Annotated in this window: 47 protein-coding genes, 2 tRNA genes, 2 rRNA genes and 1 other RNA gene (1 of these 52 running past the window's edge); 22 read left to right on the top strand and 30 right to left on the bottom strand. The window is 72.8% G+C overall.

Annotation, left to right across the window (positions count from 1 at the left end):
- Positions 1-700 carry the 3' portion of a sensor domain-containing diguanylate cyclase gene (locus GA0070560_RS15520; protein ID WP_425412656.1) on the top strand. The gene continues 677 nt to the left of window position 1, outside the view, so only the last 700 of its 1,377 coding nucleotides appear in the window; its start codon lies off the left edge, out of view; it ends in the stop codon at positions 698-700.
- A gap of 114 nt (positions 701-814) precedes the next feature.
- Here the strand turns inward: GA0070560_RS15520 and GA0070560_RS15515 are convergent, their stop codons facing one another.
- Both GA0070560_RS15515 and GA0070560_RS15510 read right to left on the bottom strand, forming a co-directional pair.
- Positions 815-1,873 (bottom strand): aspartate-semialdehyde dehydrogenase, encoded by a 1,059-nt coding sequence (locus GA0070560_RS15515; RefSeq protein ID WP_091297280.1) that lies wholly within the window; start codon positions 1,871-1,873, stop codon positions 815-817.
- A 5-nt stretch (positions 1,874-1,878) separates the two neighbouring features.
- Positions 1,879-3,144 (bottom strand): aspartate kinase, encoded by a 1,266-nt coding sequence (locus tag GA0070560_RS15510; protein WP_091297277.1) that lies wholly within the window; start codon positions 3,142-3,144, stop codon positions 1,879-1,881.
- A gap of 251 nt (positions 3,145-3,395) precedes the next feature.
- Between GA0070560_RS15510 and GA0070560_RS15505 the strand changes: the two genes are divergently transcribed.
- The 3 genes from GA0070560_RS15505 (at position 3,396) to leuA (ending at position 6,922) form a co-directional block, all read left to right on the top strand.
- A complete protein-coding gene (locus GA0070560_RS15505; RefSeq protein WP_245675538.1) occupies positions 3,396-4,181 on the top strand; it encodes a hypothetical protein in 786 nt (261 codons plus the stop codon).
- Between the two features lie 83 nt (positions 4,182-4,264).
- A complete protein-coding gene (locus tag GA0070560_RS15500) occupies positions 4,265-4,795 on the top strand; it encodes a nitroreductase family protein (protein ID WP_091297270.1) in 531 nt (176 codons plus the stop codon).
- 375 nt (positions 4,796-5,170) lie between these two features.
- Entirely contained in the window at positions 5,171-6,922 is a 1,752-nt protein-coding gene (gene leuA / locus GA0070560_RS15495) for a 2-isopropylmalate synthase (RefSeq protein ID WP_091297266.1), read from the top strand.
- Positions 6,923-7,218: 296 nt separating this feature from the next.
- Here the strand turns inward: leuA and GA0070560_RS15485 are convergent, their stop codons facing one another.
- Complete coding sequence (locus GA0070560_RS15485) at positions 7,219-8,679, bottom strand: MFS transporter (protein ID WP_425412655.1); 1,461 nt, start codon at positions 8,677-8,679, stop codon at positions 7,219-7,221.
- Positions 8,680-8,814: 135 nt separating this feature from the next.
- On the opposite strand from GA0070560_RS15485, the gene GA0070560_RS15480 reads away from it, so the two are divergent.
- On the top strand, positions 8,815-9,474 hold the full coding sequence (locus GA0070560_RS15480) for an HNH endonuclease family protein (RefSeq protein ID WP_091297257.1): 660 nt from the start codon (positions 8,815-8,817) through the stop codon (positions 9,472-9,474).
- Positions 9,456-9,920 (top strand): hypothetical protein, encoded by a 465-nt coding sequence (locus GA0070560_RS15475; protein WP_091297255.1) that lies wholly within the window; start codon positions 9,456-9,458, stop codon positions 9,918-9,920. The genes GA0070560_RS15480 and GA0070560_RS15475 overlap by 19 nt, the downstream gene beginning before the upstream one ends.
- 76 nt (positions 9,921-9,996) lie before the next feature.
- Here GA0070560_RS15475 and GA0070560_RS15470 read toward each other — a convergent pair whose 3' ends face one another.
- The 9 genes from GA0070560_RS15470 to ffs form a co-directional block, all read right to left on the bottom strand.
- Positions 9,997-11,100 (bottom strand): ABC transporter ATP-binding protein, encoded by a 1,104-nt coding sequence (locus GA0070560_RS15470; RefSeq protein WP_091297252.1) that lies wholly within the window; start codon positions 11,098-11,100, stop codon positions 9,997-9,999.
- On the bottom strand, positions 11,097-12,212 hold the full coding sequence (locus GA0070560_RS15465; RefSeq protein ID WP_091297248.1) for an ABC transporter ATP-binding protein: 1,116 nt from the start codon (positions 12,210-12,212) through the stop codon (positions 11,097-11,099). The genes GA0070560_RS15470 and GA0070560_RS15465 overlap by 4 nt, the downstream gene beginning before the upstream one ends.
- Positions 12,213-12,218: 6 nt before the next feature.
- Positions 12,219-13,181, bottom strand: a complete 963-nt coding sequence (locus GA0070560_RS15460) for an ABC transporter permease (RefSeq protein ID WP_091297244.1) — start codon at positions 13,179-13,181, stop codon at positions 12,219-12,221.
- A complete protein-coding gene (locus GA0070560_RS15455; protein WP_091297241.1) occupies positions 13,178-14,182 on the bottom strand; it encodes an ABC transporter permease in 1,005 nt (334 codons plus the stop codon). The genes GA0070560_RS15460 and GA0070560_RS15455 overlap by 4 nt, the downstream gene beginning before the upstream one ends.
- Before the next feature lie 77 nt (positions 14,183-14,259).
- On the bottom strand, positions 14,260-15,921 hold the full coding sequence (locus GA0070560_RS15450; protein ID WP_091297237.1) for an ABC transporter substrate-binding protein: 1,662 nt from the start codon (positions 15,919-15,921) through the stop codon (positions 14,260-14,262).
- A gap of 380 nt (positions 15,922-16,301) precedes the next feature.
- On the bottom strand, positions 16,302-16,895 hold the full coding sequence (gene recR, locus GA0070560_RS15445) for a recombination mediator RecR (RefSeq protein ID WP_088976521.1): 594 nt from the start codon (positions 16,893-16,895) through the stop codon (positions 16,302-16,304).
- 8 nt (positions 16,896-16,903) lie between these two features.
- The gene (locus GA0070560_RS15440; RefSeq protein ID WP_231933697.1) at positions 16,904-17,212 is read right to left on the bottom strand and encodes a YbaB/EbfC family nucleoid-associated protein; all 309 of its coding nucleotides are present in this window, start codon (positions 17,210-17,212) and stop codon (positions 16,904-16,906) included.
- A 108-nt stretch (positions 17,213-17,320) separates the two neighbouring features.
- Positions 17,321-20,119 (bottom strand): DNA polymerase III subunit gamma and tau, encoded by a 2,799-nt coding sequence (locus GA0070560_RS15435; protein WP_091297234.1) that lies wholly within the window; start codon positions 20,117-20,119, stop codon positions 17,321-17,323.
- Between the two features lie 107 nt (positions 20,120-20,226).
- Positions 20,227-20,316, bottom strand: an RNA gene (ffs, locus tag GA0070560_RS15430) — signal recognition particle sRNA small type.
- Positions 20,317-20,398: 82 nt separating this feature from the next.
- On the opposite strand from ffs, the gene GA0070560_RS15425 reads away from it, so the two are divergent.
- The 3 genes from GA0070560_RS15425 (at position 20,399) to GA0070560_RS15415 (ending at position 21,845) form a co-directional block, all read left to right on the top strand.
- A tRNA-Ser gene (locus tag GA0070560_RS15425) sits at positions 20,399-20,483 on the top strand.
- Positions 20,484-20,703: 220 nt separating this feature from the next.
- On the top strand, positions 20,704-21,318 hold the full coding sequence (locus GA0070560_RS15420) for a hypothetical protein (protein ID WP_091297230.1): 615 nt from the start codon (positions 20,704-20,706) through the stop codon (positions 21,316-21,318).
- A 32-nt stretch (positions 21,319-21,350) separates the two neighbouring features.
- The gene (locus GA0070560_RS15415; protein ID WP_425412654.1) at positions 21,351-21,845 is read left to right on the top strand and encodes a hypothetical protein; all 495 of its coding nucleotides are present in this window, start codon (positions 21,351-21,353) and stop codon (positions 21,843-21,845) included.
- Positions 21,846-21,997: 152 nt separating this feature from the next.
- On the opposite strand, the gene GA0070560_RS15410 is transcribed toward GA0070560_RS15415, so the two are convergent.
- The 3 genes from GA0070560_RS15410 to GA0070560_RS15400 all read right to left on the bottom strand — a co-directional run bounded on the left by GA0070560_RS15410 (position 21,998) and on the right by GA0070560_RS15400 (position 24,604).
- A complete protein-coding gene (locus GA0070560_RS15410) occupies positions 21,998-23,635 on the bottom strand; it encodes an FG-GAP repeat protein (protein WP_091297225.1) in 1,638 nt (545 codons plus the stop codon).
- A 145-nt stretch (positions 23,636-23,780) separates the two neighbouring features.
- Positions 23,781-24,347: a hypothetical protein gene (locus GA0070560_RS15405; protein ID WP_091297221.1), complete on the bottom strand. Its 567-nt coding sequence runs from the start codon at positions 24,345-24,347 to the stop codon at positions 23,781-23,783.
- Positions 24,348-24,517: 170 nt separating this feature from the next.
- Positions 24,518-24,604 (bottom strand) — tRNA-Ser (locus tag GA0070560_RS15400).
- 75 nt (positions 24,605-24,679) lie between these two features.
- On the opposite strand from GA0070560_RS15400, the gene deoD reads away from it, so the two are divergent.
- The 3 genes from deoD (at position 24,680) to GA0070560_RS15385 (ending at position 26,610) form a co-directional block, all read left to right on the top strand.
- Entirely contained in the window at positions 24,680-25,387 is a 708-nt protein-coding gene (gene deoD, locus GA0070560_RS15395) for a purine-nucleoside phosphorylase (RefSeq protein WP_091297218.1), read from the top strand.
- A 117-nt stretch (positions 25,388-25,504) separates the two neighbouring features.
- The gene (locus GA0070560_RS15390; protein WP_091297214.1) at positions 25,505-26,146 is read left to right on the top strand and encodes a TetR/AcrR family transcriptional regulator; all 642 of its coding nucleotides are present in this window, start codon (positions 25,505-25,507) and stop codon (positions 26,144-26,146) included.
- Positions 26,143-26,610 carry an acyl-CoA thioesterase gene (locus GA0070560_RS15385; RefSeq protein ID WP_091297211.1) on the top strand — a complete coding sequence of 156 codons (468 nt, stop codon included), beginning with the start codon at positions 26,143-26,145 and terminating at the stop codon, positions 26,608-26,610. Before GA0070560_RS15390 ends, GA0070560_RS15385 begins: the two co-directional genes overlap by 4 nt.
- 55 nt (positions 26,611-26,665) lie before the next feature.
- Here the strand turns inward: GA0070560_RS15385 and GA0070560_RS15380 are convergent, their stop codons facing one another.
- The 4 genes from GA0070560_RS15380 to GA0070560_RS15370 form a co-directional block, all read right to left on the bottom strand.
- Entirely contained in the window at positions 26,666-27,133 is a 468-nt protein-coding gene (locus tag GA0070560_RS15380; protein WP_091297686.1) for a nucleoside deaminase, read from the bottom strand.
- A 205-nt stretch (positions 27,134-27,338) separates the two neighbouring features.
- Positions 27,339-27,866, bottom strand: coding sequence for a tRNA adenosine deaminase-associated protein (locus tag GA0070560_RS15375; RefSeq protein ID WP_091297208.1), 528 nt, complete (start codon positions 27,864-27,866; stop codon positions 27,339-27,341).
- Between the two features lie 117 nt (positions 27,867-27,983).
- Entirely contained in the window at positions 27,984-28,151 is a 168-nt protein-coding gene (locus tag GA0070560_RS28735; RefSeq protein ID WP_170839425.1) for a hypothetical protein, read from the bottom strand.
- A gap of 73 nt (positions 28,152-28,224) precedes the next feature.
- Entirely contained in the window at positions 28,225-28,611 is a 387-nt protein-coding gene (locus tag GA0070560_RS15370; RefSeq protein ID WP_091297204.1) for a hypothetical protein, read from the bottom strand.
- 79 nt (positions 28,612-28,690) lie between these two features.
- Between GA0070560_RS15370 and GA0070560_RS15365 the strand changes: the two genes are divergently transcribed.
- From GA0070560_RS15365 to GA0070560_RS15355, 3 genes are all read left to right on the top strand, one after another.
- Positions 28,691-29,437 carry a M23 family metallopeptidase gene (locus tag GA0070560_RS15365; protein WP_091297201.1) on the top strand — a complete coding sequence of 249 codons (747 nt, stop codon included), beginning with the start codon at positions 28,691-28,693 and terminating at the stop codon, positions 29,435-29,437.
- Positions 29,438-29,597: 160 nt separating this feature from the next.
- Entirely contained in the window at positions 29,598-32,567 is a 2,970-nt protein-coding gene (locus GA0070560_RS15360) for a glycosyl hydrolase (RefSeq protein ID WP_091297199.1), read from the top strand.
- 73 nt (positions 32,568-32,640) lie between these two features.
- Positions 32,641-33,711 carry a PHP domain-containing protein gene (locus tag GA0070560_RS15355; protein ID WP_091297196.1) on the top strand — a complete coding sequence of 357 codons (1,071 nt, stop codon included), beginning with the start codon at positions 32,641-32,643 and terminating at the stop codon, positions 33,709-33,711.
- 36 nt (positions 33,712-33,747) lie between these two features.
- Here the strand turns inward: GA0070560_RS15355 and GA0070560_RS15350 are convergent, their stop codons facing one another.
- Positions 33,748-34,728 carry a DMT family transporter gene (locus GA0070560_RS15350; protein WP_170839424.1) on the bottom strand — a complete coding sequence of 327 codons (981 nt, stop codon included), beginning with the start codon at positions 34,726-34,728 and terminating at the stop codon, positions 33,748-33,750.
- Between the two features lie 173 nt (positions 34,729-34,901).
- On the opposite strand from GA0070560_RS15350, the gene GA0070560_RS15345 reads away from it, so the two are divergent.
- Together GA0070560_RS15345 and GA0070560_RS15340 are read left to right on the top strand one after the other, a co-directional pair.
- Positions 34,902-35,540 (top strand): Uma2 family endonuclease, encoded by a 639-nt coding sequence (locus tag GA0070560_RS15345; protein WP_091297189.1) that lies wholly within the window; start codon positions 34,902-34,904, stop codon positions 35,538-35,540.
- 52 nt (positions 35,541-35,592) lie between these two features.
- Complete coding sequence (locus GA0070560_RS15340) at positions 35,593-37,263, top strand: DUF885 domain-containing protein (protein ID WP_091297186.1); 1,671 nt, start codon at positions 35,593-35,595, stop codon at positions 37,261-37,263.
- 63 nt (positions 37,264-37,326) lie between these two features.
- Here the strand turns inward: GA0070560_RS15340 and GA0070560_RS29810 are convergent, their stop codons facing one another.
- The 3 genes from GA0070560_RS29810 to pgfA all read right to left on the bottom strand — a co-directional run bounded on the left by GA0070560_RS29810 (position 37,327) and on the right by pgfA (position 40,960).
- Positions 37,327-38,754, bottom strand: a complete 1,428-nt coding sequence (locus GA0070560_RS29810; protein ID WP_091297183.1) for a DUF6114 domain-containing protein — start codon at positions 38,752-38,754, stop codon at positions 37,327-37,329.
- Positions 38,755-38,843: 89 nt separating this feature from the next.
- The gene (locus tag GA0070560_RS15330) at positions 38,844-39,449 is read right to left on the bottom strand and encodes a DUF6230 family protein (RefSeq protein WP_091297179.1); all 606 of its coding nucleotides are present in this window, start codon (positions 39,447-39,449) and stop codon (positions 38,844-38,846) included.
- Positions 39,450-39,835: 386 nt separating this feature from the next.
- Entirely contained in the window at positions 39,836-40,960 is a 1,125-nt protein-coding gene (gene pgfA / locus GA0070560_RS15325; RefSeq protein ID WP_245675545.1) for a cell envelope lipid trafficking protein PgfA, read from the bottom strand.
- A 132-nt stretch (positions 40,961-41,092) separates the two neighbouring features.
- On the opposite strand from pgfA, the gene GA0070560_RS15320 reads away from it, so the two are divergent.
- The gene (locus GA0070560_RS15320; protein ID WP_091297171.1) at positions 41,093-42,292 is read left to right on the top strand and encodes an acyltransferase family protein; all 1,200 of its coding nucleotides are present in this window, start codon (positions 41,093-41,095) and stop codon (positions 42,290-42,292) included.
- On the opposite strand, the gene GA0070560_RS15315 is transcribed toward GA0070560_RS15320, so the two are convergent.
- Positions 42,217-46,362, bottom strand: a complete 4,146-nt coding sequence (locus GA0070560_RS15315) for an alpha-(1->3)-arabinofuranosyltransferase domain-containing protein (protein WP_170839423.1) — start codon at positions 46,360-46,362, stop codon at positions 42,217-42,219. The genes GA0070560_RS15320 and GA0070560_RS15315 overlap by 76 nt on opposite strands.
- 177 nt (positions 46,363-46,539) lie before the next feature.
- Here GA0070560_RS15315 and GA0070560_RS15310 point away from each other — a divergent pair, with 177 nt between their 5' ends.
- A complete protein-coding gene (locus GA0070560_RS15310) occupies positions 46,540-47,745 on the top strand; it encodes a glycosyltransferase family 4 protein (RefSeq protein ID WP_091297164.1) in 1,206 nt (401 codons plus the stop codon).
- Here the strand turns inward: GA0070560_RS15310 and GA0070560_RS15305 are convergent.
- Together GA0070560_RS15305 and GA0070560_RS15300 are read right to left on the bottom strand one after the other, a co-directional pair.
- A complete protein-coding gene (locus GA0070560_RS15305) occupies positions 47,730-47,927 on the bottom strand; it encodes a hypothetical protein (RefSeq protein WP_091297161.1) in 198 nt (65 codons plus the stop codon). The two genes, GA0070560_RS15310 and GA0070560_RS15305, sit on opposite strands and share 16 nt — an antisense overlap.
- Before the next feature lie 107 nt (positions 47,928-48,034).
- Complete coding sequence (locus tag GA0070560_RS15300; protein WP_091297158.1) at positions 48,035-49,582, bottom strand: MmpA family trehalose lipid delivery protein; 1,548 nt, start codon at positions 49,580-49,582, stop codon at positions 48,035-48,037.
- A gap of 122 nt (positions 49,583-49,704) precedes the next feature.
- Here GA0070560_RS15300 and GA0070560_RS15295 point away from each other — a divergent pair, with 122 nt between their 5' ends.
- The gene (locus GA0070560_RS15295) at positions 49,705-50,964 is read left to right on the top strand and encodes a polysaccharide biosynthesis protein (RefSeq protein ID WP_091297155.1); all 1,260 of its coding nucleotides are present in this window, start codon (positions 49,705-49,707) and stop codon (positions 50,962-50,964) included.
- On the top strand, positions 50,961-53,495 hold the full coding sequence (locus tag GA0070560_RS15290) for a fibronectin type III domain-containing protein (RefSeq protein ID WP_091297151.1): 2,535 nt from the start codon (positions 50,961-50,963) through the stop codon (positions 53,493-53,495). Before GA0070560_RS15295 ends, GA0070560_RS15290 begins: the two co-directional genes overlap by 4 nt.
- A 6-nt stretch (positions 53,496-53,501) precedes the next feature.
- On the opposite strand, the gene nudC is transcribed toward GA0070560_RS15290, so the two are convergent.
- Positions 53,502-54,407: an NAD(+) diphosphatase gene (gene nudC, locus GA0070560_RS15285; protein WP_091297682.1), complete on the bottom strand. Its 906-nt coding sequence runs from the start codon at positions 54,405-54,407 to the stop codon at positions 53,502-53,504.
- 179 nt (positions 54,408-54,586) lie between these two features.
- Here nudC and GA0070560_RS15280 point away from each other — a divergent pair, with 179 nt between their 5' ends.
- A complete protein-coding gene (locus GA0070560_RS15280) occupies positions 54,587-56,401 on the top strand; it encodes a VanW family protein (protein WP_170839422.1) in 1,815 nt (604 codons plus the stop codon).
- A 63-nt stretch (positions 56,402-56,464) separates the two neighbouring features.
- Here the strand turns inward: GA0070560_RS15280 and GA0070560_RS15275 are convergent, their stop codons facing one another.
- The 3 genes from GA0070560_RS15275 to GA0070560_RS15265 all read right to left on the bottom strand — a co-directional run.
- Positions 56,465-57,091, bottom strand: a complete 627-nt coding sequence (locus tag GA0070560_RS15275; protein WP_091297145.1) for an NADPH-dependent F420 reductase — start codon at positions 57,089-57,091, stop codon at positions 56,465-56,467.
- A 286-nt stretch (positions 57,092-57,377) separates the two neighbouring features.
- Positions 57,378-57,494 (bottom strand): 5S ribosomal RNA (gene rrf, locus GA0070560_RS15270).
- Between the two features lie 83 nt (positions 57,495-57,577).
- A 23S ribosomal RNA gene (locus GA0070560_RS15265) occupies positions 57,578-57,671 on the bottom strand; the annotation flags it as partial.

Below are 57,671 nucleotides of genomic sequence, written 5' to 3'. Positions count from 1 at the left end.
GCACGGATCGGCGTACACCCTGGGCGAGGCCGGACTGCCCCCGACCGAGGAGTACGAGCCGCTGGCCCGGGCCGGGGTGCGGACCCTGGTGTCGGTGCCGGTGGGCCCGCCCGACTCCGGCGGGGTGCTGCTGGTCGCCGACGAACGGCTGCTCCGGCCCGACCCGACCACGGTCAACCTGATGGAACTGCTCGCCGGCCAGGCGTGGGGCGCGGTGGACCGGCTGCGCACCCTGGCCCGGCTCCGCGAGCAGGCCAGCTCCGACCCGCTCACCGGCCTGCGCCACACCGGGCCCTTCGGGCAGCGGATCCGGACGGCCACGCCGGGGCGTACCGCACTGCTGGCGATCGACGTGGACGACTTCAAGGCGGTCAACGACACGTACGGCCACCAGGCCGGGGACCGGCTGCTGGTCGGGCTGGCCCGGGCCCTGGAGGGGGCGTTGCGCCAGGGCGACGAGCTGTACCGGATCGGCGGCGACGAGTTCGTCGCGGTGATCGAGGTCAGTCGCCCCGACGAGGCGGTCCGGATCGCCGAACGGCTCACCGAGGCGGCGAGACGCACCGGCCGCACCATCAGTGTCGGCGTAGCCCTGCCCCATCCCGGCGAGCCGGCCGAGGTGACCCTCCGCCGCGCCGACCAGGCCCTGTACGCGGTCAAGCGGCACGGCCGCGACGGCGTCCGCCTCGCCGCCCCCTAACCCCCCCCGCCCCCCTGCCCCCCGCCCCCCGCCCCCGCGATCTTGCAGTTACGGCCCGGACAAAGAGCCACCAGCCGGGCGAACCAGCGACCCGAAGTGCAAGATCGCGGAGGGTCAGCGGGTGAGTTCCTTGGCGAGGAGTTCGGCGATCTGGGCGGTGTTGAGGGCGGCGCCCTTGCGCAGATTGTCGCCGGTGACGAAGAGGTCGAGGGCGCGGGGGTCGTCGAGCGCGCGGCGGATCCGGCCGACCCAGGAGGGGTCGGTGCCGACCGCGTCGATCGGCATCGGGAACTCGCCGGCCGCCGGGTCGTCCACCAGGATCACACCCGGGGCGTTGCGCAGCGCCTCACGGGCACTTTCGGCGTCCACCTCGGTGGCGAAGACCGCGTGCACCGCCACCGAGTGACCGGTCACCACCGGTACCCGTACGCAGGTCGCGGAGACCTTGAGGTCGGGCAGCCCGAGGATCTTGCGGGACTCGTTGCGGATCTTCATCTCCTCGGAGGACCAGCCCCCTTCGGTGAAGGACCCGGCCCAGGGCACCACGTTGAGCGCCAGCGGCGCGGGGAACGGGCCGAGCTCCTCACCGACCGCCTGCCGTACGTCGCCAGGGCGGGAACCGAGCACCCGGTCGCCGGCGATCCTGCCGAGCTGGCCGTGCAGCGCGTCCACGCCCGTCCGACCCGCCCCCGACGCCGCCTGGTACGAGGCGAGCACCAGCTCGCGCAGCCCGTACTCGCGGTGCAGCGGGGCGATCGCCACGATCATGGCGAGGGTGGTGCAGTTGCCGTTGGCGATGATCCCCTTGGGCCGGTTACGCACCTGCTCAGGGTTGATCTCGGGCACCACCAGCGGGACGTCCCGGTCCATCCGGAACGCGCCGGAGTTGTCGACCACCACCGCGCCCCGGTCGACCGCGACCGGGGCCCACTCGGCGGAGACCTCGTCCGGCACGTCGAACATGGCCACGTCGACGCCGTCGAACACCTCCGCGGTGAGCGCCCCGACGGTCAGCTCCTCGCCCCGGCAGCGCACCTTCCGCCCGACCGAACGCTCCGAGGCGACCAGCCGGATCTCACCCCAGACGTCGCGCCGGGAGGAGAGCAGCTCGCACATCACGGTGCCGACGGCACCCGTCGCCCCGACCACGGCCAGGGTGGGCCGTCCCGTCACCGGTGCTACCGTCCCGTCCCCGCGTAGACCACGGCCTCGGCGTCCCCGCCCAGCTCGAACGCGTCGTGGATGGCGCGGACGGCCTTGTCGAGGTCGGTGTCCCGGCAGACCACCGAGACCCGGATCTCCGAGGTGGAGATCATCTCGATGTTGACGCCGGCGGCGCCGAGCGCGGCGAAGAAGCCGGCCGCGACACCCGGGTGCGACCGCATGCCGGCGCCGATCAGCGACACCTTGCCCACGTGGTCGTCGTAGAGCAGGCCCTTGAACTTGACCGCCTCCTGGATCTTGCTGAGCGCGGCCATCGCGGTGGGGCCGTCAGCCTTGGGCAGCGTGAACGAGATGTCCGTCCGGCCGGTGCCCTCGGTGGAGACGTTCTGCACGATCATGTCGATGTTGATCTCGGCACCGGCCACGGTGTCGAAGATCCGCGCGGCTGCGCCCGGCTCGTCCGGCACGCCGACGATCGTGATCTTGGCTTCGCTGCGGTCGTGGGCGACCCCGGTGATCAGCGCCTGTTCCACGGGAAGGTCCTCCATCGATCCGGTGACCATGGTGCCGGTGTTGGTCGAGTATGACGAACGGACGTGGATCGGCAACCCCGCGCGCCGCGCGTACTCCACGCTGCGCAGGTGCAGCACCTTGGCGCCGCAGGCGGCCAGCTCCAGCATCTCCTCGTAGGTGATCTGCTTGATGTGCCGCGCGTTCGGCACGATCCGCGGGTCGGCGCTGAAGATGCCGTCCACGTCCGTGTAGATCTCGCAGACGTCGGCGTACAGCGCGGCGGCGAGCGCCACGGCGGTGGTGTCCGAGCCGCCCCGCCCCAGCGTGGTGACGTCCTTGGTGTCCTGCGAGACGCCCTGGAAGCCGGCGACGATCACCACCGCGCCCTCGTCGAGCGCGCCCTTGAGCCGCCCCGGGGTGACGTCGATGATCCGCGCCCTGCCGTGCACCGAGGTGGTGATCACGCCGGCCTGGGAGCCGGTGAACGAGCGGGCTTCGTACCCCAGGTTGTGGATGGCCATGGCGAGCAGCGCCATGGAGATCCGCTCCCCGGCGGTGAGCAGCATGTCCAGCTCGCGACCCGGCGGCAGCGGACTGACCTGGTTGGCCAGGTCGAGCAGCTCGTCGGTGGTGTCGCCCATGGCGGAGACCACCACCACGACGTCGTCGCCCGCCTTGCGGGCGGCCACGATGCGCTCGGCGACCCGCTTGATGCGCTCGGCGTTGGCGACGGAGGACCCGCCGTACTTCTGCACCACGAGTGCCACGACGGTGCACTCCCTCCCGGCGACGACCCTGAGCGTGCCGACGCCGCCGGTTTCTCTCCTCCGGCGGCGCGCGTCAGACCTTCCCAGGGTATCGGGCGGTACGCGAGGCCGGGTCGGGTGATCCCACCATCCGGCGACCCGGACCGGCCGGACCTGCGGTTCCGGCCGTTGTCGGTGGCGGGCGACACGCCGGCACGCCGCGCGGGCCGCACGGGTCCGCACGCGGCGCGAACGCGGCGCAGAATGACCCGGTGCATGCCCAGCTACGCGCGCCGCGACGGTTGACCGGCGCGCTGACCCTGCTCCTCGCGGCCCTCCTCGCGGCCTGCACCGCCGACCCGCCGGTCGTGCCGGCCACCAGCGCAGCGGCCGATCCCGCGCCCGCCGGGGCCGACGCGGCCCGGGACGAGCTGGCGGCGCTGGCGGCGGCGGCACGGGACCGCCACCTCACCGCCCGCTACACCCTCACCGGCACCGACGGCCCGGCCCGGGACGTCACCGTGGTCCGCGCCGAGGACGGCACCTGGCGGGTCGACGTCCCGGGCGGCGCGCTCGGCGGCATGGCCGACGTCTCGCTCGCGGCCACCGCCGACGGGCTCTTCCAGTGCGGCCTGCCGTCGGTCGGCCGCCCGGAGGGCGCGAGCTGCGTACGCCTCGGCGACCGGGACGACGTCGTGCCACGCCGGCTGGACCCCCGCGTGCAGCACCCGTTCACGGACTGGCTGGAGGTGCTCACCGACCGGCGGACCCCGCTGGCGGTCTCCCCCGCCACCCCGCCCGCCGGCGTGGCCGGGCGCTGCTACGCCGTCGAGACCACCTCCGCCTCGCTCCACCCGCCCCTGGACGTCGGCATCTACTGCTACGAGGCGGACGGGACACCCACCCACGTCCGGGCGGCGCTGGGCACCCTCACCCTGGCCGGGGCGCCCGGCCCCGGGCCGGCCACGGTCGCGCTGGCCGGCCCGGTGGTGGCCGCCGAGCCGATCGGCCCGGACGCGCCGACCGTCGAGGAGAGCCCGAGCGCGGGAACGCCCTGACCCGCGTGGCGTTACGGGTGCTCTTGCCCACATTTGACCGGCCCGCCTCGGAGATCAAAACGCCTATACGGGACGCTCTACGCATGGTCGATCTCACCCCGCTGCTCGCGTTCCGCTGGAGTCCCCGCGCCTTCGACCCGGACGCCGAGCTCACCGGCGACGAGGCGGCCTCGCTGCTGGAGGCCGCCCGCTGGGCGCCGTCGGCGGGCAACGCCCAGCCCTGGCGGTTCGCCCTCGGTCACCGCCACGACGAGACCTGGAAGCGGCTCCTGGTCAGCCTTCCCGACCACGACCAACGCTGGGCCCGACACGCCTGCGCCCTGGTGCTCGGCGCGCACACCGGCGGCGACCCGGAGCGGACCGGGTACGACCTGGGTCAGGCGATGGCCCACCTGACCGTCCAGGCCACCGCGCTGGGACTGCACGCGCACCAGCTCACCGGCTTCGACCGGGCCGCGCTCTGCGCCGACCTCGACCTGCCGCCGGAGGTACGCCCCCTGGTGGTCACCGCCATCGGCCGGCTCGGCGACCCGTTCGCCCTCCCCGAGCAGCTGCGCCGGCGGGAGACGGCGCTGCGCCGCCGCCAGCCGGTGCCCGCCCTGCTGCTGCGCTGACTGCGCAGGGCCCACCGCCGCCGGGTGGGGCGGTGCGCTCGATCCTGGATGTAGTGGCCTCCGGCCCGTGCCGATGCCACCCGATCCTGGAAACTGCACGCTCCTGGCCGCAGCCGCGACGGTGACTCCGGTCCCATAGTCCGGACCTGCCTTCCCACCCCCAGTCTCACCACGTAGGGTGACCCTGTCATGTGGCGGGCGTACCTCCTCCTTGGTCGCCGCGACGAGGCCTGACCGGCCGGCACCTCGTCGCGGAGTCGAACCGCGCCGTCCAGCACATCCGAACTTCTCTGGCCCACCGGGCACCGTCGCCCGGCAGCAGGCCGACACCTTCCGATTGCTGACGCCCGACATGACCCACGGGAGCACTCCGCCATGGCTCAACCCGTCACCGACGCCGAGACCGATCCCATCGCCCGGCAGCGTCCGAGCCGGATGCCGTTCCGGCGCTACCAGCCGTACCAGCAGCAGTTCCGGATCGACCTGCCGGACCGGGTCTGGCCGACCCGGCACGTCGAGACCGCGCCCCGCTGGTGCGCGGTCGACCTGCGCGACGGCAACCAGGCCCTGATCGACCCGATGTCCCCCGAACGCAAGCGGCGGATGTTCCAGCTGCTGGTGCAGATGGGCTACAAGGAGATCGAGGTCGGTTTCCCCTCGGCCAGCCAGACCGACTTCGACTTCGTCCGGCAGCTGATCGAGCAGGACCTGATCCCGGAGGACGTCACCATCCAGGTGCTCACCCAGTGCCGGGAGCACCTGATCGACCGGACCTTCGAGTCGCTGCGCGGCGCACGCCGGGCGATCGTGCACTTCTACAACTCCACCTCGACGCTGCAGCGCCGGGTGGTCTTCGGCCTGGACCGCGACGGCATCACCGACATCGCCACCCAGGGTGCCCGGCTGTGCCGCAAGTACGCGGAGATCCACACCCCGGACACCGACATCCACTACGAGTACTCGCCGGAGTCGTACACGGGCACCGAGCTGGAGTACGCGCTGGAGGTCTGCGCCAAGGTCATCGAGGTGGTCGACCCGACCCCGGACCGCAAGCTGATCGTCAACCTGCCGGCCACCGTCGAGATGGCCATGCCGAACGTGTACGCCGACTCGATCGAGTGGATGCACCGGCACCTGCCCCGACGGGACAGCCTGGTGCTGAGCCTGCACCCGCACAACGACCGCGGCACCGGGGTGGCCGCCGCCGAGCTGGGCCTGCTGGCCGGCGCGGACCGGATCGAGGGCTGCCTGTTCGGCAACGGCGAGCGCACCGGCAACGTCGACCTGGTGACGCTGGGCCTGAACCTCTTCTCCCAGGGCATCGACCCGATGATCGACTTCTCGAACATCGACGAGGTGAAGCGGGCCGTCGAGTACTGCAACCAGCTGCCGGTGCACGAGCGCCACCCGTACGCGGGCGACCTCGTCTACACCGCCTTCTCCGGCTCCCACCAGGACGCCATCAAGAAGGGCTTCGACGCCCTGACCAGGGACGCCGAGGCTGCCGGTGTGCCGGTCGACCAGCACACCTGGGCGGTTCCGTACCTGCCGGTCGACCCGAAGGACCTGGGCCGCACCTACGAGGCGGTCATCCGGGTCAACTCGCAGTCCGGCAAGGGCGGCGTCGCGTACATCATGAAGACCGAGCACCAACTGGACCTGCCGCGCCGGCTCCAGATCGAGTTCTCCGGCGTGGTCCAGCAGGTCACCGACCACGGCGGCGGCGAGGTCGAGCCGGGCGCGATGTGGGACATCTTCGCCCGCAACTACCTGGTCGACCACCAGGTGGACCCGGCGGTCACGCTGGCCGGCTACACGATCGGCACCGTCGACGGCAAGGTCGAGATCGAGGCCCGCGTCGCGCGCCGTGGGGAGCAGCACACGCTCACCGCGGTCGGCAACGGCCCGATCGACGCGTACGTCAACGCGCTGCAGTCGGTGGGCGTGGCGGTACGCGTGCTCGACTACCACGAGCACGCGCTCTCCTCCGGTGGTGACGCGCAGGCCGCCGCGTACGTCGAGTGCGACGTGGACGGCAGCACGGTCTGGGGCGTCGGGACGGACGCCAACATCGTCACCGCCTCGATCAAGGCGGTGACCAGCGCGGTGAACCGCGCCCGCGGCTGACGGAAACGGTCACGAGGGGCCCCGCCGCACCGGTGGGGCCCCTCGTGACCGCTCAGGCCGGGATGATCCCGCCGAAGGCCACCTCGTCGGGCCCGTGGCGCGTCCGACCCGTCGGGCGGGGCGAGGGTGCCGGCTCGGCCGGTCGCTCGATCCACTCCATGTCGCCGGCATGACTGTGTCCGTCCGCTCGCGACACCGCCACGTCGCCGACCCGGAGTCGACCGTCGCCGCTCGCCGGGAGGACCGGGGCCGGCTGCTGATCGTCGGGGCCCGCCACGACCTCGACGACGGTCTGGTCACCCTGGCGCGTCCGGCGGGGTCGACGCGGGCAGCGAGGGGCAGGGCTGAGACGGTGGCGCCGGCCGGGGCGGCCGGCGTACGAACAGGCCGGCCGTGAGCGCCCCGGCCAGCAGCAGCCCGGCGCACCAGGCGAGCGCGCCCCGGTACGCGGCGGTCAACTCGTCGCGCTGTTCGTACCCGCCGCCGGAGAGGCCGACGAGCAGCGGCAGCGCGGCCACCGCCAGCAGGTTGCCGACCCGGGAGGCGGCGTTGTTGAAGCCGCTCGCCACCCCGGCGAACCGGTCGGCCACGGCGGCCAGCACCGACGCGGTCAGCGGCGCCACCACCAGGGTCAGCCCGATGCCGAAGAGGGTCACCCCCGGCAGCACGTCCGCCCAGTACGACGCGCCCCGGTCGACCCGGCGCAGCAGCAGCAGTCCGGCGGCGGCGAGCACCGGGCCGACGGTCAGCGGCAGCCGGGGACCGATCCGGGTCGCGAGCGCCCCGGCCCGGGCCGAGCCGACCAGCAGCAGCACGGTCAGCGGGACGGTGGCCAGCCCGGTCTCCAGCGCCGACCAGCCGACGACGTTCTGGAGGTACACGGCGAGAAAGAAGGTGAACCCGCCGAGCGCGGCGTAGACCGCCACGGTGAACATGTTGAGCACCGAGAAGAGCCGGCTGGTGAAGAGGCCGAGCGGCAGCATCGCGGTCTCGCCCCGGCGGCGTTCCACCAGCACGAAGGCCACCGCCGCGAGGACGCCGACCAGCGCGGCCGCCAGCACCGGGAGCGAGCCGAGGCCGCGCGCCGGGGCGTCGATCAGCGCGTACGTGATCCCGGCCAGGCCGAGCGCGCCGAGCAGCGCGCCGGCCACATCGAAGCGGCGGCTCGTCCCCCCGGCCCGCGTGCCGTCCTCGTCCCGGCTCTCCGGCACCCAGCGCAGGGCGGCGAGGATCACGCCGACCGCGAACGGCACGTTGATGAAGAAGATCCACCGCCAGGAGAGCGCGTCGATCAGCCAGCCGCCGAGGAACGGGCCGAGCGCGGTGGCCACGCCGGACAGGCCGGACCAGGCGCCGATCGCCCGTCCCCGGTCGTCGGGATGGAAACTGGCCTGGAGCACGGCGAGCGAGCCGGGGGTGAGCAGCGCACCGCCGGCGCCCTGGAGGAACCGGGCGGCGACCAGCCAGCCGGTGTCCTGCGCCAGACCGCACAGGACGGAAGCGGCGGCGAACCAGACGACGCCGAGCAGGAAGACCCGTCGCCGGCCGAAACGGTCCCCGAGCGCGCCGCCGAGCAGGACGAACGCGGCCAGGGTCAACAGGTAGCCGTTGATCGTCCACTGGAGGCCGGCGACGGTCGCGCCGAGGTCGGCGCCGAGTCGGGGCAGCGCCACGTTCACCACGGTGCTGTCCAGGAAGACCATCCCGGACGCGAGGATCGCCGCCAGCAGAGTTCCCCGGCCGGCTCCGGTGCCCATCCTGAGCGCGTGAGCGGGTGCAGTCACGGGTACCAATACTCCCCGCGCCCGGTGGGAGATTCCACGAAACGCCGAAACCGTGCCCGGGTACTGTGCGGGATCGCCGGGAGCCCGCAAGCTGGAGAGGTGTCGTCTGTGCGTACCAGATCAGAAGCTCGTGCGACGGTGGCGGCCGCGCTCGCCACCGTCCTCGCCCTCGGTGTGGCCGGGTGCGAGGTCGTGGTCGACGAGCCGGAGGCGCCGCCCAGCAACGCCGGCAACGTCGGTGAGCAGCTCGCCGAGCTGCCCGTGGCGAAGGCCGGCTCGATGCGCGGCTACAGCCGCGCCCGTTTCCCGCACTGGCGGGACACCGGCAAGAACTGCGACGTCCGGGACAGCGTCCTCAAGCGCGACGGTGAGGACATCCGGCTCTCCGGCTGCAACGTGGTGGCGGGGCACTGGGAGAGCGTCTACGACGGGCGGACCTTCACCGATCCCTCCGACGTGGACGTCGACCACATGGTGCCGCTGGCCAACGCGTGGCGTTCCGGGGCCGCCGAGTGGGACGACGCGAAGCGCGGGGACTTCGCCAACGACCTGACCCGACCGCAGCTCATCGCGGTTTCCGCCTCGTCCAACCGGGCAAAGGGTGACCAGGACCCGTCGCAGTGGAAACCGGCGAACCGGTCGTACTGGTGCAGGTACGCCGCGGACTGGGTGACGGTCAAACACCATTGGCGGCTGACGGTGACCAGTGCCGAGAAGGCCGCCCTCAGCGACATGTTGGAGGGGTGCACATGGGCGAACAAGCCGTGACCGGGGCGGGGGGCACACCCGCGCCCGAAGCGGTGCCGGACGCGACCGGGGACGACGCGGCTGCGGCCACCGACAGCGGCGAGCCCACGCCTGCGCCCGGCGCCACCACCGCCGGGATGACCGCCGACGGACGCCCGGCCGGCTCCGCCGAAGTCCCCGGCGCCGGGATGAACGCCGACGCCGGTGGCGCCGGGTCACCCCGCGAGCTGACCGCGGACCTGGTCGCCGGCCCCGGCGGGGTGATGACCGACGAGGTCGGCGTGGTCACCGGTGAGCTGACCCTGCGGACGTCGTACGCCGACGGCCAGGTCCGACTGTCCGTGCAGTACAAGGACGCCGACGAGTGGTACGCGGTGACCGGCGGCAGCGCCGAGCTCGCCGAACCGGCCGGGCTGGACGCCGTGCACGCCGTCGCGGTCGCCCTGCTGCACCGCCCGGAGGGCTGAGACACCCCGAGCGTGACACCCGCACGGGGTGTCACGCTCGGGCTGCGCCTGGCCCTGCCGGGAGGCGCGATGTCACTCAGACGTACGAGCCGGGCTCGCTGGGCGCGGAGACGACGCCCGGCGTCTCTCCCTCACCCTCGGGGCGGACCACCTCGGCGCTGACCTTGTGCGGGCGCAGTTCGCCGCTGGCGATCTGCTCGGCCCAGTGGCAGGCGACCCGGCTGGCGCCGATCTCCCGCAGCACCGGCCGCTCGTCGGCACACCGGGTGGGCTGGGCCCACGGGCAGCGGGTGTGGAACCGGCACCCCGACGGCGGGTTGGCCGGCGAGGGCAGGTCACCGGCGAGCAGGATGCGCTCCCGCCGGTCCTCCACGTCGGGGTCGGGCACCGGGACGGCCGACATCAGCGCCCGGGTGTACGGGTGCAGCGGCTCGGTGTACAACCGGTCGCTCGGTGCCTCCTCGACCAGCGCGCCGAGGTACATCACGCCGACCATGTCGGAGATGTGCCGGACCACGGCGAGGTCGTGCGCGATCACCAGGTAGGTGAGGCCGAGGCTGTCCTGCAGCTCGTCGAGGAGGTTCACCACCTGGGCCTGGATCGACACGTCGAGCGCGGAGACCGGCTCGTCGGCGACGATCAGCTCCGGGCCGAGCACCAGCGCCCGGGCGATGCCGATGCGCTGCCGCTGACCGCCGGAGAACTCGTGCGGGTAGCGGGAGAGCGCCCACCGGGGTAGCCCCACCGCGTCCAGCGTCTCCCCGATGATCCGCCGCCGGTCGTCGCGGTCCTTTCCGATCCCGTGGGTCTGCAACCCCTCGGTGAGGATCGACTCGACGTTCTGCCGGGGGTCGAGGCTCGACATCGGATCCTGGAAGATCATCTGCATCCGACGGCGCATGGTGCGCAGCTTCCCCGCCGGCAGGGTGGTCAGCTCGACGCCGTCGAACACGACCTGACCGTCGGTGGGCGGGGTGAGCTGGAGCAGCGCCCTGCCGAGCGTCGACTTGCCGCAGCCGGACTCACCCACCAGGCCGTACGTCTTGCCGCGCGGGATGCGCAGGTCGACGCCGTCGACCGCCTTGACGTGGCCGACCGTACGATCGAAGATCACGCCCCGCTTGATCGGGAAGTGCACCTTCAGGTCGCGGACCTCGACGAGGATGTCGTCGTCGCTCACGCTGTCTCCTCCTCGCTCGGGGCGGGGCCGAGACCCGGCACCGTCGGCGGGTCGTTCGGTTCGGCCTGTGCCGGCACCGAACCCGGCGCGGCCTGCGTCGGCACCGTGTCCCGGACCTCCTGGCCCGGCTCGGTGCCGGGCACCGGCGCGGGGTTGACGCACCGGTAGCCGCGCCCGTCGTACGTGAGCACGAGCTGGGGCGGCTCCCCCACGCACTCGTCGACCCGGCGGGAGCAACGCGGCGCGAAGGCGCAGCCGTCCGGCCAGGGCAGCACGTCGCGCACCGAACCGGGGATCGGGTTGAGCCGTTCGCCCCGGCCCGCGTCGAGGCGCGGCACCGAACCGAGCAGACCCACGGTGTACGGGTGCCGGGGCTCCCGGAACAGCGGACGGCGGCGGGCGGTCTCCACCACCCGGCCGGCGTAGAGGACGTTGATGGTGTCGCACATGCCGGCGACCACGCCCAGATCGTGCGTGATCATGACGAGCGCGGTGCCGGAGTCGCGGACCAGTTCCTTGAGCAGTTCCAGGATCTGCGCCTGGATGGTCACGTCCAGCGCGGTGGTCGGCTCGTCGGCGATCAGCAGCCGGGGCTTGCAGGCCACCGCCATGGCGATCAGGGCCCGCTGCCGCATGCCGCCGGAGAGCTGGTGCGGGTACTCCTTGAGCCGTCGCTTCGGGTCGGGGATGCCGACCCGGTCCAGCAGCGCCGCCGCCTCCTTCTCGGCGGCCGCGCCCTTCATCCCCCGGTGCCGGGCGAGCACCTCGGTGACCTGCAACCCGATCGGGATCACCGGGTTCAGCGAGGAGAGCGGGTCCTGGAAGATCATCGCCACGTCGCGGCCACGGATGTCCCGGCGGGAGCGGTCGTCCAGCTGGAGCAGGTCGGTGCCGTCGAAGACCGCCTTGCCGCCGACGGCCAGGCCGGGCTGCTTGGGCAGCAGGCCCATGATGGCCAGCGACGTGACGCTCTTGCCGCAGCCTGACTCACCGACCAGGCCGACCACCTCACCGGCGTCGACGGAGAACGAGACCCCGTCGACGGCGCGCACGGTCCGCTGGCCGCGGCGGGAGAAGGTGACGGAGAGGTCGTCCACTTCGAGCAGTGCCATCGTCTCCTACTTCCGCAGCTTCGGGTCGAGGGCCTCGCGCATCGCCTCACCGAGCAGGGTGAACCCGAGGGCGGTGATGATGATCCCCAGGGCCGGGTAGACCGCCAGGCCGGGCCGGATGTCGAGGTACTGCTGCGCGTCGGCGAGCATCACGCCCCACTCCGGCACCGAGGTGTCCGGGTTGCCGAGGCCGAGGAAGGAGAGCGCGGCGGCCTCGATGATCGCGGTGGCCAGGGTGAGGGTGGCCTGGACGATGACCGGGGCGAGGGAGTTCGGCACCACGTGGGTCAGTGCGATCTTCGGCTTCCGTACCCCCAGCGAGGTGGCGGCCAGCACGTAGTCGCTGTTCGCCTGGGAGATCATCGAGCCGCGCAGCAGCCGGGCGAAGACCGGCACGGAGACCACACCGACCGCGATCATCACGGTGGTCAGGCTCGCGCCGAGCAGGGCGGCGATGCTCACCGCCAGCAGCAGGCTCGGCATGGCCAGCATCATGTCGATGAACCGCATCAGGGTGCTGTCGATCCAGCGTCCCCACCGGCCGCCGAGACCGGCCGCGGCACCCGCCACGCCACCGATCAGCGCGCCGACGGCCAGGCCGATCAGCGTGGAGACGACACCGACCAGCAGGGTCTGCCGGGCTCCGACGACCAGTCGGCTGAACTCGTCGCGGCCCTGGTGGTCCAGGCCGAGCCAGTGGTCGCCGTCGATGCCGGGGATGACCCCCGGCTTGATCAGCCCGTCCCGGATGCCGATCGTGTCCGTGGGGCTGTACGGCACCAGGAACGGGCCGACGACCGCCACCACCACGAAGAGCGCCAGGATCACCGCTCCGACGATCGCCGCCGGGTTGCGGCGCAGCCGGCGGAACGCCTCCTGCCAGAGGCTCACCCCCCGCTCGTCGTCCCGGGCGGCCAGCTCGGCGAGCCGGTCGATCTTCTGCTTCTTCTTGCCGCTGGTGATCGTCATCGGACCCTCACCCTCGGGTCGATCAGGCTGTAGGAGAGGTCGACCAGGAGGTTCACCAGCACGTACACCACCGCGATGATCAGGATGAAGCCCATCAGCACCGGGTAGTCGCGCTGGCTGATCGCTTCCGCGACGAAGGCCCCGATGCCGGTGAAGCCGAAGACGGTCTCGGTCAGCACCGCGCCGGAGAGCAGGCCACCGGTGAGCAGGCCGATCGAGGTGACCACCGGGAGCATGGCGTTGCGCAGCACGTGCCGGCGGCGGACCGTCGACTCGGTCAGGCCCTTCGCCTCGGCCGTGCGCACGAAGTCCTCGTTGAGCACCTCCAGCACGCTCGCCCGGGTGATCCGCACGATGATCGCCAGCGGGATGCTGGCCAGCGTCAGGCCGGGGAGCACCAGGTGCCAGATGGCGTCGGCGGCCGCGTCCCACTCCCGGGTCAGCAGGCCGTCGAGGATGAAGAAGTTGGTGATCCGGGTGGCGTCGATCGTCGGGTCCTGCCGGCCCGAGGAGGGGAACCAGCCGAGGTTCTCCGAGAAGATCGCCTTGAAGACGTACGCCAGGAAGAAGACCGGGATGCAGATGCCGATCAGCGAGCCACCGACCGAGAGGTGGTCGAGCAGCCGGCCCCGACGCCGGGCGGCGAGGTAGCCCAGCGGGATGCCGACGCCGATCGCGAGCACCAGTGCCATGACGGTCAGCTCGACGGTGCCGGGGAAACGCTCCAGGAACTCGGTGACCACCGGACGCTTGGTGGCGGTCGAGGTGCCGAGGTCCAGGCGGAGCAGCCGCCGGACGAAGCGGGCGTACTGCACCATGATCGGCTCGTCGAGGCCCATGTTGCGACGGATCGCGGCGCGCATCTCGGGGGTGCCACGCTCACCGAGGATGGCGGTCTCCGGACCGCCGGGCAGTCGACGGAGCCAGATGAAGAGCAGGAGAGAGAGCCCGAACAGCGTCGGTATCAGCTGGAGCAGGCGTCTGACGATGAACCGGAACACGGCGGCCTCGAAGGGGGTGCGGAGGGGTGCGGGCGGGCGCCGTGTAGACGGCGCCCGCCCGCGTTCCTTACCTCAGGTCAGGACTTGAACTCGGCGGTGGCGTACCGCTCGTCGGTCAGCGGGCTGGCCTTGATGCCCGTCACGTCCTTGCCGAACACGATGGCCGGCGGCGAGTGCGACACCGGGACACCCGGCAGGAAGTCCATGATCGCCTTGTTGAGGGCCTTGTACTTCTCCACCCGGGCCGCCTGGTCGGCGGTGCTGTCGGCGTCGCGGAACTGGTCGAACAGGGCCTTGTTGTTGAAGCCCCACTCGTCCTTCGGCCGGTCGAAGAAGGTGCCGATGAAGTTGTACGCGTCGCCGTAGTCACCGGTCCAGCCGAGGAAGTGCAGGTCGTGCTTGCTGCCGGAGGTGGTGGCGTTGAGGTAGTCCGGGCTCCACTTCAGCGGGATCGCCTCGACGTTGATCCCGACCGCCTTGAGGTCCGCCGAGAGCAGCTCGAAGATGTCCTTCGGGTTCGGCATGTACGGCCGGGTGACCTCGGTCGGGTAGTGGAACTTCAGCGTCAGGTTCGACGCGCCCGCCTCGGCCAGCAGCTGCTTGGCCTTCTCCGGGTTGTAGTCGTACTTGGTGACGTCGCCGTTCCAGCCCTCGACGGTGTCCGGCATGAAGTTCATCGCGACCTTGGCGCCCGGGGGCAGCTTCGAGTCGACCAGCGCCTGACGGTTCAGCGCGTACGCGATGGCCTGCCGCACCTTGAGGTCACCCAGCTTCGGGTTGCCCTTCTGGTTGATCGCCAGGTAGAGCACGTTGAACGCCGGACGGGTCAGGACGTTGAAGCCGTCCTTCTTCAGCGGCTCGACGTCGGCCGGGCCGACCAGGTCGTACCCCTGGATGTCGCCGGAGCGCAGCGCCTGCTTGCGCGCGTTCTCGTCCGAGATGGTCTTGAAGACGAGGGTCTTCAGCTTGGCCTTGTTGCCGTGGTAGTCGTCGTTGCGCTCGATGGTGAGCGTCTTGTTCGCGATGTCCCAGGACTTGAACTTGAACGGGCCGGTGCCGGTCGGGTGCTCCATCGCGTAGGACGGGTACTTGATGTCCTCGGCGGTGCCGCCCACGTTGCTGGCGTCGTACTGATCCAGCGCCTTCGGGCTGTGGATGGAGAACGACGGCAGCATCAGCGCGGCCGGGATCTTGCTGGAGACCCGGGTGAAGGCCAGGTCGACGGTGGCGGCGTCCTTGGCGGTGCAGGACTTGAAGAGGCTCGGCGGCAGGTCCGCGCTCTCGTTCTTGGCGAAGCCGCCCATGACGTCCTGCCAGTACGCGGTCACGTCCGGGCTCTGCATGAGGCCCTTGGCGTTGAACCAGCGGTCGAAGTTCTTGCAGACCGCCTCGGCGTTGAACTCGGTGCCGTCATGGAACTTCACGCCGGACTTCAGCTTGAAGGTCCACGTGGTGCCGGCGGCGTCCGGCGTCCAGGACTCGGCCAGGCCGGGGGTGACCTTGGTGCCACCCTCCTCCGGACGGACCAGAGTCTCGAAGACCTGACGCGCCACGCGCAGCGACTCACCGTCGCTGGCGAAGCTCGGGTCCAACACCTTCGGGTCTCCGGCTACGCCGAAGACCAGGGTGTCCTTCTTGCTACCGCCGCTGTCTTCACGGTTGCTCTCGGCGCAGCCTGCTACCGCGAGGGCCGCGACCGCGACGGCCGCGATCGCGGCCTTCGGCCTGGGTGCACGCATGGTGCTTCACCTCGTCCTTGGGGGTACGGACAACGTGGTGACAGGGGTCACCGATGGCGGTGACCATAGCCCCCGGGTGGACGCTGCGGAAACCGGCGAATGGCGGGTTGGTATCGGATCGTGTCCCAGCCGCGACTGAGCCGAAGAATCGAAGGTAGAACACCGGCTTTGCCGAACGATCCGAAAGTGCGATGCCAAACTGTTACGTCGCCCTGACCGCTCCGGGCCTCAGGTGTCAGATCATTTGCGGTCCGCGTCGACCCGAACCGGGATGCGCACGACGGCACGGACCAGGGCTCTCGACGGACCCGGGCCCTGCCCCCGCAGACGCCCGACAGGGGTCGGCCGCGTACGCGGCCGACCCCTGCACGACGGTCACCTCAGATCGCGCGACGCCCCTCGAACGCGCGGCCGAGGGTGATCTCGTCGGCGTACTCCAGGTCGCCGCCGACCGGCAGGCCGCTGGCGAGCCGGGTCACCGCGATCCCCATCGGCTTGACCATCAGGGCCAGGTAGGTGGCGGTCGCCTCGCCCTCGGTGTTCGGGTCGGTCGCCAGGATCAGCTCGCGGACCGTCCCGCTGCCGAGCCGGGTCATCAGCTCGCGGATGCGAAGGTTGTCCGGCCCGATGCCCTCCAGCGGATTGATCGCCCCACCGAGCACGTGGTAGCGCCCGCGGAACTCACCGGTCCGCTCGATCGCCACCACGTCCTTGGGCTCCTCGACCACGCAGAGCACCTCGTCGGTGCGGCGCGGGTCGCGGCAGATCCGGCACTGCTCGGACTCGGCGACGTTGTAGCAGGTGGTGCAGAACCGGACCAGGTCCTTGACCTTGCGCAGCGCGCCGGCCAGCCGGTTGACGTCCGCCGGATCCGCGGACAGGACGTGGAAGGCGATCCGCTGGGCGCTCTTCGGGCCCACGCCCGGCAGCCGTCCCAGCTCGTCGATGAGGTCCTGGATGGCGCCCTCGTACATCTGACGGCTCAGAACCCGGGCAGGCCGAGGCCACCCATGCCGCCCGCGACCGGGCCCATCTTCTTCTCGGTCAGCTCCCGGGCCGCCTCGGCGGCGTTGTGCAGGGCAGCGACGACCAGATCCTCCAGGGTCTCGACGTCCTCCGGGTCGACCGCCTTCGGGTCGATCTTGATCGACTTGATCTCACCGGCGCCGGAGACGGTCGCGGTGACCAGGCCACCGCCGGCGGTGCCGGTCAGCTCGGCCTCGGCCAGCTCGGCCTGGGCCTTGGCGATCTGCTGCTGCATCTTCTGCGCCTGCTTCAGCATCTGCTGCATGTTCGGCTGTCCACCTGGGCGCACGGATGGCTCCTTCTCGCACTCGTCTGCTCGGCCGCGCCCAGCCTAGTCGGGCGACGGCACCCGTCCTCGTCGACCGGCACCCGCTCAGCGCGCGTCGACCTCGTCGATCTTCTCGGCGCCGAACGCCTCCCGGAGCAGTGCCACCGCCTGCTCCTCGCTGGACTGCCGGGCGGTCCGCTCGTCGATCACGTCGTCCAGCGGCTCGTCGCCCGGGTCGAACCCCTCGTACGCCGGGGTCGCCGCCGGCTCGGGACGACCCCCGCCGCGCAGCGGCCCGTCGTAGTCCGGGTCGTACGGCGGCTCACCGGCCCAGTCCGGGTCGGCGGTCCGGCGCGCTGGCTGGGCGGTCCGCTGGGCCTTGCCGCCGCCGGCCGCCGCCGCAGCCGCCCGGGCCGCAGCGATCGCGCTGCTCACCGGCGCGGCCGGCGTCGTCGCCGGTCCGGCCGGCTTCGGTACGGCGGGAGCGGCCGTCGCGGTGGCCGTGGCACCGCCCGGACGGGCCGCCTGCGGCCAGTCGTCGGTGGCGCCGGCCGGGGCGGCACCCCCCGGACGGGCCGCCTCGGGCCAGTCCGCCCCGCCACCGGGGCGGGCCGGCTCGGGCCAGCCCTGGTCCTCGTCCGCGCCGCCCGGTGAACCGGCGCGGGCCGTCGAGGAGGCGTTCGGGCCCGTGCCGTGGGCACCCGAGTGGCCGGAGCCACCGCCGGAGGCGGTCGGGCCGGCTGCCGGCCCGGCGGAGCCGGCGTGATGCGGCGTGCCACCGGCCGCCGGAGCACCCGCACCCTGCCCGCCACCCGCAGCGCCGCCGGAGCCGGTCGGGCCGCCGGTCACGCCCGGCTGACCGCCACCGACAGCGCCGGTCGGGCCGGGATCGCCACCGGCCGCGCCCAACTGGCCGCCACCCGTCGGACCGTCGGGCGTGCCGGGCCGGCCGCCACTCATCGGACTGCCGGACGTGCCGGGCCGACCGCCGCCGGTCGAGGCGTCCGCAGCGCTCCGGCCGGACCCGGCCGGGGTGACGGACGAGCTACCGCCGCCGGGTCGCGCCGAGCCGTCGGCAGCCGGGCCGGCCCCGGCCGGGGCCGCGGGCGGCGGGGACGCCGGTCGGGCCGGGGCGGCGGAGCGGGCCGGACCACCGAGGGAGACGCCACCGCGCTCGCCGGCCACCTCGCAGCGGATCTGCCAGCGCCCGCCCAGTTCCTCGTAGAGCGCGTCGGTGAGCACCTGCGCGTTGTCGGACATCATCTTCGCCAGCACCGACGACTTCACGGTCAGCACCAGCGCGTCACCGTCCAGATCCCGGACGACGGCGTCCCGCATGAGCGCGGCGATCCGCTTGTTGGTCCGGTTGACCTTGCCGACCACGTCCGGCCAGACCCGGCGTACCGCGACGGCGTCCAGCGCGCCCGGCGGGGCGGAACCCGGGCGGGGCGGCGCGGGGGTGGCCGGGTCGGGCATCACCGCCGACGGCGGCACGGGACGAGGTGCGGGCGACGGGCCGGCGGAGACCGGGGAGGGGTCGGCCGGCGACTGCACGGGACGGGCACCGGCGGCCGCGGCGCGAGCGGCGGCCACCCCGGACGGGGCGGCGGCAGCCGCCGGCGTGCCGGCGGTCTCCGGGTCGGGCGCGGCGGCAGCCGCGGGCGGGGCGGGAGGCTCCTGGCGTACGCCGGAAGCGGGCGCGGCCGACGCGGAGCCGGCGGCGGCCGACGGCAGCTCGACACCACCCAGGGTGAGCCGGCGTTCCATCCGCTCCAGGCGCTGGAGCAGGCCCCCGGTCGAGTCGTCCGCGCCGGGCAGCATCATCCGGGCGCAGATCAGCTCCAACAGCAGCCGGGGCGCGGTGGTGCCCCGCATGTCGACCAGGCCGTTGTGCACGATGTCGGCGCAGCGGGACAGCGTCCCGGGGCCGAGCCGCTGGGCCTGGGCGGCCATCCGCTCGATCTGGTCCGCCGGGCCGTCGATCAGGCCCTTGGCGGCGGCGTCCGGCACCTGCTGGAGCACGATCAGGTCACGCAGCCGCTCCAGCAGGTCGGAGGCGAAACGGCGCGGGTCGTGGCCGGCCTCGGCCACCCGGTCGACGGTGGCGTACGCGGCCGCGCCGTCCCCGGCGGCCAACGCGTCGCACATCTCGTCGATCAACGCCGAGTCGGTGACGCCGAGCAGCGCGGCGGCCCGGGCGTAGCTGACACCCTCCGGGCCGGCACCGGCGATCAGCTGGTCGAGCACGGAGAGGCTGTCCCGGGCGCTGCCGCCGCCGGCGCGCACCACCAGCGGGAACACCGCCGGCTCGACCTTGACCCCCTCGGCCTCGCAGAGCTGCTCCAGGTACGGCCGCAGCACCTTCGGCGGGATCAGCCGGAACGGATAGTGGTGGGTCCGCGACTTGATCGTGCCGAGGACCTTCTCCGGCTCGGTGGTGGCGAAGATGAACTTGACGTACTCCGGCGGCTCCTCGACCAGCTTGAGCAGGGCGTTGAAGCCGGCCGACGAGACCATGTGCGCCTCGTCGATGACGTAGATCTTGAAACGGCTCCGGGCCGGCGCGAAGATCGCCTTCTCGCGCAGCTCACGGGCGTCGTCGACGCCGCCATGGCTGGCCGCGTCGATCTCCAGCACGTCGATCGAGCCGCCGTCGGTGGCCAGTTCCCGGCAGGACCCGCACTGCCCGCACGGCTCCGGGGTGGGGCCCTGCTCACAGTTGAGCGAGCGGGCCAGGATCCGGGCGCTGGAGGTCTTGCCGCAGCCGCGGGGACCGGAGAAGAGGTAGGCGTGGTTGAGCCGCCCGCTGCGCAGCGCCTGCGACAGCGGCTCGGTGACGTGCTCCTGCCCGATGACCTCGGCGAAGGTGCGCGGCCGGTACTTGCGGTAAAGGGCCAGTGCCACCCGTACCGCCTCCTCTCGACCGAGCCATTCTGCGCCGGTCGGGCGCGGGTGACCACCCACCACCCCGTGACCTGACCCGCAGGTACGGTACCGGCGCCCGGAGACGAAAAGGCCTCCCGTGCACCCGGCAGAGCTCGCTTATCCTTGCTGCCTTCCGGCCCTGGGGAGGTTCACGAGATACCGCCGCACGGGAGGTACCGCCAACCCTACCCGACGTCGCGTGGATCTTCAGGGGGTGGTGGGGTGGCCGGCCGGGCGGAGACCTGTATTCTGGCTCGCGGAGGATTCGCCTAGAGGCCTAGGGCGCACGCTTGGAAAGCGTGTTGGGTTAACACCCTCACGAGTTCGAATCTCGTATCCTCCGCTCGCTTGAGCAGGACAAACGGAAGGGCCGGCCCCGTCAGGGACCGGCCCTTCCGTCGTCTCTACGGTCGCTCTCGTCTCAGTCGTCGTCTCACTTGCCCTGTTCCTACCCGCCTGACCACCCCCCTGCGGCCCCGGTCCCGGTACCGTGCCCTGATCGACGGCGGAAAACCCGTCGTACACATGTTCCATCCACAGGGTGTGGACGGCGGAGGGATCCGATGAGTTACCAGCTCAGCGCCGTCGTCGCGGACGTCGAGCTGCTGCGCGAGCAGACCGTCGACCTGGACCACGCGGTCCTCGCCGCGCTCCGCCAGGACTTCGCGCTGCTGCCGGTCACTCCGCAGCTGGTGCAGGAGCTGACCGGTGGGCTGCCCGACTTCACCCCGGGCGAGCCGTCCGCCGCGCAGCCGTTCGAGCTGGTCCTCTCGCCCGCGTTGGAGAGGCTGCTGGCCCGCTGGTCGCGGCAGGGGCCGGTGGCGTACCTGGAGGCGGAGTTCGCCGGCGGGCTGGGACGGCAGGCGGCCGCGGTCTGGCTGCACGGGCGGGTCACCTTCGGCCCCCGCTACGACGACAGCTTCGAGTCTCCGCGCCCGGACTGGCCGATCAACGCGGCGCTGGCCCGGCTGGGCGCGGAACCCGGCCGGTGGATCGACCCCTTCGCCGAACTGGGGTTGCACCTGGAACGGAACACCGCCGGCTGGCTGACCCACGGGCGGCGCGGGCTCTCCGCCGACTACTGGGACGAGCTGGCCGAGGAATGGGAAGAGCAGCAATCCGGCGATCAGCAGCAACCTGGACGCCCTGGTTCCGTTGGGGACTGGGGGCTTCCATGAAATTGCGACAATTCCTGTTCATTGCGGCGCTGCTGACGGCTGCCTCGATCTCCGGCAGCGGTGTCCGTCCACAAGGGCCCAACATGCCCGCACGGCCGATCGGCGCCACCGAGGTGGTCGGTCTGCACGGCCTCGGCGACGCCGAGTTCGGCGACACCGAACAGGAACTGGCCCGACGCGGAGTGCTGCGCGCCGACGTCGACGCCTGCGGACCGACGCTGACCGGGCACGAGTCGGCCAGCCCGATCTTCGTCGACGACCGGCTGGTGCTGCTCTGGCTGGACGACCCGATGAGCACCCCGGAGGGGATCACCGTCGGCACCCCGGTCGACGCGGTACGGGCCAGCTACCCCTACGCCGCCCCGCTGGCCGCTCCACAGGGGACCTACCGGTTCCACGGGCTGCTCGCCCGCGACGGCGACCGGGCGTACCTCTTCCTGCACGACGGCACCGCCGTACGCGAGATCATCGCCGGGTACGCCGACTGGGCCCGCCGCCTCTTCGACGAGGGCTACGGCCCCTGCTGAGCCCCGACGGCCTCCGACCCGAGGCTCCGGCCCGGCGGGACCACCAGTTGACGGTGGTCCCGCCGGACCCCGCCGAACAGGTCCTGCACGCGGAAACGCCCGCCCGGCCCGTCAGGACCGGCCGGGCGTCTGCGTGTCGACGGTGCCGCCGATCAGAAACCGCCGCCGCTCTGCGGCCCGGCGACCCGCTTGCCGTACCCCATCGGCCAGATCCGGTCGGTACGCAGGCTGCCCCCGCTCCACGAGACGAACTGCGGCACGAGCCCGCCGGTGGAGCCGTGGAAGGTGACCATCGAACCGGACGCGTAGCCGGGCGTGTCGCCGGCCACCTCCTCACCGGGCGAGGCCACGACGGCGTCCAGCGGACCGGTGTCGTCGAGGTTCAGCACCGCGACCGACTTGCCGAACTGGTCACCGCGCTCGACCGTGCCCGGGATGTCGGCGTGGTTCTGGTCGAACGCCTGCGCGCCGCTACCGGTGACCCCGGCGGCGGAACCCTTGAGCAGGGTGATCACGCCCGCCTGGCCGGTCGGGCCGACCTCCTCGCCGGGGGAACCGACCAGCACGTCCGCCCTTCCGTCGCCGGTCACGTCACCCGTCGCCAACGACGCGCCGAAGTGGTCGTCGTTCTCCGGCGTCCCCGGCACCCCGGCGGTCCACTGGGTGAAGATCCGGACCTCGGTGCCGGACAACCCGGCGGTACGCCCGGTGAAGACCGCGACCAGGCCGCCGTTGAGGTGCGGGGTCTGCGCACCGGGCGCGCCGACCACGACCTCGCCCAGCCCGTCACCGTTCGCATCGCCGACGGCGAGCGTCGCGCCCAGGTGCCAGGCGATGACGTCGCCTCCCCCGGCCGCGCCGTACACCGCGGCGCCGGTGACCGAGGTGGCACCGGTGGACGACACCCCGGTCGGCGAACCCCACATCAGGGTGACCATCCCGCTGCCGTGGTAGGACACGCCGTCGTTCTCCCGGAGCGCGCCGATCACCAGGTCTTTGTAGCGGTTGTTGTCGACATTGCCGATCGCCAGCGAGTAGCCGAAGTAGTCGTCGCGCTCGGCCGCACCGGGCACCCCGGCCTGGTCCTGCTGGAGGTACTGGGCACCGGTGGTGGTGAGACCGGTCGACCCGCCGTAGAGGACGGTGACCGAGCCGGCGGCCGTCTTCGTCCCGATCGCCTCCCCGTACGCGCCGATGGCGAGGTCCTCACGACCGTCGCCGTTGATGTCGCCGGCCGCCAGCGACGCGCCGAACCAGTCGTAGTTCTCCGACGCCCCCGGGACACCGGCTGAGCTCTGGTTGAAGTGCTTCGCCGCGCCGACCAGCAGTCCGACGCTGCTCCCCGGGATGACCCAGACCCCGCCGGCGTGCGCCTTGTTGCCCGGATCCACCTCGTCCATGTTGCCGATCGCCAGGTCGTCGTACCGGTCGCCGTTGAAGTTGCCGGCCACGACCGCCGAGCCGAAGCCGCTGCTACCACCCTCCGGCGACTGGCCGCCGATCAGGTAGTCGACCTGTGGCGCGGAGGAGTACCGCACCACGACCAGACCTGTCGCACCATGCGGCAGGTCGTAGTTCATGGGTTCACTGCTGACGGCGAGGTCGTCGACGCCGTCGCCGTCGAAGTCGGAACGGGTGCCCCCGTTCCCTCGCACCGGCGTGGTCGCCTTCGCCACCCGGTGGTGTTGCAAAACGACGCCGTCTCTCGTGATGACCTGGACGTCGTCCGCCGCTCGGGCGGGAGCGCCGAGCGCCAGCCCGGCCAGCACCGCCACCAGCGACACACTCATGGTTCTTCGGCCCACCAAAACCCCCGCTCGTCGTGGACTGCCCCGACACGGTAAAGGCATGGACGGACGACGATAACTGGGTGAATGGGTGGGTCGTCCGCCGTCCGGGTGGCCGCGTACGCCGAACGGTGGATCCGTTAGAAGCTCAGACCTGAATGTCGGCAGCGCGGACGAGGGCCCCGCGGCGTGCCACATAGGACACGGCAAAGCCCGACAACAAGACCACCAACATCGGCAACAGGCCGGCGTCCTGAGACATTCGAACCCACAGCGGCGTATCGGCACCGCTGCCCGGCTCACCCAGTTTCTTCACCGCGCCCGTCAGTGCGGCGGGCAACCACAGCAGAGCGTACTCCCGGGGGGCCTCGGTCGCGCTAAACCTCACCACCACAAACGCGACCATCGCCGCGTGAATCGCGATGAGTCCACCGACCACGCCGACCACGCCTGCAAGGCGTGAGTGTGAGCGCGTCACCAAGAGGACGGTGACCAGAAGGACGGCCCCCCATAGCAGGGCGGCAAGCACCGCCGCCAGCGAACGGGCGCCGAGCGGCCCCGTGATCACCGTCAACACCGTCACCGACGCGGCAAGGGCTCCCACCAAGGGCGGAAGTCTCCAGCGATGCCGCTTGGCCAGCACCCTGCCAAGGAGTACAGCAACCGCCAAGAGCACAGCCACAGCCCCGGAAAAGAACAAGACCTCGGACGACACCGGCGCCCCTCCCCGTACGGTCCATGGCGTGACAGCGGACGATACCGGTAGCGCGTGGGCTTCGCCGCCCCTGAGAGCGGATCTCATCGTCGGGGGACCGAAACTGAGACCACAAGCGGAACGCCCGGCCGATCCTCGCGGATCGACCGGGCGTTCTCGCTGTTCACGAGCGGTGGCGGCGGGATTTGAACCCGCGGAGGGCGTAAACCCTCACACGCTTTCGAGGCGTGCTCCTTAGGCCACTCGGACACGCCACCGCCGACGAGGGTACAGGACCTCGGGTTCGGATGCCGAACCGGTATCCCCCCGGTCGGCCTGGCAGGATCTTCGCCATGAGTACGCACATCGGCGCGAAGCCGGGAGAGATCGCCGAGCGGGTCCTGATGCCGGGCGACCCGCTGCGGGCCAAGTGGATCGCGGAGACCTACCTCGAGGACGCCACGTGCTACTCGACGGTCCGGGGCATGCTGGGCTTCACCGGCCGCTGGAACGGCGTCGAGGTGTCCGTCCAGGGCTCCGGCATGGGCATGCCGTCCGCCTCGATCTACGCCCACGAACTGATCAACGAGTACGGCGTGAAGACCCTGATCCGGGTCGGCTCCTGCGGCGCCCTCACCGAGGATCTCCAACTGCGTGACGTGGTCGCCGCGATCGGGTCGTCCACCGACTCGAACATGAACCGGGTGCGTTTCGACGGGTTGATCGACTACGCGCCGGTGGCGGACTTCGGCCTGCTGCGTACCTCGGTCGAGGTGGCCGAGCGGCGCGGCATCCGGATGCACGTCGGCCCGATCCTGGCGGCGGACGCGTTCTACACCGATCGGCCGGACCTCTACGACGCGCTCGCCGACTACGGCGTGCTGGCCGTCGAGATGGAGTCCGCGGCGCTGTACACGATCGCGGCCCGGTTCAGGGCGCGGGCGTTGACCATCCTGACCGTCAGCGACCACATCAAGACCGGCGAGAAGACCACGTCGCAGGAGCGCGAGCAGACCTTCGGCCAGATGGTCGAGATCGCCCTGGACACCGTCGTCGCCTGAGCCGCCGGCCCCGCCGCCCCGCCGTTCGTCCTGGACGGCGGGGCCGTTCCGTAAGGGTGACCACGGTCACCCCATAAAACTATACGACCGGTCGTGCTTATTTATTAGTCTCTGCCCATGACAGTCGACGGACGCCTCGCGCGTGGCGACCGGACCCGCAGCGCCGCGCTGGACGCCGCCGTGGTGCTGGCCACCGAGGTCGGTCTGGACGGGCTCTCCCTCGCCCGACTCGCCGACACCCTCGGCGTCAGCAAGTCCGGTCTCTTCGCGCACTGGCGGTCCAAGGAGGCGCTCCAGCTCGCCACCGTCGACCGGGCCGTCGAGCAGTGGCAGGAGCGGATCGTCGGGCCGGGCCTGCGCGCCCCGGCCGGCGTACGGCGACTCTGGGCGCTGCACCAGGCCCGGATCGACTTCTACGCCGCCCGGGTGCTCCCCGGCGGCTGCTTCTTCGCCAGCACGGACTTCGAGTACAACGCCCGTCCCGGTCCGGTCCGGGACCGGCTCGCCGAGGTGTTCGGCCGGTGGACCGCGTTCCTCGAACGGCTCGTCCGGGAGGCCGTGGAGGCCGGTGAAATCCCGGCCGGCACCGACGTGTCACAGCTGGCGTACGAGATCGACGCCCTCGGGATCGCCGCCGCGATGCGCTCGCGGCTGCTGGACCCCGACACCGCCTACCGGCACGCCCGCCAGGGTCTGCTGGACCGCCTGCGGGCGCTGTGCCCCGATCCCACCCTGCTACCGGAAGGTGGTCTCCCGTGACCCACACCGTCATCGACCCGCCCGCCGTCGAGTTCGGTCACGTCGAGCACGTCACCGTGCACTTCGACGACCTCGACGCCCTCGGCATCCTGCACAACGCCCGGTACGCGGTACTGCTGGAACGCGCGCTGTCGCCGTACTGGGCCGCCCGGGGGATCTCCTTCCGGGGCGGCTCGGCCAGCGCCCCCGACGTGTTCCACGCGGTCCGCGAGTTCACCATCACCTTCCGCGCCCCGATCACCGGGACCGGGCCGGTGGCGGTGCACTTCTGGCTCGACCACTTCGGCACCAGCAGCGCCGAGTACGGCTACCAGTTCCGTTCGCCGGACGGCCGCACGGTGCACGCCGAGGGCCGGCGGGCGATCGTCCGGCTCGACCCGGCGACCCTGCGGCCCACCCGGTGGACCGATGCCGCCCGCGCGGTGGCCGCGACCCTGCTGCGTCCCGCCGCGACCCCGGCCTGAGGCGGCACCGGCCGGCCGGGGTCCGTGCGCCGGCCGACCGGGAACGTCGGCACGGTCAGCGGAAGAAGGCCCGCAGGACGGCGGCGTTCTCCGCCTCCAGCACCCCGCCGTAGACCTCGGGGCGGTGGTTGAGCCGGCGGTCGCGCAGCACGTCCCAGAGCGACCCGGCGGCCCCGGTCTTCGGCTCCCACGCGCCGAAGACCACGGTCGAGATCCGGGCCAGCACCAGCGCGCCCGCGCACATCGTGCACGGTTCCAGCGTCACCACGAGGGTGCAGTCGTCCAGCCGCCAGCGGCCGAGCCGCTCGGCGGCCCGGCGCAGCGCCAGCACCTCGGCGTGGGCGGTCGGGTCCCCGGTCAGCTCACGCTCGTTGCGTCCGACCGCCAGCTCGGTGCCGTCCGGGCCGTAGACCACCGCACCGACCGGCACGTCGTCGACCGGCACGCCACCCCCGCCGCCCGTCGGGGCGGCGACGGCCGGCAGGTCCGGGCCGGTGACCGCGACCTCCAGCGCCCGGCGCATCCACAGCTCGTGCCGCTGCCGGCGACCCGGCCCCTCCGGTCCGGCCAGCCCCTCGACGGCCCCTGGGCCGACCCGCCCGACCGCGCCGGGGGCGGGCTGTCCCGGTCGTACGGTCCCCAGGGCCGGGTCGGTGGCATCGGCCGGCTCGGCGGCGCCCGCCAGCGGCGACCCACCGCCGGAGAGTTCGGGCCCGCCCGACGACGGCTCAGACCTCACGCAGTTCCTCGACCTCGTCGGCGCAGCCGAGCACCTGGCACACCTCGGCGGTCACGTCGGCCGGGAGCATCCCCTCGTGAGCGCAGAGCCGGAGCAGTTTCTGGGCGGAGATGCCCAGGTCGGCGAGGATGTCCGCGTCGCCGACCGGGTCGGCCTCCGGGTCCACCGCGGGCTGCTCGCTCTCCTCGCCGCCACCGGTGGCGGACCGGGTCTCCTCGGTGTCGTCCAGCCCGGTGACCGAGGTCTTCAGGTCGCCGACGAGCAGCGCCCCGAGGCGGGACTCCTCGGCGTACGCCGAGTCGGAGCCGAAGATCCGCAGGTCCTCCCCTTCGTCCAGCCGCAGGATCACCAGGTACGTGTCGTCGGCCTCGACGAAGAGCAGGGAGAGGTCGGCGTCCGGCTCGACGTCGCGCAGTCGGTCGGCCACGTCGTCGACGTCGGTGGCACCGCGCAGGTTCACCTCTGCGGCGGTCCAGCCGCCCTCGACGCGCACCACGGCGGCAGCGAAGTACGACACGGTTCCCCCAATGGCCTCGGCACAGCTCGCCGACTCGTTACGCGTGCACGTTAACCGGTCGGGTCGGCAGGCGACCGGTCAACGCCCCGAAGGGCGGGTCATTGGAGGAAAGTCGGCTCAGCCCGCGACGCGGCGACGGGTCGCGATCAGCTGGCGCAGCTGTTCGGTCCGTTCCCGCTGCGGCCGCTCGCGCTTGCGCACCGCGCGGGCCCCCGCCAGCTCGGAGAGAATCTGCAGGCGGCGACGGCTGCGCTCAGGGTCGAGCCGCGGGGTGGTCCAGGCCATGCCGGAAAGCGTCCCCAGTCACAGCGGGTACGTCAAGATGGCGTTCGAAACGGAGTGGACCCCTCACCGGACGTCACCACATCGGCCAGTCCGCGCTGGTGGCCCAGCGGACGAGCACGACCGCGAACGCGATGCTCCAGCCACCCGCTGTGACGATCGCCACCCCCGTGGCGACGCCCCGGTCGCCGTGACGGGCCAGGGCCAGGGCGGCCAGCCAGGCGATCCCACCGGCGACCACGGTCCACCAGGCGTAGCCGGTGACGTCCCGGCCGAGGAGGCCGAACAGCGCCAGCCAGGTGGCGGCGAGAGCGGCGCCTGCGGCCACTCCTCCGCCGGTCACCGGGTGCGGTTCGCGCCAGGTGGGCCGGCGCGGCGGCCCGGAGGGGAACAACCCCGAGGGGGTACGCGCCAGGAACTGGCCGGCCGCCGGCTTGGCGGGGTACGCGGGCTGACCGTCCATCTGGTGTCACTGCTCCCGTCCACGGGTCCCGGTGCTCCTCGGGCACCGTCCCACCGTATCGGTCTGTCAGGATTGCCGGATGTCCTCGCGATCGATCGGCCGCCGTCGTAGCCGGTCGGCGTACCCGGTCCTGCTGCTGCTCGTGCCGGCGCTGCTGGCCGGCTGCGCGGGCGGGGACCGGCCGGCGGCAGGGCCGAGCGCGGTGTGGGACACGCCGGGCGGGCCGGCCACCGCGGCGCAGCCGGCGGCGACGGACGCGAGCCCGACGCCGCGTGCCACCTCGCCGTCGCCGAGCCGGTCGCCGGCCCGGCGGGTCTTCCCGGTACGCGCGGACGACGTCGCCTACCACCCGACCCACTCCACGTACCCGGGCGCGGACATCTTCGCCGACTGCGGCGAGCCGGTGGTGGCGGTGACCGACGGGACGGTCCTGGAGGTGAGCCGCGTCGACCGGTTCGACAAGCGGGGACCACGGGGGCCGTACAACGGCGGGCTGTCGGTGTCGTTGCTCGGCGACGACGGGGTGCGGTACTACGGCTCGCACCTGCGCGTGATCAGCCCGGGCGTGGACGCCGGGGTTCGGGTCCGCGCCGGGCAGCAGCTGGGCGAGGTGGGCCGGACGGGTAACGCGAACAACGTCTGTCACCTCCACTTCGGCCTGTCGCCGAAGTGCACCGGGCACGACGACTGGTGGATCCGGCGCGGGGTCGTCTGGCCGGCGAAGTACCTGGACTCCTGGCGCCGGGGCGGCAACCGTTCACCGGTCGCGGAGGTGACCACGTGGGAGCGCGAACACGGCTGCCCAGGGGCCCCGCGCGCCAGCTGAGCAGGCCCGGCAACGGTTCCGTCATCTGAGGGACACATTGACGAAAGGCTTGTGACTCAGTTAACGTCCGATTCAGAGAGAGCGCTCTCTCACGTAACAAACCTCCCTGATTCCGACGAACTGCGCGGCCGACCCCGTATCCCGGCGCGCTGGAGGACAGATGAAACCTCCCGTCCCACACCGCCGCACCCCCTGGGTGCTCGCCTCCACCACCGCACTCGCCGTCTTCGTTGCCGGCCTCACCTTCACCGCCGCCACCGGCACCGCCGAAGCTGCCACCGTCGGCGCGGGCAGCTACACCACCGACCGGGTGGGACCGCTCCCCACCGGCTGCGGTGAGATGTCCACCAACCCCCGACAGTTCGCCACCGCCAACGCGCCGGCCGGGCCGATCCCCACCAACGACTGGTGGTCGTCCCTGCTGTGGAAGAAGACCAACTGCTCCTTCAGCGAGCCGCTGCACGCGCACCCCCTGTCGTACCAGGCGTTCACCGACGGCCTCGGCTTCTCGGCCACCTCCACCCCCACCATCAGCGGCACCGCCACCGGGGTGGGCGAGTTCAAGTACGCGTACTCGGAGGACTTCCGGGTCGGCGTCACCGCGCTCGGCGTGCCGATCGTCAAGGTCGACGACTGGAGCGACTGGACGGTCAGCCCGTACTGGAGCGACGGCGTCCGCACCATGCGCGCCACCATCGGGCACGGCCTGCCGTTCTCGTACTTCGAGACCAGCGGCGGCGAGGCGAACATCAACCCGACCGGGGGCAGCCCCACGGTCTGGTCCAACAGCGGCTCCACCATCGGCTTCACCATCAAGGGCCACGACTACGTCGCCTACGCCCCCACCGGTGCCAGCTGGTCGGTCAGCAATGGACGGATCACCTCCAACCTGGCCGGCAAGGGCTACTTCTCCATCGCCCTGCTGCCCACCACGCCGACGACCGAGGCCACCGTCCGCGCCGAACTGGCCGCCACCTACGGCCAGCACGCGCACGCCCACATCACCGGCACCCGCGTCTCGTACGCCTACAACCAGGCGTCCGGCACGGTGAACACCACGTACGGCTTCACCACCGAGGCCAAGCAGGGCACCACCACGAAGACGGTGGTCAGCCTCTACCCGCACCAGTGGAAGGCGCTGACCGGGTCCACCCCGCTCACCCTGACCTACCCGTCGGCCCGTGGCCGGATGAAGGTGCTCGCCGGGGTCAGCGAGTTCCGCACCTCGATGAAGTACCACGGTGTGCTGCCCGAACTGCCCGCCGTCGGCACCGGCAGCGGCGCGGACCTGGCCCAGCTCAAGGACCAGCTCGCCGCGCTGCGGGGCAACCCGATGGACGCCCGCGGCGGCGACACCTACTGGACCGGCAAGGGCCTCGGCCGGGCCGCCCGGATCGCCGAGATCGCCGACCTGGTCGGTGACACGGAGACCCGTACCGTCGCGCTGAACGCCATCCGCACCACGCTCAACGACTGGTTCACCGCGGCGCCGGGGAAGACCGCCCGGATCTTCTACTACGACGAGAACTGGGGCACCCTGATCGGCTACCCGGCGTCGTACGGATCCGACCTGGAGCTCAACGACCACCACTTCCACTACGGCTACTTCATCGCCGCCGCCGCCACCCTGGCCAAGTTCGACCCGTCCTGGGCCCGGCAGGACCAGTACGGCGGCATGGTCGACCTGCTGATCCGGGACGCCAACAACTACAGCCGCAGCGACACCCGCTTCCCCTACCTGCGTGACTTCGACATCTACGCCGGTCACGACTGGGCCTCCGGGCACGGCTCGTTCCACGCCGGCAACAACCAGGAGTCCTCGTCGGAGGGGATGAACTTCGCCAACGCGCTGATCCAGTGGGGTCAGGCCACCGGCAACACCGCCGTACGCGACGCGGGCGTCTTCATCTACACCACCCAGGCGGCGGCGATCCAGGAGTACTGGTTCGACGCCGACGACGAGAACTTCCCGGAGGGCTTCGGCCACTCCACGGTCGGCATGGTCTGGGGTGACGGCGGCGCGTACGCCACCTGGTTCAGCGCCGAGCCGGAGATGATCCAGGGCATCAACATGCTCCCGGTCACCGGCGGCCACCTGTACATGGGCTACAACCCGGACTACAACAAGGTCAACTACGCCGAACTGGTCCGCAACAACGGCGGGGAACCCACCGTGTGGCGGGACATCCTCTGGCAGTTCCTGGCCCTCGGGGACCCGGACGCCGCACTGTCCAAGCTGCGGGCCAACCCCGGGTACACCCCGGAGGAGGGCGAGAGTCGGGCACACACCTTCCACTGGATCCGCAACCTCGCCGCGCTGGGCCAGCCCGACACGTCGATCACCGCCAACCACCCGCTGGCGACGGTGTTCAACCGCAACGGGTCCCGCACCTACGTGGCGAGCAACATCACCGCCACGCCGCTGACGGTCACCTTCTCCGACGGGACCAGCCTCACGGTCGCCGCCGGGAAGACCGCCACCAAGGGGGCGCACACCTGGAGCGGTGGCAACGCCAACGGCGGCATCGACCCGACGGGCTCGCCCTCGCCGGACCCGTCCGAGACCAGCCCCAGCCCGGACCCGAGCGAGACCAGCCCGAGCCCGGACCCGTCCGAGACCAGCCCGAGCCCGGACCCGAGCGAGACCAGCACGCCGCCGAGCGACTCGCCGACCCGCTACCTGCTCCCCGCCGGGGGACTCGCGGGTGCCGGCACCCCGTCGACCGTCACGGTCGCCGGCGCCGGCGGCGCCAACCGGGACGGAACTCCGCACAATCCCTTGGTGTTCACCTCGACCGGCCTGGACATGACCTACGCCGGGGGACAGACCACGTTCGACCTGTTCCTCGACGCCAACCAGGCGGTCGGCAACGGGGTGCAGGCCCGGGTCTCCTACGACCTGACCGGCGACGGCACCTTCGACCGGGTGGAGACGTACCGCTACTTCGCCACCGACCCGGTGCCCGGCTACGAGCACTACACCCAGAACGTCGGCCTGCTCTCCTCGACCGGCACGCTGGGCAACCTGTCGAACGGCACGGTGAAGGTGGAGGTCTGGTCCGCCATCGGCGTCAACCCGACCACCCTCGGCATCGGTGACCAGTCGTTCGTCAAGCTCCCGTACGCCTGATCCGCCGCACCACCACCAGTCCGCGCCGCCGGTCGCACCCCGACCGGCGGCGCGGACGCGTAGGTTGCAGGGCATGACCGCGCGGGACCCTGTCGCCGACCTTCGCCGGATCGCCTTCCTGCTGGAACGGGCCAACGAGGCCACCTACCGGGTACGGGCGTTCCGCTCCGCGGCGAACACGCTGTCCGGCATGCCACCGACGGAGGTCGCCGAGCGGGCCCGGGCCGGGAAGCTGACCGAGCTGACCGGGGTCGGCGACGTCACGGCCCGGTGCGTGGTCGAGTCGCTGGCCGGGGAGGAGCCGGTCTACCTGCGCCGGCTGGTCGCCACCGAGGGCACCGACCTGGACGCGGCGGCGACCGCGCTGCGCACCGCGCTGCGCGGCGACTGCCACACCCACTCGGACTGGTCGGACGGCGGATCGCCGATCGAGGAGATGGCGCTGGCCGCGGTCGAGCTGGGTCACGAGTACCTGGTGCTGACCGACCACTCACCCCGGCTGAAGGTGGCCCGCGGCCTCACCGCCGACCGGCTGCGCAAGCAGCTCGACCACGTGGCGGCGGTCAACGAGGCGCTGCCGAAGGGCTTCCGCATCCTCACCGGCATCGAGGTGGACATCCTCGCCGACGGCTCGCTGGACCAGGACGAGGAACTGCTGGCCCGCCTCGACGTGGTGGTCGGCTCGGTGCACAGCGGCCTGAACGACGACCGGGCGAAGATGACCCGCCGGATGTTGGCCGCGATCGCCAACCCGCACCTGGACATCCTCGGTCACTGCACCGGGCGGATGGTGGCGTCCCGACCGGCGGGGGTGAAGGGCCCGGGTGACCGGGCGCACCGGCCGCGTACCCGGGCGGAGAGCGACTTCGACGCGGACGCCGTCTTCGCCGCGTGCGCCGAGCACGGCGTGGCCGTCGAGATCAACTCTCGGCCGGAGCGGCAGGACCCACCGAAGCGGCTGATCCGGCGGGCGCTGGAGGCCGGCTGCCGGTTCGCGATCAACACCGACGCCCACGCCCCCGGCCAGCTCGACTGGCAGCGCTTCGGCTGTGAGCGGGCGGCGCTCTGCGGGGTCCCCGCCGACCGGGTGGTCAACACCTGGAAGGCCGACCGCCTGGTCAGATGGGCCACGACCCGCCGGTGACCCGGCCGCGTCCCGACCGGCCCGGGTTCGCCCGGGTCAGCGGGCCACGGGTTCGACGGCCGGCACGGCGGGAGCGCCGGCGCCGACGGTCGGGCGGGGCCGACGGCGGCCGATCAGGCCCTGGGCCACCGCGACGCCGAGCAGCACGACAAGCGCACCGACCGGCTGGTGCCAGTTCAGCCGCTCGCCGAGCACCAGCGCGCCGATCAGCACGGCGAAGACCGGGATCAGGTAGGTCACGGTGGAGGCGGTGCTCGCTCCCGCCACCCGGATGTTGCGCAGGTTGATCACGAAGGCCAGGCCGGTGCCGAGCGCGCCGAGCGCGACCACGCTGCCCAGCACCGGCAGCGACAGGTCGGCGGGGACCGGCGGCGCACCGGCCACCAGCGGCCCGACGACCGCGAGCTGCGCCGTCGCCACGAGCAGCTGCGCCGCCGACAGCGACAGACCGGAGTACGCGCTGCCGGCGATGAACTTCTTCTGGTACGGAATCGCGACGCCGTAGCAGGCCGCCGCCCCGAAGCACATCAGCTGGCCGACGAAGTGCGCGCCGCCGACGCCCTCCCAGACGCCGAGCACCACCAGCACACCCAGGAAGCCCAGCCCCAGACCGACCGCCGCCCGCACGGTCAGCCGCTCGGTACGGAACACCAGCACCGCCAGCGGCAGCACGATCAGCGGCGTGGTGGCGTTCCAGATGCCGGCGAGCATCGACTCGACCCGCTGCTCACCGAAGCCGAAGAGGGTGAACGGGACCGACACCCCGAACGCGGCGACCACCACCAGGTGCGCCCAGACCCGGGGCTCGCGGGGCAGCCGGTCACGCAGCACGGCGAGCACCACCAGCAGGGTGGCCGCGCCGGTGGCGACCCGGTAGAGGGTGAGGTGCAGCGGGTGCAGCTCCTCGACGCCCACCTTGATGAAGAGGAAACTCGAACCCCAGATCGCCGCGAGGGCGACGAAACCCGGCAGCCAGCTGCGCAGCGCCGCCTTGTCAGGAGTGGTGTCGGCTGTCACCCCTGACACTCTGCCCCAGGGGTACGACGAAGTCCCGCGATATTCGGACGCCGTGTCGACCGCCACAGTCACCCCCGTGCCGCGAACTCCGACCCGGGCGGAACTGCTGCCGTGGCCCGACCCGGAACCCCCGCGCCGCCGTCTCGTTGATCCGCCGGGAGGTGTCACGGTTGATGCTGCTCACGCGCGGGGTGGAGCCGGTTCCCGACCTGGACGGCCGGTGGACGATCCAGCGGGCCGAACGCCACCTGCGGGTCGGGGAGCTGGCCGGCGCCCGCCACGAGTGCGTGGACGGCCGGCTGATGGTCAGGCCGTTCCCGCCGGCCACCGAGAGCATCGCCATGGCAGGCCTGGCCAGCGCCTTCGTGCCGGCGGCCGAGGCGACCGGCCGGCACGTGTTCGGGCGGGTCAACCTGACGTTCTCCCCCACCTGCTGGATCCAGCCGGACGTCACCGTCCTGCACACCCTTCCCGCCTCCGACGAGGAGGAACGCTGGGTGCCGGCCGCGCTCTGCACCATGGCGGTGGAGTTCGTCCGGCGCGGGGCCCCGCCCGCTCGTCGAGGAGCCGGTCCACAGCCGGCCGAGGACCGGGTCGATCGGGTGGACCGACGGCGGCGGTGCGCCGAGGCGGGTGTGCCGTGGTTCCTCCGGGTAGCGCTGGACCGGCGACCGCACCGGATGACGGCCGAGTTGTTCCGACGTACCGACGGTGGTGGCTGGGCACCGGCCGCAAGGGCGGTCGGCGGGCAACGGCTGCGCGTCCGCGCCCCCTTTCCGATCGACTTCGCCCCGGCGCGACTGCTGCCCTGAACACGCCAAACACGGTCGACATCCGGGCCGGTGCGTCACGTAGGGTCGCACCGTGGGACGAATCGATGACCTCGCGAACCGCTACGTGGCCGACTGGGCCCCGCTGAGCCCGACCGGCGCCACCTACGTCGGCATCTCCGGCTACGACGACCAGCTCGACGATCTCTCCCCCGCCGGCTACGAGGCCCGGGCCGAGCTGACCCGGCGCACCCTCGCCGACCTCGACGTCACCGAACCGGAGACCGAGGCGGAGCGGACGGCCAAGGAGGCCATGCAGGAGCGCCTCGGCCTGGACCTCGCCCGGTACGACGCCGGCGAGGTGACCAGCGAGGTCAACGTGATCGCCAGCGGGCTGCACGAGATCCGGATGGGATTCGACCTGATGCCCACCGAGGGGGACGAGGCGAGGGCGAACATCGCCGCCCGGCTCAACCGGTTCGCCGCGACCCTGGAGGGCTACAAGACCACCCTGCGCGAGGCGTCCGCCGCCGGCCGGGTCAGCTCGAAGGTGCAACTGGTCGAGGTGGCCAAGCAGTGCGACGTGTGGACCGACCCGGACGGCGACGACTTCTTCCACGGCCTGGTCGAGCGGCTGGGCGCGGACGGCACGCTCGGCGCCGAGCTGCGTCGGGGCGCGGCCGCCGCCACCGCCGCGACGGCGGAGTTCGGCCAGTTCCTCCGTACCGAGCTGGCGCCGCACGGGCGGGACAAGCAGGCCGCCGGCCGGGAGCGGTACGAGCTGGCCTCGCAGTACTTCCTCGGCGCGAAGGTCGACCTCGACGAGACGTACGCCTGGGGTTTCGCGGAGCTGGCCCGGCTGGAGGCCGAGATGGCCGCGGCGGCCGGGAGGATCGTCGGCCCGGGCGCGACCATCGACGAGGCCGTCGCGGCGCTCGACGCCGACCCGGCCCGGACCATCCAGGGCAAGGAGGCGTTCCGGGACTGGATGCAGGCGCTGGCCGACAAGGCGATCAGCGACCTGCACGGAACCCACTTCGACATCCCGGAGCAGGTCCGCCGGATCGAGTGCTGCCTCGCCCCGACCAGCGACGGCGCGATCTACTACACCGGCCCGAGCGAGGACTTCTCCCGGCCGGGCCGGATGTGGTGGGCGGTGCCGCAGGGCATCACCGACTTCTCCACCTGGCGTGAGGTGACCACCGTCTACCACGAGGGCGTGCCGGGTCACCACCTCCAGGTCGCGCAGACCGCCGTCCGCGCCGAGCTGCTCAACCGTTGGCAGCGACTGCTCTGCTGGGTCTCCGGGCACGGCGAGGGCTGGGCGCTCTACTCCGAGCGGCTGATGGACGAGCTGGGCTACCTGGAGGACCCGGGCGACAAGCTGGGCATGCTCGACGGGCAGGCGTTCCGTGCCGCCCGGGTGATCGTTGACATCGGCATGCACCTGGAGCTGGAGATCCCGAAGGACAACCCGTTCGGCTTCCACCCGGGGGAGCGGTGGACGCCGGAGCTGGGTTGGGAGTTCATGCGGGCACACTGCCGGGTGCCGGACGAGAACCTGCGTTTCGAGCTGAACCGCTATCTGGGCTGGCCGGGTCAGGCGCCGTCGTACAAGGTGGGCGAGCGGATCTGGCTGCAGGCCCGGGAGGAGGCGAAGGCCCGCAAGGGCACCGACTTCGACCTCAAGGAGTTCCACCGGCAGGCGCTGGATCTCGGCTCGCTCGGGCTCGACCCGCTGCGCAGGGCGCTGGCCCGGCTCTGAGCTGTGGGACCGGGGGCGGGCGGGACGACCCGCCCCCGGTCACCTGTGGTGGTGGGACGGAGGTCAGGGGACGCTGAGCCGCAGGTCGGGCCGGGCGGTCAGGGTGTCGCTGTCGACGAAGGCCAGGTCGATCTCGGGGTCGGTGAAGGTGATCGGGATCGGTGAGGTGATCGGGAGGCCGTCCGGGAACGGCAGGTCCGGGGTCAGCGTGATCCTGATGCCGAGGAGCTTGCCGGAGAACCGGGCGGCGTAGAACGCCACGTCGCCCTGCACGGTCAGCCGGTCGGTCACGTACTGCTGGTGGCGGCCGGCCGGGCCGTCCGCCACCAGCGTGAAGTCGTCGGTGACCGCCTTGGCCATGCTGAACTTCAGCGCCTTGAGCGTCCCGTTCGCGGTCGGCAGGTCGACGATCCCCTCGAACCGCAGGCCGGTCATGGTCACCTTCGAGCCGGTCAGCCTGGAGGGGCGCTCGGCGACCTTCGGCTGGCCGGGCTCCGGCGCGATACGCGGCATCAGTCTGCCCGGCTCGACCCTCGCCGACCGGCCGGGCTTCGCCGGGGTGCAGGTGCTGCTCCCCCGGCGGGTCGGCGTGGGGCTCGGGTTGGCCTTCGCCCCGGGCGTCGGGCCGGCCGACGGTGTCGCGCTCGGCTCGGCCCGGCGGCCACCGGTGAACAGGTCGCCGATCCCCCGGAAGAAGTCGATGATGATGTTCCCGTCCTCGGTCGGCTCCGGCGACGGCGTGGGGCTGGGGCCGGCCGGCGTGCTCCGGCTGGGCGACGGGGCGGGCGTGGCCGGCCGGGCCTGCGGGGTCGCGCAGGCGGTGCCGGTCGGGGTGGGCGTGGCGGGGACGGCCGGCGCGGCCTGCACGGCCGACGGCCGGAGCGCGACGAGCCCGCTCACCGCGAGACCGAGCACGAGCAGTGCCACCGCGAACCAGCCCGGGTCACGCGAGCCGGCGGGCTGATCGGCGTCGCCGCCGGCCGGGGCCGCGCTCCGGGGTGCCGGCGCACCGCCCGCCACGGGCTCCGTCGGGGAGTACGCGGTCCCGGCGTGCTGCCGGGGCACGGCCGGGTCCCCGGCGGCGGGGTCGGTCGCTGCCGGCCCGGTCGGCGTCCAGGCGAAGCCGAGCGCACTGCCGACCAGGCCGAGCAGCAGGCCGACGAAGAAGCCGCCGAGGTTGAGCCCCATCAGCGAGTAGATCGTGGTGACGGCGGCGACGATCGAGTAGAAGAGCCGCTGCCCCGGGCTGAGCCAGAGCAGCAGCCCGCAGGTGAGCAGGATGACCGGGATCAGCAGGGAGTAGAGCCCGGTCGCTCCACTGGCGAAGCTGAGCCCGTTGATCGTCATCTTGGTGGAGGCGAACATCTCCACCCCGGCCAGCGCGGTGAGCAGGCCGCCCCAGAAGGGTCGGCTCCGCCGCCAGCGGCGGAATCCGCGCCATGCCCGGGTGAGGCCACCGGCGGGGGCGTGCGGCGCTTCGGCGGTTGTCACGTACTCCTCCTGGCGGAGCGGGGACGGGGAGAGAGGGGACGCGGGGTGCCGGCCCCGCAGCGGTCACCCGCCACGGGCCCGGGGTCAGCTCAGAAGCACTCCTTGCCCTTGGCGTCCTCCCCGACGTTGACCTTGAGTCGCAGGCCGGTCAGGTTGAAGGTGGCGGCGGTGGTGTAGCGGGAGACCTGCCGTAGGCCGGTGATGTTGACCTTCTCGCTGTTCTGGCCGAAGGACCCGGCCCGGGCCGACGGGTTCAGGTCGGTGGCGTCCCGGCCGATCTTGATGTTGCTGAAGGTGGCGTTGCCCTCCAGGGTGTCCATCGCGATCAGCAGGTCCCGGGCGGTCGCCGGATCGTCGTCGCCCGCGTTGATGGTGAGGACGACGGGCAGGCCGGGCAGGTCCGCCCGGACGGACTGGCAGAGCTTGTAGAGCTTGGCGCTGTCGATCTCGGAGAGGGCTACCGGGTGGGTCCTGCCGTTCTTCTCCTTGACGATCCCGCCGTACTGCTTGAAGCCGTCGCCCTCGAGGCGGTCCGCGGCGATCTTGAAGGTCTGGCCGGAGACGGTGACGTCGGCGGCGATCGCGCCGGACTGCATGCCGAACAGGATGGCGCCGACGGCGGCGGTCGCGGGCACCATCATCGCGGCGAAACGCCGCCACCGGGTACGCCCCGGGTTGTCGATCCGATCCTGCACGGGTTTCCTCCTGGGTGGGGGCGGTGCGCTTCGGGGTGTGGCCGCGGGGAGGGGATGCCGGGCCGGGCCGCGACATCTGTTACCGGCGAGTAACGAACGTGCGCAGTGATGGTGCACCGACTGAGGCGTGGGTCACAAGACCCCACTTACGGTCCCGTAACTTCCGGACCGCGGTCGCGCAGCGAGCACGCACGGAGGGTGCGGCAGATTCCGGGGGCAGCCCCGCAGGAGCAACAGTCCAAAGCAGGCCAAATGGAACCGCTCCGGTCACCCTGAGCGGTCAAACCATCGACAAGTTACGATTCAGTAACAAGTGCTCAGCGTGATCACGTAAAGACGGAGGGGCGGGTCGCCGAGCGACCCGCCCCTCCGTCACGCCGATGGTGTCAGCGCTTCTCCGCCTCGTCCGGCGTCACACGCTGGGTCGGCACCGTCGGCTCGTCCACGGCCCGCGGGTCCGCCACCGGCGCCTCCTGCCGGGTCGGCGCGTCGACCGGCGTCGGACCGCCGTCCGCCCGGTGGCGCGCGTCACCGGCCGCCCGGCGTCCGGCCACGATCAGCCAGAGACCGACCAGCAGCAGCAACCCGCCGAGGACCGCCAGGGCGATCGGGAGCGTACGGCTGATCAGCTGCAGCTTGTCCCGGGTCTCCCCGGCCGACTTGGTGCTGTTGGCGATGGTCGCGTCGTCGTAGACGAAGTCCGCGTCCAGCAGAGCGACCGTGCTGCCCTGGTCCGGCACGAAGTTCTTCTTCTGCTGCTCGCGCACCTTCACGAAGTTGCCGCTGGTCGGCTCGACCCAGATGGTGCGGGTGTTGCTGTAGATCACCTTGCCGGTGGTGGCGCCCGGCGCCAGCGCGTTGGCCAGCGCGCTGAGCGAGCCGGCCGCCGTGTTCAGTTCGGTGTCCGGGATCGTCTGCACGTACCGGTACGCCTCGGTGCCGTTGACCTTCTCGGTGCCGTCGAACTCGATCGGCAGCGCCTTGCGCAGGTCACGGTCGAAGTACAGGTAGTCCTTGCGGCCCGCGTCGAAGGGGAACTTGTAGGTCTGCCCCTCGAAGGTCACGGAGTCGTTGTCGCTGGCCTCGCCGTCGGTGTCGAGGAACTGCTTGTCCCACGCGCGCGCCGCAGCGGTCTCCCGGTCGAGCGCCAGTTCGGCCGAGTACAGGCTGACGTCGGAGCCGTTGTCGGTGCGCACCACCCGGCCGTACGCCTGCCAGACGACCGCCTCGCCGGCCAGGTCGCCGGTCATCTCCTTCTCGGTCGTCGACGCCTGCGGGACCACCTCGGTGGTCGCCTTCAGCTGGCCGGTCTGGATCGTCGGCTTACCGTCGATGACCTGCATGAAGGTGGCGTTCTCGGCAACCGCGACGCTGGCCTTGAGGCAGCCGTCCGGCTTGCCCTCGGCATTGCAGAACGTGAGGTCGTACGGCAGCTTCGTCACCGACGGAGCCACGTAGTAAGCCGTTCCCGCAGCGACTGCGAGAGACAAGACGCCTATGCCGAACAGCACGGCACCCAGGCGAGCCTTCACTGATCCTCCCCAACAAAGACGGTCAGCCGGTGTCCGGCGAGCGTTCGGTCTGTAAAACTGGGCCGCACGTTACTCCCGAGTCACATATCAACGCGACCCTCTGGACGGCTAATGTCTGCTCCGATCCCCGATCAGGTACTGCGGCGGCTGCCCGCGCTCGACGCGGTCCGGGTCATCGGCGCGCTCGCCGTCGTCGGTCACCACGTCGGGTTCGCCACCGGACGCAACACCGGCGACGCCGTCACCGGCGCGTGGCTGTCCCGGCTCGACGTGGGTGTCGCCGTGTTCTTCGTCCTCTCGGGGTTCCTGCTCTTCCGGCCGTACGCGCACGCGCAGGCAACCTACCAGCGTCTCCCCGGGGCCGGAAGGTACCTCTGGCGGCGCGCCACCCGGATCCTGCCCGCCTACTGGGTGGCCGTGGTGGTCTGCCTGCTGGTGCTGCCGCAGAACCGGGACGCGACGACCGCCGACTGGCTGCGGCACGCCACACTGACCCAGATCTACCAGCACGGGCAGCTCAAGCACGGCATCAGCCAGACCTGGAGCCTCGCCACCGAGGTCAGCTTCTACCTGCTGCTGCCCGCGCTGGCCGTGCTGCTGCTGGGCCGGCGCCCCCGTCCCGACCGGGTGTCCCGGATCGCGGTGGCCGCGCTGGTGGTGACCGGGATGTGGGTCGCGCTGATGGGCCTCGGCGTGCTCAGCCTCGGCCTGCACACCATGTGGCTGCCGTCGTACGCCGGCTGGTTCGGCGCCGGCATGGCGCTGGCCAGCGCGCACGTCGCGCTGCGCACCGGCACGGGTGAGCGCTGGCGGTGGTTGGACGACCTCGGCCGCGCCCCGCTGGCCTGCTGGGCGATCGCCCTGGGCGCCCTGGCCGTCGCCACCACCCCGGTCACCGGGCCGCGCGACCTGGCCGAGCCGACCGCCGCCGAGTTCGGCACCAAGCTGGTGCTCTACCTGGTCGTCGCGGTCCTGCTGATCGTCCCGGTCGCGTTCGGCCCGCAGACGCGCACCAAGAGCGTCTTCGACAGCGTCCTCGGCCGGTGGCTCGGCCGGGTGTCGTACGGGCTCTTCCTCTGGCACCCGTTCGTGCTGGAGGGCATCTACGTCGTCACCGACCGGCCGGAGTTCACCGGCGACCCGCTCGGCACCTTCGCGCTGACCGTCGCCGGTGGGCTGGTTCTCGCCTCGGTCAGCTACTACGCGGTGGAGAAGCCCTTCCAGCGGTGGGGCGCTCAATGGCCGCGCCGGAAGCGCCGCAGCACCAGCGAGAGCCAGAGCAGCGTGGCGGTGGCGACCGCGGCCAACTGAGGCTGCCACGCGGTGTGCCCACCCCGGGTCGCCGCGTACCAGCCGGCGACCGCGAAGCACGCCACCGGCAGCCAGCGCACGGTGGCCCGGCGCAGCCGGTGCATCCCCCGCCGGTCCGGCGGGTGCAGGTGCGGCTCCAACGCGCGCCCGGCGAGCACGCCGACGAACACCAGCAGCGCCACGCCGACCGCCGCCGGGCCGCCCACCAGCAGCAACGCGCCGCCGCCGACGAACGCGGCGAGGAACCGGCCGCGCCGACGGCGGGCCACCGGCGGCACCGGCCCGGGGGTACGCCTCGACGGCAGCGCCGCCAGCAGCGCGACCCCGGCGAGCAGCACCGCTCCCGCACCGAGCGCCAGCACGTACCCGTCGTCGGGGGCGAAGCGCAGCTCCACCGGGCCCTGGTATCCGGCGGGCAGCAGCCAGCCCTGCTGCCAGCCGTCCACCACGAACGGGGTCAGCGTCTTCCCGGCGGCGGTGGCCACCCAGCCGGCGTTGGCGTTCTCCCGCAGGGCCAGCACCCGCTCGCCGGAGTGGCCGGTGAGGTACAGGTCGCGGCGGGTGGCGGACCAGCCGTCGACGCGTACGGCGGTGCGGGTCGCGGCGGGCTCACCGGTGCCGCCGGGCACCACCCCGAGCGGGGTGAGGGTGAGCTGCGTCGGGACGGCGTGCCGGTTCCCCGCCGCCAGCAGCCGGGTCTCGCCGGCGGACAGCCTGATCGCCTTCTTCGCGTCCGGACCGCAGAGCACGGCGTTGACCTCGCGCAGTTCCAGCAGGTCACGGCGGTTGGCCACGAGTGCGGTGGTGCGCTGCTCACCGGCGACGGTGACGGTGGGGCCGCTTCCGCAGGGCAGCGGAACCCGCTTCAGCGGGTCGGCCCGGGTCACCGGCCCGGCCGGCAGGACGGTCAGCTCACCCACCCCGACCGGCAGGTCCTGGGTCACCCGCCGGTACGGGTCGTACGAGCGGGCCGGGACCAGGTCGGAGATCAGCACGGTGATCTCGTCGCTGCGCAGGGGCTGGTCGAAGACGACGGTGCCGCCCTCGTCCAGCACGCCGCCGCGCATCCCCTCGTCGCCGAAGACGGTGATCCGCCACGGGCGGGCCGCCGCCGCGGTGGGCGGCAGGGTCATCCGCAGCCCGCTGATCAGGCGCGCCTTCGGCCAGGTCAGCCGCAGCCACGGCTGCCGTTCGGAGTCGGCGGCGTACCAGGTGGTGGAGGCGTCCCCGTCGACCACGGCGCCGGGGCGGGCGGCCGGGTGGGGCACGCCCACGGTGGAGGCGGCGACCGTCGGGGTGACCCCGGTCGTCACCGCCGCCGTGCCTCCGGCGTCGAGCAGCGCGTTGAGCGCCGCCCCCGGACGCGGCCGGGCCCGGACCGCGACCTGGTAGCCGGCGGCGACCGGCAGGTCCACCGTACGGTCGATCTTGTCGGAGTCCTCGGAGGCGCGGACCAGCCCGCCGTCGCAGATCGGCTGCCCCCGCTCGAACACGCACGCCGGCACGGACGGCGCGGCGGTGAGCACCACCGAGGCGGGCGCGTCGGTCGCCGGCGGGGACGGCACGACGAGGGTACGGGCGGCTTCCACGCCGGGAATGGCCAGCTCGGAGATGCCGACCCCACCGAAACCGGCCCGTACGTCGAAGACCTGCTCGACGGTGACCCGGACGACCCGCGTCGGGTAACCGTCGGGCAGGGTGACGTCCAGGACCCGGCCGGAGGTCTCCACCGTGGTCTGCTGCCGGCCGGCGGTGACGGTGACCTTGGTGGGCAGCGAGTCGGCCCCGGTGTCGAAGGTGATCCGGAGCTGCCGGACGACCTGGGGCTGGAGCAGCTCCACCTCGAACCACTGCCCGGTCGCCACCGTCCCCGGTGCGGACCGCCAGGACGTGCTCAGGTCACCGTCGACGGCCGCGTACGGCTGGTGCTCGGGGCGGGTGTCGCCCAGCGGCTGCGCCTGGGACCAGGCGCTGGACGCGGAGACCCCGCCGATGCCGAGGTACCGCACCACGGTCGACGCCTCGTCGCCCCAGTCCGGCAGGTAGTCCCGGGCCGGGGCCGCCAGCCGGGGTTTCTCGCCCGGGGTCAGGGTGGCCGAGGCGTTGTCGTGCTGCCGCCCGAAGGCGACCTCGCGGCGGCGCAGCCCGTCGGTGAGCGTGACCGGTGTGTCGCCGAGCTGGTCCGGGCGGTCGCCGGCGAGCACCGTCGGCGCGTCGGAGAGCCGGCCGGACGCGGCCAGTGGCAGCAGCGACTCCGGCCCGCCGACCACGGTGGTCACGTCGTCCGCGTCGTACGCGACGACCGGGTCGACCGAGCGGCGTACCTCGAACACCTCCAGCGCCCGCACCTCGACGTCGAGGCCCCGGTCGACGAAGTTGCCGGGGAGCCCTCCGCCGCCGACCGAGGGCCCGAATGCGCGTACCGGGGCGATGCCGGGCGAGCGGAGCAGCGCCTGGCGCACCACCACCGGCTGGGTGGCGCCGCTGCGGCCGTAGTCGAGGTCGGAGCGGAGCAGCAGGTACCGCACGCCGGAGCGGGCGAGCAGGTCGGCCAGGCCGGCGGAGCCCTGCCCGTTGGCGAGCGCCGACTCCACCGTGTCGAGCAGCCGGATGGTGCCGGGCGGGGTGAGCGGCACCGAGCTGCGTACCGCCCAGGGTCGTTCCAGCAGCGGTTGGGTGATCTCGTCGCTCGGACTGCCCCAGAGGTAGCGGGGGAACCGGGCGGCGGGCACCACCAGCACCCGGTCGTCGCCGACGTTGCGGTCCAGCCAGGTCGCCGCCGCCTGCCAGTACCCGGGGACGTCGCGGAAGCTGCCCTGGGCGGCCAGCCCGCCGCCGAGCGCCGGGGCCGCCACCGCGCCGACCGCCACCAGGGCCGTCCCGGTGACCAGGGCGGCGCGCAGCCGGACCGGCTGCAGGAGACGGGGCAGCAGGGCGGCCAGCTCGGGGCGGTCCCCGGTGCGGGCGGCCCGCAGCATCAGCCCGACCAGGTGGGCCAGGCCGAGGATGAGCGGCAGCCGGAGCACCACGTCGAACTTGTGCACGTTGCGCAGCGGCGCGCCCGCGGCGTCGAGGAAGGCGCGCTGGGTCTGCGCGCCGAAGCCGTCGAGCTGCCCGACGTGGCCGAGCCCGACCAGCGCCAGCCCGACCAGCAGCCCGGTGACCAGGAACCTCCGGTACGGCATGCCGCGCCGGGCCAGCCCGGCGATGCCGAGACCCGCCACCACCAGCGTGGCGACCACCAGCGGCTGCTCGGTGGCGAGCCGCCAGCCGGCCGTCCACGGCGGCCCGTACGCCCCGTTGAGGTACGCGTGCCAGTGCGAAGCGCCGCGCAGCACGGTGGTGGTGTCGGTGGGCGCGGTGGTCACCGGCGCGGTCTCGATGTAGTCCAGGAAGGGCGGGCTGTACCGGCCGAGCAGCAGCAGCGGCACCAGCCACCAGGCGGTCGCCGCCGCCACGGCCAGCCCCCAGGCGACCAGGGCCTTCACCCGCAGCCGGAACGGGTGCAGGCCGACCAGCCAGAGCGCGGCCAGCGGCACCACCGCCAGCACCGCGGTCGCGTTGACCCCGCCCGCGCAGGCCACCACCAGCGCCGACCGGGTGACCGCCCGGTGCAGCGGCGCCCCCTGGGCCAGCCCGACCAGCGGGACGAGCACCCAGGGCGCGATGGCGCTGGGCCACGCCTCGACCGAGATGGGGCCCAGTTCGGTGAGCAGCCGGGGGGAGAGCGCGAAGGCCACGCCGGCGAGCAGCCGGGCCCACGGGGTGCCGATGTGCAGCCGCTCGGCGAGCCGGACGACGCCGGTGCAGGCCACCGTCATCACCAGGGCCCACCAGAGCCGCTGGACCACCCAGGCGGGCAGGGCCAGCAGCTTGCCGGCCAGGAAGAAGGGGCCCATCGGCCAGAGGTAGCCGTACGCCTGGTTCTGGAGCTGGCCGAAGGTCCCGTCCGGGTCCCAGACGTGCAGGGACCGGCTCATCCATCCGGCCGGATCGATGGCGAGGTCGACCTTGGTGTCGATGACCACCAGGCCCGGGTCCTGGAGGAACGCGAGGGCGGACAAAGCCACACAGACCGCAACCAAGCGGAGACGCCACACCGTCCTCGGTGCGGTGTCCGACCCCTCGGCCTGCCCCGGGCGGCCCGGCGACTGCTGCATCTCGCCTCCGATCGGGCATTGCGGCGTACGTGACGCAGCCCATAGTGTGACGCGACCGTGAACATTACTCGGCAGTAGGAGTGAGCGTTGGAAGCACCGGCTGCCGCCCCCACCCGGCACGTACTGTTCCTCAACTGGAGAGACACCCGGAATCCGGAGGGCGGTGGATCCGAGGTCTACGTCGAACGGATCGCCGGGGAACTCGTCCGCCGCGGTCACCGGGCGACCCTGCTCTGCGCCACCCACTCGGCGGGCCCCGCCGAGGAGACCACCGCCGACGGCGTACGGGTGCTGCGCCGCGGCGGCCGGCACACGGTCTACCTGCGTGCCGCCCTGGTCTACCTGGCCGGCGCCCTCGGCGTCGGCCCGCTCAGCCGCCGGCACGGCGGCCGGCCCGACCTGATCGTCGACGTCGGCAACGGCCTGCCCTTCCTCTCCGCCCTCTACGCCCGCCGCCCGGTGATCGCGCTGGTGCACCACGTGCACCGGGAGCAGTGGCCGGTGGTGCTCGGCCGCTGGCTCGCCAGCTTCGGCTGGTGGGTCGAGTCCTGGCTGGCCCCGCGCGTCTACCGCCGCTGCCAGTACGTCACCGTCTCCGCCGCCACCCGCGACGAGCTGGCCGAACTCGGCATCGACCCGGCCCGGGTCGCCATCGTGCACAACGGCACGCCCGACATGACGGTCGGGCCGGTGACCCGCTCACCGCAGCCCTCCCTGGTGGTGCTCGGCCGGCTGGTCCCGCACAAGCAGGTCGAGGTCGCACTGCGCGCCCTCGCGCAGCTCGGCGCCGAACTGCCCGGACTGAGCCTGACCGTGGCCGGCCAGGGCTGGTGGGAGCCGCAGCTGCGCCAACTCGCCGCCGAACTCGGGGTCACCGACCGGGTCCGGTTCACCGGCTTCGTCACCGACACCGAGAAGCGGGAACTGCTCGCCGCAGCCTGGGTGGCCCTGACCCCGTCGCTCAAGGAGGGCTGGGGGCTGACCATCGTCGAGGCCGGCGCGGTCGGCACCCCGACGGTGGCGTTCCGGGGCGCGGGCGGGGTCGAGGAGGCGGTGGTCGACGGCGAGACCGGCCTGCTCGCCGTCGACGTCGACGACTACGTGGCGAAGGTGCGGCTGCTGCTGACCGACGACGCCTACCGCAGCACGATGGGGGAGGCGGCCCGCGCCCACGCGGCCCGGTTCACCTGGCCGGTCTCGGGCGAAAAGTTCGCGGCCCTCGTGACGAGGGCCGCGAACGTGCCGACGCGAGCGCCGGTGAAGCAGGTGGAGCAGTCCTACTTGGTGCCGTAGATCAGCGGCAGGTTGGCACCACCGTTACCGCTGCCGCCCGACTCGGTACGGGCGGCCTGCTCGGCCTCCGCCGCCTCGGACGCCGTCGTGCCGGTCAGCGTGGTGGCCAGCGCCACGGTGCCGAAGGCACCCAGAGCGATCGCGGCGACCGCGACCAGAACCAACGAGAGAGCACTGCGCATGGCGCCTTCTTCCTCCTCCTGAGCTGCGTGCGCGGGACGTTACCACCAAGTAGCCAGCGCCGGGAGGGCCACGAGGCCGATCAATGAGGGCCGGTCCGGCGGCCTGATCAGCGCACCGACGGGTTCTCGTAGAGAACCAGCTCCGGTCCCGCGTACACCTCGCGCAGCCCGGTCAGGGCCGCCGGGTCCAGCGGCCGGCCACCGGCGGTGCGCTGCACCACCACCCAGCGGACCCCGGTCGCGGTCACCGGGCCGCCCGCCGCGAGCACCCGCCCCACCTCGGCGGCCCGCCGGTTCTCCCCGCTCACCTCGGTCGTGCCCACCCAGAGGGTGTCGTCGACGAGCACATCGGCGTCCACGTAGCGGGGCAGCGGGTCGAGCACCGTCCGCCCCCCGTTCCACGGGTAGGCCCGGTAGGTGCCGAACGGCAGCGACAGGACCTCCCCCGGCTGCCCGTCCAGCCGCCGGGCGACGGCTTCCCAGTCCGCCGGGTAGCGCACCGGCCGCAACCGGCCCGCCGCGCCGAACGCCAGGTCCGGCATGACCACCACCGGCAGCAGCAGCGCCGCGCCGAGCACCGCCCGAGCACCGGCCACCGCACCCCGGGCGGTCACCCCGGCGGCCAGCCGCTCCGCGCCGAGCGCGCCGGCCAGGACCAGCAGCAGCGCGTACGGCATCAGGAACTTCTGCCCGTCCCGGAGCAGCCCCGCCCCCGGCACCGTGGCGACCGCCCAGCCCAGCAGCGTGGCGAGCCCGGGCAGCACACCGAGCAGCGCGGTGAGCAATCCCCCGGCGGCCAGCACCACCAGCCGCGTCACCACCCCCACCGGCCAGCGCCGCCGCAGCGTCCGGAAGCCGAACACCGCCAGCGCCAGCAGCAGCAGCGTGGCGACCGGGGCCAGCGGGGAGGACCGGCTCACCGGTGTGGTCTGCGCGTTCCAGATCCCCCCGGTGCCGGCCAGCGCGCCCAGCACCCCGCTCCAGTTCTCCGCCCGGGCGGAGAAGGCCGCCACCCCGTCCGGGTCGCTGCGCGCGTCCGCCCGGGTCAGGGCGGTCACCACCAGCCAGGGCAGGTTCAGCAGCAGCACCGCGCCCACGGCCAGGACGGTCAGCCGGGCCGCCCCGCGCCGGGCGACCAGCACGGCGACGGTCACCAGCGCGATCACCCCGCCGGTCGGGGTCACCACCGCCGGCAACGCCGCCAGCACCAGCCGGCGCAGCGCCGTCGGCCGCTGGTCGCGTACGCCCATCGCGGCGGCGACCAGCCAGGGCAGCGCGCCGTACGCCAGCAGCAGCCCCCAGTGCCCGATCAGCAGCCGCTCGGCCAGGTACGGCGTCCAGGCGTAGCCGACCGCGGCCACCACCCGGGTGAGCGGGTGCCGCGCGGGCACCAGCCGGCCGGCCCCGATCGCGGCCGTCAGCAGCACCGCGGCCAGCGCCACCCGTTGCAGCAGCCAGCCCGGCGCCACCTGACTGGCCAGCGACACCAGCGCGTCCAGCGGCACCGCCCGGGGCAGCGACTCGCCCGGGGCGACCAGCTCGGCCCGCCACGGCTGGTGCGGCACGAACACCATGTCGTAGCTCAGCACCAGACCGGGCGCGGCCAGCGGGGCCAGCACCGCCACGGTGACGGCCAACCCGGTCGCGACGAGCATCGACCTCTCCCGCAGGGTTGACCTCCTCACTAGGCTGACCCGGCAAAAGGGTGCGCCGGCGTGGCGACACTGTACGCGCGCCCGGGCAGGCCCGGCGGAGCCGGCGACACGGGGCGGTCAGGGTGACAGGGTCGGACGACGGACAGGGCCGCGCGGCCGGGCTCGGCACGGCCGGGGTCGCGGTCACCCTGGCCGGCGTCTTCGTCAACGGCCTGGCGTACGTGGTGCCCGTCCTCGGTGCCCGTCACCTCGACCCGGCCGGGCTGAGCGCGCTGGCCACCCTGCTGGCGCTCGGCGCGATCGGCGGCGTGGCCAGCACCGGCCTGCAGATCGCCGTGGCCGTGCACCGCGCCCGGCACGGGCGGGCCGCCACCGCGCGCCCCACCCTGGTCACCGTGGTGGTCACCGCCGCCCTGCTGGCCGTGGTCCTCCCGGTCTCCGCGGTCACGCTGCGGCTGACCGGCCCGGCGGTGCTGCTGCTGGGCGTGCTCACCGTGGCCGTGGTGGCGGCCGGCCGGTGGCTCGGGGAACTTCAGGGCGACCAGCGCTTCCTGCGCCTGGCCGTCGGGATGGCGCTGCTCGCCGCAGGCCGGTACGGCGGCATGATCGCCGGGCTGGCCCTCGGCGGCGGGCTGACCGGCGCCCTGCTGGCCGGTGCGGTCACCTCGGTGCTGGTGCTGGCCCTGCTGGTCCGCCTCAACCGGGGGGCCGGCATCGACCCGGTCTCCCCGACCCTGGCCACCCGTACGGTGCTCACCGCCAGCGGCGCCACCCTCGCCATGCTGGTCGTCTCGTACGCGGACCTGCTGCTGGCCCGCCGGTTCCTCCCGCCCGACGCCTCCGGGGTGTACGCCGTCGGCACCGTGCTCACCAAGGGGGCACTGTGGGCGCCGCAGGTGGTGACCGTGATCGCCCTGCCCCGGCTGGCCAAGGGCGACCGCCGTACGCTGCTCACCGCGCTGGCCCTGGTCGGCGCGTCGGGCGCGGCGCTGGTGCTCGCCACCACGGTCGCCGGCGGGCTCGCCTTCGGCCTGGCCGGCGGCTCCGAATACACCGCCCATGGCCGGTACGCGCCCCTCTTCGCCGCCACCGGCGCCCTGTACGCGCTGGTCTTCGTCCTGATCAACGCGCGGGTGGCGGCGTCCGCGCGGTGGCCCTCCGCGCCGCTGTGGGCCGCCACCGTCGCCTTCGTCGGCGCGGTCGCCACCGTGGTGCCGCACTCCGTCGCCGGGATCGCGGTCGCCGCCCTGGCCACGGCGGCGCTGACCGCCGTGGTCACCGGAGCGTTGACAATCCGCCCCGAAACGGACAGCGCATCCACTTCGACCCGTCCGGCCCCTACCGTGTCGTCCGTGGGTCATGACACCCTGCGAGGTGGTTGACCAGTAGACGGGGGTTTCTGGTGGCGGTGGCCGACACGGGCCGAGGGACGGCCGGTGCCCGCCGGCCAGCCCGCTGGCTGCTCGTCCTGTACGTGATCTGCCTGCTGGCGGCGGCACCCACCGGCGTGCCGCGCCCGGCCCCCGGCGGCGGCCTCTCCGCCGACCGGCTGACCGCCCTCTTCGACAGCTACGGCGACACCTCCGGCCGGTGGACCGGCGCGGACCGCACCACCTCGGTACGCCTGCCCGACGGCCGGCTGCTCTGGCTCTTCTCCGACACGTTCCTCGGCCCGGTCAACCCGGACGGCTCCCGCCCGCGTACCGCGCCCTTCGTCAACAACTCGGCGATCGTGCAGCACGGCGACGAACTGGGCGAGACCCTGCACGGCGGCACCCCAGAGGAGCCGCAGGCCCTGATTCCGTCGCCGTCGCCCGGCGAGTTCCACTGGATCGGTGACGCGCAGGTCGTCGGCGACACCCTCCAGGTGCTGGCCAACAGCTACCGGCGCACCGGTGCCGGCCCGCTCGACCACACCCTGCTCGGCACCTCGCTGGCCACCTTCGCCCTGCCCTCGCTCACCCCCACCGGGGTCCGGCCGCTGCCGCTGGGCGCCCGGGTCTCCTGGGGGTCCAGCCTGCTGCGCGACGGCGGGCACACCTATGTCTACGGCACCGAGGCGGCCGGCCAGGCCAAGTTCGCCCACCTGGCCCGGGTGACCGGGGACGACCTGGGCGGCCCGTGGGAGTTCTGGACCGGCGACGGCTGGTCCACCGACGGCCGCGGCTCCGCCCGGGTGCTCAGCGGCGTCGGCACGGCGTACGGGGTGCAGCGGGTCGACGGGCGGTACGTGCTGGTCACCCACGAGAACAACCTGGTGTTCAGCGCCGACCTGGTGGCCTACTCGGCCACCGCGCCGACCGGCCCGTTCGAGGGCCCCGACTATCTGCACCGCGCCCCGGAGACCGCCGCCGGCCACCTGGTCTACGACGCCGATCTGCACCCCGACCTGGCCCGCCCCGGCAAGCTGCTGGTCTCCTACAACGTCAACGACGTGGACGACGCGGTCACCTACGCCGACGCCGGCGTCTACCGCCCCCGCTTCGTGGAGGTCGACTGGCCACGCCACCGCCCCGACCGCGCGGACGTGCCGCCCGCGCCGGAGGCCCTCACCGCCCGTCCCGGCGGCGCCGGCGCCGTCGAGCTGACCTGGCCCGCCGTACGCGCCGACAGCGAACTGCGGTACCAGGTGCACCGCCGCGACGTGACCACCGGGCAGACCCATTTCGTACGCATCGGCGAACCCTCGACGGAGCCCCGCGCCGCCGCCGACTTCCTGGTCGACCGGCACGAGTACGAGTTCCGGGTGACCACGCTCGGCCGGCGCGGCGAGAGCCCGCCCTCACCGGTGGCCGCGACGACCGCCACCGTGCCGCCCCCACCGCCGCCCACCGGGCTGCGGGCCCGGGCGGGCCGCTCCGGTGACGTCACCCTGAGCTGGGACCCGGTCCCGTTCGTCCAGCTCTTCCGAATCGCACAGCGCAACCTCGCCACCGGGGAACGCCGCTCGGTCGGCACGTTCACCGGCACCCACACGACCGTCGAGTTCCTCCGCCACGCCACGACCTACGAGTTCACCGTGGTCGCGGTCGGCGGCGGCGGCGACAGCGTCCCCTCGTCGCCGGTCCGGGTGACCGCCGTCGTCACGCCCCCGCCCGCCCCGTCCGGCCTCGCCGCGGGCACACGCCCCGACGGCACGGTCCGGCTGACCTGGCGGACGCTCGGCCCCGGGGTCACCTACCGGGTCCACCGCCGCGACCTCGACCGGGGCGCGGCGTACGACCCGCCGGCATGGGAGTCCGGGGCCGGCCACGTCGCCCGGCACCTGGAACACGGCCACGAGTACGAGTTCACCGTCAGCGCGGTGAACAGCGGCGGCGAGGGCCCGCGCGCCACGCCGGTGCGGATCCGGGCCCGCCTCGCCCCGCCCGAGGCCGTACCCCGTGACCTGCGCGCCGAGGTCGGGCCGGGCAGCGTCGAGCTGACCTGGCGTTCGCCGGACCCGGACGGCTGGCACCGGGTCTACCGGCGGGACCTGACCGCCGGGGACCGCGACTTCACCGAGGAGCCGATCCCCACCCGGGGCACCCGGGCCACCGTGGCGGCGCTGCGCAACGGCCACGAGTACGAGTTCGTCGTGGCCGTGGTCAACCAGGCCGGGCCCGGCCCGCGCAGCGAGCCCGTCCGGGCCACCCCCCGGCTGCCCACGCCCACCGGTCTGACGGTGACCGCCGGCGGCACCGGCGATGCGCGGCTGAGCTGGCAGTCGGCCGGCCCGGGTCTCGCCTACCGGGTGCAGCTGCGCGACGCCACGGCCGGCGAGGCCTGGCGGACCGACCCGTACCCGGTGCACGGCACCCGGCACACCGCGGTGCTGCTGACCCGCGCCCACCGCTACGAGTTCCGGGTGGCCGCCACGGACGGCAGGGACGTCGGGGCGGCTGGCGCCCCGGTCGCGGTGCGGGTCCGGTGAAGGGGTTCAGTCGCCGTCGGCGAGCCAGCCGGTGAGCAGGTGATGGTCGATCGAGTCGACCCGGCCGAGGGTCCGTCCGGCGGCCACCCGCTCGCGCAGTTCGTCGCGGGTGAACCAGCGCGCCTCCAGCAGTTCCTCGCCGTCCACCCGGACCTGCTCGGACCCGGCGGTGGCCCGGAAGCCGACCATCAGCCCGGCCGGGAAGGGCCACGCCTGCGACCCCTGGTACGACAGCGCGGCCACACTCACCCCCGCCTCCTCCGCCATCTCCCGCCGTACGGCGTCCTCCAGGCTCTCACCCACCTCGACGAACCCGGCGAGCGTCGAGTACGACCCCTCGGGCGCCCCGGCGTGCCGGGCCAGCAGGCAGCGGTCCGGCGCCTCGGGGGCCTCGACCAGCACGATGATCGCCGGCTCGATCCGCGGGAAGATGAGCCGGCCGCAGCGCGGCCCCGAGCAGGCACGTACGTGCCCGCCGTCGCGGGGCACCGTCGCCGACCCGCAGCATCCGCAGTAGCGCTGCTGCCGGTGCCAGTGCAGCAGCCCTCGGGCGTACGCCTGCACCGCCGCGTCGGCCGGGGCGAGCCGCCCCACCAGGGCGCGGATGTCGACGGTCGAGGCGGCCCCGACCAGCCGCGCCGCCTCCGGCCCGGTCCGCTCCGACAGGTCCACGGCGAAGACCGGCACGTCGTCGTCGAGGCCCAGGAAGACGGGCTCGTCGGCGGCGGCGAGGACCTCGGTGGCGTCGGCCAGGGCGAGCCGGACGAGGGCCTGACCGGCGTCGACGAGACAGTGGTCACGCCAGAGGGGGAGCAGCACCCCTCGGGGATCACCCAGCCGGGTGGAGATCCACTCCCGGTCGGCGCGCAGCGCCCCCGCCCGGTCCAGCCATCCGCCGCCGTACGCCAGCATCCGATCGCCCACAGCGACACCGTGCCACGGCCGCCGCCCGGCACGGCGACCGGGCCCACCCCCGCAAACCCGCGGTGGACACACATGGCCGGGCGCACAGTGCCGAGCGGTCCGGGCGTTGGTTACCGTAGTTGCTTCCGGGGGGCCCGCAACCCCCCACGTGGTACGTCCCGATCGAGGTGGCTGTGACCCTTTACGGCGACAAACGTCTCTCCGACGACCGGCCCACGGTGCAGGTCACCGCGGTCACCTGGCCCGGTGACGAGGAGCCGCCGGGCGGGAAGTCCGCCGGCTCGGCCGGCGGGCTCCGGTCGCGCCGGGTCCAGCTGCTCCTGGCCGGCGTCCTGGCCGCCGCGGTGCTGGCCGGCATCGCCGGTGTCGGTGCCTACGCGTACGCCGGTGACGTCCCCCGGGGCACCACCGTGCTCGGGGCCGAGCTGGGTGGTCGCAGCCGGGCCGACGCGGCGAAGGAACTCCGCGCCGAGCTGGAGCGACGGGCGGCGACGTTGAACGCGCCGCTGACCGTCGTGGTGGGCGAGGCGAAGGCGGAGATCATGCCCGCCGACGTCGGGCTGGCCGTGGACGTCGACGCCACGGTGACCGCGGCGGCGGAGGCCGACGCGCACCCGGTGAGCCGGCTGGTCGGCTCCCGCACGGTGGAACCGGTGGTGACGGTGGACGCCGCCAGGCTCGACGCCACGCTGCGCAAGGTGCTGGGCAAGCAGGGCCGGGACATGACCATGCCGGCGATCATCTTCACCGGCACCACGCCGAAGCCGGTCTACCCGAAGCCGGCTCTCTCCCTCGACCCGGACCAGTCCGTCCAGGTGGTCAAGGCGGGCTGGCTCGCCGGTGAGCCGGTGACCGTGCCGGTGGTGGAGCAGGCGCCGGCGACCACCCGCGAGGAGGTGGACCGGCTGGTGGCCGAGCTGGCCGAGCCGGCCGTCGCCGCCCCGGTCACGCTCACCACCGACAAGGGCTCGGTGAGCATCCCACCGACCGCGATCGCCCGTGCCCTGCGCTTCTCCGCCGACGACGCCGGCAAACTCACCCCCCGGGTGGACGTGAAGCGGCTCCGCAGCGCGCTCGGCGACAAGCTGGCGAAGATCGAGGTGCCACCGAAGGACGCCGGCATGACCATCTCCGGCGGCAAGCCGAAGGTCGTGCCGGGCCGGGCCGGGCAGCAGGTCGACACGGCGGCCCTCGGTCGGGACCTGCTCGCCGTCCTGCCGAGGACCGAGGGACGGACGGTCACCGGTCAGCTCAAGCCGAGCGAGCCGGAGCTGACCGAGGAGAAGCTCGCCACCCTCGGCATTAAGGAGCGGGTGTCCACCTTCACCACCCGGTTCCCCGGCGGTCTCTCCTCGCCGCGCAGCCAGAACATCATTCAGGCCGCCAAGGACGTGGACGGCACGGTCGTGCAGCCCGGCGAGACGTTCTCGCTCAACGGGCACACCGGGGAACGCGGCTACGCCCAGGGCTACAAGGACGCGCCGGTGATCGTCGGCGGCAAGCTGGTGCCCGGGGTGGGCGGCGGCGTCTCCCAGTTCACCACCACGCTCTTCAACGCCACGTACTACGCCGGCCTGGAGGACGTCGAGCACAAGCCGCACTCGTACTACTTCAGCCGCTACCCCGCGGTGATCGAGTCGACCATCTTCTGGCCGGACCTGGACTTCAAGTTCCGCAACAACACCCCGCACGGAGTGCTGATCGACACCTCGTGGACCTCCAGCACCATCACCGTGTCGATCTGGAGCACGAAGATCTACGACAGCGTCAAGACGGAGTACGGCCCCCGCCGCAACATCACCAAGCCGAAGACGGTCTACCTGGAGCCCGGCCCGAGGTGCATCGCGGCCGTGGGGAGCGACGGCTTCAGCCAGGACGCCTTCCGGGTCATCAAGAAGGACGGCAAGGTCGTCAAGCGGGAGAAGTTCAGCTGGACCTACAGCGCCGAGCCGCGCTTCATCTGCGCCCCCGAACCCTCCTGACCCCAGGCACACAGAAGCCCCGCCGGTTCCGTCGCCGGCGGGGCTTCCTGCTGTCGTACGCCCTCAGGGCCGCGCCTCGGCCAGCCCCTGCCGTACGCCGTCCGCGTCGCGGTCGGTGCCGTACACCGGGGTGTCGGGCTGCTGCCGCCAGCTCTCGTCCAGCGTGCCCGCGTCCACCGGGTCGAAGCCGAGCGAGTCGACGAGCTGCATCACGAGCTGCTTGGCCTCGGCGTCGTCACCGGCGACCGGCAGCGCGATCCGGTCCGGGGTGCCGGCCGGACGGCCGTTGTCCATGAGGTGCTGGGCCTGGATGTTGTTGAAGGCCTTCACCACGCGGGCGCCCTTGAGGTGCTCGGCGGTCCAGCGACTCGAGCTGAGGCTGCGGTCGAGCAGTTCGGCGATGTCGCCGTCGCGCTGGGGGTAGTAGTTGTTGGCGTCGACGACCACCTTGCCGTCGAAGAGTTCTGCGGGGAGCCCGGGCACCGCCAGCAGCGGGACAGCCACGATCATCAGTTCGGCGTCCTGCGCCGCCTGCTCCAGGTCGCCGGCCGTGGCACCCGCCTCCTGTGCCAGGTCGGTGAGGCTCTGCGGGCCCCGCGAGTTCGCCACGGTCACGTCGTGCCCCAGCGTGCTCAGCCGCCGGGTCAGGGTTCCGCCGATGTGCCCCGAGCCGATGATTCCGATCTTCATGACCACTCCTGCCTCCGCCGGTTCCGGCGGTCAGTTCCGGTCGTACGGGGAGCAGGTACCCCGACCGGTCCGCCCCGATCGCGGACGAGGCGTACGCCACGTCACGTTTTCGCCATCGCGGCAGCCGCGCCGCCAGGGCGTGTCCCGCACCGACCGTACCGAGGCGGAGTCGGGAAACGGGCCGATTCACCGAACGGGCTCGACGGAATCTGCGCGCTGTCGGGATCGGGTCCCTGAAATGCAGTCAGGGTCACCCCTTCGAAGGGGTGACCCTGACTGAAAAGATGTCCGGCGGTGTCCTACTCTCCCACACCCTCCCGAGTGCAGTACCATCGGCGCTGGAGGGCTTAGCTTCCGGGTTCGGAATGTGACCGGGCGTTTCCCCTCCGCCATGACCGCCGTAACTCTATCGACATATCAAACAACACCACCACATGGTGTGTTGTTCGTTTGTCGGGAGTTGCACAGTGGACGCGTAGCAGCTTGGTAGTCAAGTCCTCGGCCTATTAGTACCGGTCAACTGAACCCGTTACCGGGCTTACATTTCCGGCCTATCAACCCAGTCGTCTAGCTGGGGGCC

Source organism: Micromonospora halophytica (genome assembly GCF_900090245.1).
Taxonomy (GTDB): Bacteria; Actinomycetota; Actinomycetes; order Mycobacteriales; family Micromonosporaceae; genus Micromonospora; species Micromonospora halophytica.
The sequence above is the reverse complement of the archived record's forward strand: the minus strand, read 5'-3'. Positions and strand labels throughout refer to the sequence as shown.

Bases quoted from the DNA above. Each gene is read 5' to 3' on its own strand.
- GA0070560_RS15500 (WP_091297270.1), top strand. From the start codon at position 4,265: ATGGTCGATCTCACCCCGCTGCTCGCGTTCCGCTGGAGTCCCCGCGCC.
- leuA (WP_091297266.1), top strand. From the start codon at position 5,171: ATGGCTCAACCCGTCACCGACGCCGAGACCGATCCCATCGCCCGGCAG.
- GA0070560_RS15485 (WP_425412655.1), bottom strand. From the start codon at position 8,679: ATGGGCACCGGAGCCGGCCGGGGAACTCTGCTGGCGGCGATCCTCGCG.
- GA0070560_RS15475 (WP_091297255.1), top strand. From the start codon at position 9,456: ATGGGCGAACAAGCCGTGACCGGGGCGGGGGGCACACCCGCGCCCGAA.
- GA0070560_RS15465 (WP_091297248.1), bottom strand. From the start codon at position 12,212: ATGGCACTGCTCGAAGTGGACGACCTCTCCGTCACCTTCTCCCGCCGC.
- GA0070560_RS15460 (WP_091297244.1), bottom strand. From the start codon at position 13,181: ATGACGATCACCAGCGGCAAGAAGAAGCAGAAGATCGACCGGCTCGCC.
- GA0070560_RS15450 (WP_091297237.1), bottom strand. From the start codon at position 15,921: ATGCGTGCACCCAGGCCGAAGGCCGCGATCGCGGCCGTCGCGGTCGCG.
- recR (WP_088976521.1), bottom strand. From the start codon at position 16,895: ATGTACGAGGGCGCCATCCAGGACCTCATCGACGAGCTGGGACGGCTG.
- GA0070560_RS15440 (WP_231933697.1), bottom strand. From the start codon at position 17,212: ATGCAGCAGATGCTGAAGCAGGCGCAGAAGATGCAGCAGCAGATCGCC.
- GA0070560_RS15420 (WP_091297230.1), top strand. From the start codon at position 20,704: ATGAGTTACCAGCTCAGCGCCGTCGTCGCGGACGTCGAGCTGCTGCGC.
- GA0070560_RS15410 (WP_091297225.1), bottom strand. From the start codon at position 23,635: ATGAGTGTGTCGCTGGTGGCGGTGCTGGCCGGGCTGGCGCTCGGCGCT.
- deoD (WP_091297218.1), top strand. From the start codon at position 24,680: ATGAGTACGCACATCGGCGCGAAGCCGGGAGAGATCGCCGAGCGGGTC.
- GA0070560_RS15390 (WP_091297214.1), top strand. From the start codon at position 25,505: ATGACAGTCGACGGACGCCTCGCGCGTGGCGACCGGACCCGCAGCGCC.
- GA0070560_RS15380 (WP_091297686.1), bottom strand. From the start codon at position 27,133: ATGCGCCGGGCGCTGGAGGTCGCGGTCACCGGCCCGGACCTGCCGGCC.
- GA0070560_RS28735 (WP_170839425.1), bottom strand. From the start codon at position 28,151: ATGGCCTGGACCACCCCGCGGCTCGACCCTGAGCGCAGCCGTCGCCGC.
- GA0070560_RS15370 (WP_091297204.1), bottom strand. From the start codon at position 28,611: ATGGACGGTCAGCCCGCGTACCCCGCCAAGCCGGCGGCCGGCCAGTTC.
- GA0070560_RS15365 (WP_091297201.1), top strand. From the start codon at position 28,691: ATGTCCTCGCGATCGATCGGCCGCCGTCGTAGCCGGTCGGCGTACCCG.
- GA0070560_RS15360 (WP_091297199.1), top strand. From the start codon at position 29,598: ATGAAACCTCCCGTCCCACACCGCCGCACCCCCTGGGTGCTCGCCTCC.
- GA0070560_RS15355 (WP_091297196.1), top strand. From the start codon at position 32,641: ATGACCGCGCGGGACCCTGTCGCCGACCTTCGCCGGATCGCCTTCCTG.
- GA0070560_RS15345 (WP_091297189.1), top strand. From the start codon at position 34,902: ATGCTGCTCACGCGCGGGGTGGAGCCGGTTCCCGACCTGGACGGCCGG.
- GA0070560_RS15320 (WP_091297171.1), top strand. From the start codon at position 41,093: ATGTCTGCTCCGATCCCCGATCAGGTACTGCGGCGGCTGCCCGCGCTC.
- GA0070560_RS15305 (WP_091297161.1), bottom strand. From the start codon at position 47,927: ATGCGCAGTGCTCTCTCGTTGGTTCTGGTCGCGGTCGCCGCGATCGCT.
- GA0070560_RS15300 (WP_091297158.1), bottom strand. From the start codon at position 49,582: ATGCTCGTCGCGACCGGGTTGGCCGTCACCGTGGCGGTGCTGGCCCCG.
- nudC (WP_091297682.1), bottom strand. From the start codon at position 54,407: ATGCTGGCGTACGGCGGCGGATGGCTGGACCGGGCGGGGGCGCTGCGC.
- GA0070560_RS15275 (WP_091297145.1), bottom strand. From the start codon at position 57,091: ATGAAGATCGGAATCATCGGCTCGGGGCACATCGGCGGAACCCTGACC.